Annotated in this window: 50 protein-coding genes (2 of these 50 only partly in view); 29 read left to right on the top strand and 21 right to left on the bottom strand. The window is 64.2% G+C overall.

Annotation, left to right across the window (positions count from 1 at the left end; genetic code table 11):
• The 3 genes from grxD to F812_RS26830 all read left to right on the top strand — a co-directional run.
• On the top strand, positions 1–32 hold the 3' portion of the coding sequence (gene grxD / locus F812_RS0113425) for a Grx4 family monothiol glutaredoxin (RefSeq protein ID WP_020086503.1). Its footprint begins 310 nt before the window's first position; 32 of the gene's 342 nt are visible here — the last part of the coding sequence; its start codon lies beyond the left edge, outside the window; the stop codon is at positions 30–32.
• 398 nt (positions 33–430) lie between these two features.
• Positions 431–1,546: a paraquat-inducible protein A gene (locus F812_RS0113420; RefSeq protein ID WP_040498266.1), complete on the top strand. Its 1,116-nt coding sequence runs from the start codon at positions 431–433 to the stop codon at positions 1,544–1,546.
• Positions 1,547–1,751: 205 nt separating this feature from the next.
• Positions 1,752–1,916, top strand: a complete 165-nt coding sequence (locus F812_RS26830) for a hypothetical protein (protein WP_020086501.1) — start codon at positions 1,752–1,754, stop codon at positions 1,914–1,916.
• A gap of 598 nt (positions 1,917–2,514) precedes the next feature.
• Here F812_RS26830 and F812_RS26580 read toward each other — a convergent pair.
• Entirely contained in the window at positions 2,515–2,982 is a 468-nt protein-coding gene (locus F812_RS26580; RefSeq protein WP_020086500.1) for a hypothetical protein, read from the bottom strand.
• A 130-nt stretch (positions 2,983–3,112) separates the two neighbouring features.
• Positions 3,113–3,844, bottom strand: a complete 732-nt coding sequence (locus tag F812_RS0113405) for a phosphatase PAP2 family protein (RefSeq protein ID WP_020086499.1) — start codon at positions 3,842–3,844, stop codon at positions 3,113–3,115.
• Positions 3,845–3,978: 134 nt separating this feature from the next.
• Between F812_RS0113405 and F812_RS23880 the strand changes: the two genes are divergently transcribed.
• Complete coding sequence (locus tag F812_RS23880) at positions 3,979–4,929, top strand: diacylglycerol/lipid kinase family protein (RefSeq protein ID WP_020086498.1); 951 nt, start codon at positions 3,979–3,981, stop codon at positions 4,927–4,929.
• A 24-nt stretch (positions 4,930–4,953) separates the two neighbouring features.
• Here F812_RS23880 and F812_RS0113395 read toward each other — a convergent pair whose 3' ends face one another.
• The 4 genes from F812_RS0113395 to F812_RS25545 form a co-directional block, all read right to left on the bottom strand.
• Positions 4,954–5,454 carry a flavin reductase family protein gene (locus F812_RS0113395; RefSeq protein ID WP_020086497.1) on the bottom strand — a complete coding sequence of 167 codons (501 nt, stop codon included), beginning with the start codon at positions 5,452–5,454 and terminating at the stop codon, positions 4,954–4,956.
• Positions 5,455–5,630: 176 nt separating this feature from the next.
• A complete protein-coding gene (gene rpsD / locus F812_RS0113390; protein ID WP_020086496.1) occupies positions 5,631–6,248 on the bottom strand; it encodes a 30S ribosomal protein S4 in 618 nt (205 codons plus the stop codon).
• A gap of 277 nt (positions 6,249–6,525) precedes the next feature.
• Positions 6,526–7,149, bottom strand: a complete 624-nt coding sequence (locus F812_RS0113385; protein WP_245257677.1) for a hypothetical protein — start codon at positions 7,147–7,149, stop codon at positions 6,526–6,528.
• Positions 7,150–7,289: 140 nt separating this feature from the next.
• The gene (locus F812_RS25545) at positions 7,290–8,567 is read right to left on the bottom strand and encodes an RNA methyltransferase (RefSeq protein WP_020086494.1); all 1,278 of its coding nucleotides are present in this window, start codon (positions 8,565–8,567) and stop codon (positions 7,290–7,292) included.
• A gap of 152 nt (positions 8,568–8,719) precedes the next feature.
• Here F812_RS25545 and F812_RS0113375 point away from each other — a divergent pair, with 152 nt between their 5' ends.
• Positions 8,720–9,937 carry an NADP-dependent isocitrate dehydrogenase gene (locus F812_RS0113375; protein ID WP_020086493.1) on the top strand — a complete coding sequence of 406 codons (1,218 nt, stop codon included), beginning with the start codon at positions 8,720–8,722 and terminating at the stop codon, positions 9,935–9,937.
• Positions 9,938–10,472: 535 nt separating this feature from the next.
• On the opposite strand, the gene F812_RS0113365 is transcribed toward F812_RS0113375, so the two are convergent.
• The gene (locus F812_RS0113365; protein ID WP_020086491.1) at positions 10,473–11,042 is read right to left on the bottom strand and encodes a hypothetical protein; all 570 of its coding nucleotides are present in this window, start codon (positions 11,040–11,042) and stop codon (positions 10,473–10,475) included.
• A 368-nt stretch (positions 11,043–11,410) separates the two neighbouring features.
• Between F812_RS0113365 and F812_RS0113360 the strand changes: the two genes are divergently transcribed.
• On the top strand, positions 11,411–11,644 hold the full coding sequence (locus F812_RS0113360; RefSeq protein WP_020086490.1) for a hypothetical protein: 234 nt from the start codon (positions 11,411–11,413) through the stop codon (positions 11,642–11,644).
• 173 nt (positions 11,645–11,817) lie between these two features.
• On the opposite strand, the gene alaS is transcribed toward F812_RS0113360, so the two are convergent.
• Entirely contained in the window at positions 11,818–14,517 is a 2,700-nt protein-coding gene (alaS, locus tag F812_RS0113355; RefSeq protein WP_020086489.1) for an alanine--tRNA ligase, read from the bottom strand.
• Positions 14,518–14,863: 346 nt separating this feature from the next.
• Positions 14,864–16,030, bottom strand: a complete 1,167-nt coding sequence (recA, locus tag F812_RS23870; protein ID WP_051113819.1) for a recombinase RecA — start codon at positions 16,028–16,030, stop codon at positions 14,864–14,866.
• A gap of 185 nt (positions 16,031–16,215) precedes the next feature.
• Between recA and F812_RS0113345 the strand changes: the two genes are divergently transcribed.
• Entirely contained in the window at positions 16,216–16,506 is a 291-nt protein-coding gene (locus tag F812_RS0113345; protein ID WP_020086487.1) for a flagellar basal body rod C-terminal domain-containing protein, read from the top strand.
• A gap of 145 nt (positions 16,507–16,651) precedes the next feature.
• Positions 16,652–16,846, top strand: coding sequence for a DUF6494 family protein (locus F812_RS0113340; RefSeq protein ID WP_020086486.1), 195 nt, complete (start codon positions 16,652–16,654; stop codon positions 16,844–16,846).
• A gap of 14 nt (positions 16,847–16,860) precedes the next feature.
• Here F812_RS0113340 and F812_RS0113335 read toward each other — a convergent pair whose 3' ends face one another.
• Both F812_RS0113335 and F812_RS0113330 read right to left on the bottom strand, forming a co-directional pair.
• The gene (locus F812_RS0113335) at positions 16,861–18,828 is read right to left on the bottom strand and encodes a hypothetical protein (RefSeq protein ID WP_026868112.1); all 1,968 of its coding nucleotides are present in this window, start codon (positions 18,826–18,828) and stop codon (positions 16,861–16,863) included.
• A gap of 216 nt (positions 18,829–19,044) precedes the next feature.
• Positions 19,045–21,633 carry a hybrid sensor histidine kinase/response regulator gene (locus F812_RS0113330; protein ID WP_020086484.1) on the bottom strand — a complete coding sequence of 863 codons (2,589 nt, stop codon included), beginning with the start codon at positions 21,631–21,633 and terminating at the stop codon, positions 19,045–19,047.
• A 227-nt stretch (positions 21,634–21,860) separates the two neighbouring features.
• Here F812_RS0113330 and F812_RS23865 point away from each other — a divergent pair, with 227 nt between their 5' ends.
• Positions 21,861–22,208, top strand: a complete 348-nt coding sequence (locus F812_RS23865) for a flagellar biosynthetic protein FliO (RefSeq protein WP_020086483.1) — start codon at positions 21,861–21,863, stop codon at positions 22,206–22,208.
• Positions 22,209–22,359: 151 nt separating this feature from the next.
• Positions 22,360–25,047, top strand: a complete 2,688-nt coding sequence (locus F812_RS23860) for a DUF3772 domain-containing protein (RefSeq protein WP_020086482.1) — start codon at positions 22,360–22,362, stop codon at positions 25,045–25,047.
• 47 nt (positions 25,048–25,094) lie between these two features.
• Here F812_RS23860 and dksA read toward each other — a convergent pair whose 3' ends face one another.
• Positions 25,095–25,460, bottom strand: a complete 366-nt coding sequence (gene dksA / locus F812_RS26575; protein WP_051113836.1) for an RNA polymerase-binding protein DksA — start codon at positions 25,458–25,460, stop codon at positions 25,095–25,097.
• Between the two features lie 718 nt (positions 25,461–26,178).
• Between dksA and F812_RS0113310 the strand changes: the two genes are divergently transcribed.
• Positions 26,179–27,042: an AAA family ATPase gene (locus F812_RS0113310; protein WP_026868109.1), complete on the top strand. Its 864-nt coding sequence runs from the start codon at positions 26,179–26,181 to the stop codon at positions 27,040–27,042.
• A 135-nt stretch (positions 27,043–27,177) separates the two neighbouring features.
• Positions 27,178–27,354: a hypothetical protein gene (locus tag F812_RS26570; protein ID WP_020086479.1), complete on the top strand. Its 177-nt coding sequence runs from the start codon at positions 27,178–27,180 to the stop codon at positions 27,352–27,354.
• An 86-nt stretch (positions 27,355–27,440) separates the two neighbouring features.
• Here the strand turns inward: F812_RS26570 and F812_RS0113300 are convergent, their stop codons facing one another.
• Positions 27,441–29,165 (bottom strand): methyl-accepting chemotaxis protein, encoded by a 1,725-nt coding sequence (locus F812_RS0113300; protein ID WP_020086478.1) that lies wholly within the window; start codon positions 29,163–29,165, stop codon positions 27,441–27,443.
• Between the two features lie 222 nt (positions 29,166–29,387).
• Here F812_RS0113300 and F812_RS0113295 point away from each other — a divergent pair, with 222 nt between their 5' ends.
• The 4 genes from F812_RS0113295 to F812_RS0113275 all read left to right on the top strand — a co-directional run bounded on the left by F812_RS0113295 (position 29,388) and on the right by F812_RS0113275 (position 33,357).
• Positions 29,388–29,759: a hypothetical protein gene (locus F812_RS0113295; RefSeq protein ID WP_020086477.1), complete on the top strand. Its 372-nt coding sequence runs from the start codon at positions 29,388–29,390 to the stop codon at positions 29,757–29,759.
• Between the two features lie 130 nt (positions 29,760–29,889).
• The gene (locus F812_RS0113290) at positions 29,890–30,576 is read left to right on the top strand and encodes a hypothetical protein (RefSeq protein ID WP_020086476.1); all 687 of its coding nucleotides are present in this window, start codon (positions 29,890–29,892) and stop codon (positions 30,574–30,576) included.
• A 325-nt stretch (positions 30,577–30,901) separates the two neighbouring features.
• On the top strand, positions 30,902–32,368 hold the full coding sequence (locus F812_RS0113280) for a YcjX family GTP-binding protein (protein ID WP_020086475.1): 1,467 nt from the start codon (positions 30,902–30,904) through the stop codon (positions 32,366–32,368).
• A complete protein-coding gene (locus F812_RS0113275; RefSeq protein WP_020086474.1) occupies positions 32,365–33,357 on the top strand; it encodes a YcjF family protein in 993 nt (330 codons plus the stop codon). Before F812_RS0113280 ends, F812_RS0113275 begins: the two co-directional genes overlap by 4 nt.
• Positions 33,358–33,372: 15 nt before the next feature.
• Here F812_RS0113275 and mdoH read toward each other — a convergent pair whose 3' ends face one another.
• Positions 33,373–35,346 carry a glucans biosynthesis glucosyltransferase MdoH gene (gene mdoH / locus F812_RS0113270; protein ID WP_156827407.1) on the bottom strand — a complete coding sequence of 658 codons (1,974 nt, stop codon included), beginning with the start codon at positions 35,344–35,346 and terminating at the stop codon, positions 33,373–33,375.
• Positions 35,343–36,917: an OpgD/OpgG family glucan biosynthesis protein gene (locus F812_RS0113265; RefSeq protein ID WP_156827406.1), complete on the bottom strand. Its 1,575-nt coding sequence runs from the start codon at positions 36,915–36,917 to the stop codon at positions 35,343–35,345. The genes mdoH and F812_RS0113265 overlap by 4 nt, the downstream gene beginning before the upstream one ends.
• Positions 36,918–37,682: 765 nt before the next feature.
• On the opposite strand from F812_RS0113265, the gene F812_RS0113260 reads away from it, so the two are divergent.
• From F812_RS0113260 to F812_RS23855, 6 genes are all read left to right on the top strand, one after another.
• Positions 37,683–38,978, top strand: a complete 1,296-nt coding sequence (locus F812_RS0113260; RefSeq protein ID WP_020086471.1) for a porin — start codon at positions 37,683–37,685, stop codon at positions 38,976–38,978.
• Between the two features lie 782 nt (positions 38,979–39,760).
• On the top strand, positions 39,761–40,981 hold the full coding sequence (locus F812_RS0113255) for a porin (RefSeq protein WP_020086470.1): 1,221 nt from the start codon (positions 39,761–39,763) through the stop codon (positions 40,979–40,981).
• A gap of 110 nt (positions 40,982–41,091) precedes the next feature.
• The gene (locus tag F812_RS0113250; RefSeq protein ID WP_020086469.1) at positions 41,092–42,267 is read left to right on the top strand and encodes a vWA domain-containing protein; all 1,176 of its coding nucleotides are present in this window, start codon (positions 41,092–41,094) and stop codon (positions 42,265–42,267) included.
• Between the two features lie 156 nt (positions 42,268–42,423).
• Positions 42,424–43,032, top strand: a complete 609-nt coding sequence (locus F812_RS0113245) for a hypothetical protein (protein WP_020086468.1) — start codon at positions 42,424–42,426, stop codon at positions 43,030–43,032.
• A gap of 89 nt (positions 43,033–43,121) precedes the next feature.
• The gene (locus F812_RS0113240; RefSeq protein ID WP_020086467.1) at positions 43,122–43,484 is read left to right on the top strand and encodes a hypothetical protein; all 363 of its coding nucleotides are present in this window, start codon (positions 43,122–43,124) and stop codon (positions 43,482–43,484) included.
• Between the two features lie 149 nt (positions 43,485–43,633).
• Positions 43,634–44,914, top strand: a complete 1,281-nt coding sequence (locus tag F812_RS23855; protein ID WP_020086466.1) for a GNAT family N-acetyltransferase — start codon at positions 43,634–43,636, stop codon at positions 44,912–44,914.
• A 26-nt stretch (positions 44,915–44,940) separates the two neighbouring features.
• On the opposite strand, the gene F812_RS0113230 is transcribed toward F812_RS23855, so the two are convergent.
• Positions 44,941–46,626: an FHA domain-containing protein gene (locus F812_RS0113230; protein ID WP_020086465.1), complete on the bottom strand. Its 1,686-nt coding sequence runs from the start codon at positions 46,624–46,626 to the stop codon at positions 44,941–44,943.
• Positions 46,627–47,044: 418 nt separating this feature from the next.
• Between F812_RS0113230 and F812_RS0113225 the strand changes: the two genes are divergently transcribed.
• The 3 genes from F812_RS0113225 (at position 47,045) to F812_RS0113215 (ending at position 51,286) form a co-directional block, all read left to right on the top strand.
• Positions 47,045–47,803, top strand: a complete 759-nt coding sequence (locus F812_RS0113225; RefSeq protein ID WP_020086464.1) for a hypothetical protein — start codon at positions 47,045–47,047, stop codon at positions 47,801–47,803.
• 104 nt (positions 47,804–47,907) lie between these two features.
• Positions 47,908–49,362, top strand: coding sequence for a PDZ domain-containing protein (locus tag F812_RS25540; RefSeq protein WP_198011195.1), 1,455 nt, complete (start codon positions 47,908–47,910; stop codon positions 49,360–49,362).
• Positions 49,363–49,462: 100 nt separating this feature from the next.
• The gene (locus F812_RS0113215) at positions 49,463–51,286 is read left to right on the top strand and encodes an ABC-F family ATP-binding cassette domain-containing protein (protein WP_020086462.1); all 1,824 of its coding nucleotides are present in this window, start codon (positions 49,463–49,465) and stop codon (positions 51,284–51,286) included.
• Between the two features lie 28 nt (positions 51,287–51,314).
• On the opposite strand, the gene F812_RS0113210 is transcribed toward F812_RS0113215, so the two are convergent.
• Positions 51,315–52,562: a TIGR03862 family flavoprotein gene (locus F812_RS0113210; protein ID WP_020086461.1), complete on the bottom strand. Its 1,248-nt coding sequence runs from the start codon at positions 52,560–52,562 to the stop codon at positions 51,315–51,317.
• A gap of 189 nt (positions 52,563–52,751) precedes the next feature.
• Between F812_RS0113210 and F812_RS0113205 the strand changes: the two genes are divergently transcribed.
• On the top strand, positions 52,752–53,036 hold the full coding sequence (locus tag F812_RS0113205; RefSeq protein WP_020086460.1) for a hypothetical protein: 285 nt from the start codon (positions 52,752–52,754) through the stop codon (positions 53,034–53,036).
• Positions 53,037–53,227: 191 nt separating this feature from the next.
• A complete protein-coding gene (locus tag F812_RS23845; RefSeq protein ID WP_020086459.1) occupies positions 53,228–53,668 on the top strand; it encodes a lysozyme inhibitor LprI family protein in 441 nt (146 codons plus the stop codon).
• A gap of 21 nt (positions 53,669–53,689) precedes the next feature.
• On the opposite strand, the gene F812_RS0113195 is transcribed toward F812_RS23845, so the two are convergent.
• Entirely contained in the window at positions 53,690–53,932 is a 243-nt protein-coding gene (locus F812_RS0113195) for a hypothetical protein (protein WP_020086458.1), read from the bottom strand.
• 289 nt (positions 53,933–54,221) lie between these two features.
• On the opposite strand from F812_RS0113195, the gene F812_RS0113190 reads away from it, so the two are divergent.
• Complete coding sequence (locus F812_RS0113190; protein ID WP_020086457.1) at positions 54,222–54,689, top strand: hypothetical protein; 468 nt, start codon at positions 54,222–54,224, stop codon at positions 54,687–54,689.
• 2 nt (positions 54,690–54,691) lie between these two features.
• Here the strand turns inward: F812_RS0113190 and F812_RS0113185 are convergent, their stop codons facing one another.
• A complete protein-coding gene (locus tag F812_RS0113185) occupies positions 54,692–55,135 on the bottom strand; it encodes a thiol-disulfide oxidoreductase DCC family protein (RefSeq protein ID WP_020086456.1) in 444 nt (147 codons plus the stop codon).
• A 92-nt stretch (positions 55,136–55,227) separates the two neighbouring features.
• A complete protein-coding gene (locus tag F812_RS0113180) occupies positions 55,228–55,467 on the bottom strand; it encodes a hypothetical protein (RefSeq protein ID WP_020086455.1) in 240 nt (79 codons plus the stop codon).
• A gap of 550 nt (positions 55,468–56,017) precedes the next feature.
• Between F812_RS0113180 and F812_RS26825 the strand changes: the two genes are divergently transcribed.
• The gene (locus F812_RS26825; protein WP_020086454.1) at positions 56,018–56,194 is read left to right on the top strand and encodes a hypothetical protein; all 177 of its coding nucleotides are present in this window, start codon (positions 56,018–56,020) and stop codon (positions 56,192–56,194) included.
• Positions 56,195–56,392: 198 nt separating this feature from the next.
• On the opposite strand, the gene F812_RS26095 is transcribed toward F812_RS26825, so the two are convergent.
• Positions 56,393–57,294 carry the 3' portion of a RelA/SpoT domain-containing protein gene (locus F812_RS26095; RefSeq protein ID WP_083929186.1) on the bottom strand. The gene runs 367 nt beyond the window's last position, so the window shows 902 of its 1,269 coding nt (coding positions 368–1,269); the start codon falls outside the window, past its right edge — the gene reads right to left on this strand; it ends in the stop codon at positions 56,393–56,395.

Here is a 57,294-nt window from a genome sequence, read left to right as displayed (position 1 = left end):
AGAAGGGCATTGCCCATACCAACCACGGCTAAGACCGCGGACCGCTTCGTGGCTTCTGCTCCGAGAGGGGCTGGATGCGGCTGTCGCCCCGGTCGAGCACGGCTTCTCCCCTAACGCGACGCATGGCTGCGATGTGTCTGGATCCCGGCCTCCGCCGGGATGGCGGGATAGAGAGGGAGCACGTCGCCGTAGCGCGACGTCCACCTGGCGCCGCACTTTTCGGCGGCGGCTCATATCCTCCACGGCAACGGCCGGGGGTGGGCGATTTCCGCCTTGAAACGGACGTCGAGGTTTAAGCTATCCGCGGCCAGGCGAGCACTTCGGCCGAGCCAGCGGGCGCAACCCTACATACCCGGTCAAAGTTTTGACGCCGGGGCCGCCTCTAGTTCATTCTGAGCGGCGTGACTGGGTGCAGGGCTTGGATCGGGCGATGAGGCTGGGCGGACGGCGATTTCTGTTGAGCCTCGCCATCATCGGGGCGGCGGTGTGCCTCGCTCTCGGCATCTCGCTGCCGATCATCCGGCTCACCAAGTACGTCTTCTGGACAACCGAGCATTCGCTGCTCTCGACAGTTCAGGTGCTGATCGAGGACGGGCAGACGTTTCTCGGCGGCACCGTTCTCATCTTCTCGATCGTGCTGCCGGTCCTGAAGCTGCTTTATCTCCTGCTCGTCTCCACCCTCCCCGCCGTCGAGATCACGCGCCAGCAGCGCAGGCTCAAGGCGCTCGAGTGGCTCGGCAAATGGTCGATGCACGACGTGCTCGTGCTCTCCCTCACCATCTTCTTCATCAAGGCACAGGGCTTCTACGACGCGGCGAGCCTGTCGGGCGTTTACTTCTTCACGGCCGCGGTCGTGCTGATGATCCTCTCCTATGCCTGGCTGCGCACGGAAGGTCTGGCGGCGATGCGCGAGCCCGTGACGCAGACGGCGATGACGCGCCCGCTCTCGCCGTTCCGCAACTTCGTGCTCTCGTTCCTGATCATCCTGGCGACGGTGTTCTTCGCGCTCGGCATCATCCTGCCGGTGATCCGCTTCACCACCATCTACGTGTGGACCAACGAGCACTCGATCGCGACCATCATCTGGGCGCTGTTCGAGAACGAGGAGTACTTCCTGACGGTGGTGCTGTTCCTGTTCTCGATCTTTTTCCCGTTCCTGAAGCTGTTCTATCTGCTCACGCTCGTCACCTCTCCCGACATCCCGCCCGAGTTCCGCAAGAAATCGATCTCGACCATGGAATGGCTCGGCCGGTACTCGATGACGGATGTGATGGTGCTGGCGCTCATGATCTTCTACGTGAACTCGTCGGGCTACACGGAAGCGACCGTGCTGCCGGGCGTCTATTTCTTCGCCGCCTCCGCCATCATCACGATGCTCGCCTATGGGTGGGCGAACTCGGTCCCAGCCGCCCGTCGCGCGCAAACTGCCCCTGTCGCCGAGCCTCCGCCGCCCTCGCCGCCTGCGCCCAAAGCCACGCAAGAGGACGACACCTCGCATATCGTCTCCTTGCCCACGAACCCGGGGCGGCGTCACCGTCCGGCTTAGGCCGTCCGTATCAGCCGTGGTGCGAGGCGCCGGGGAGCTGCACGGTGCGGCTCGCTTGTCTCTCCCTCTTTTCCTTTGCTGGATTTCTGAACGATAGCAGCCCGCTTCATGGCTTCTGTGGGTGCGTCCACGCGCGCGGATTGACAGCGCAAAGACCTCGGCGCAAAATATGTATTAATAATACATCTTTAAAAAAGGTCGTCTCATGGTCCTGCTCGATTGGGTTGTGCGCCTGTTTCTCGCGCCGGGAGATCTCGTCCGCCGGCGCCTCGGCATCACCGTCGAGGAGGATGGCGGCATCATCCGCTCGTTCGTAAACATGTGCGTGTGGGGCCTCGTCACTGTAATTGCGGTCGTTTATCTGCATTGACCCGAGCGGCGCCGTCATGCGCCGCGCCGCACCCCATTTCCTTGCGCCCACCAACTCCATGGCCGGGCGTGGGCCGGCCGATCCAGGGCCGTTGCAGCAAGCTGCCCTGGATGACCGCCTGTCGATGCGAAGCATCGCTCCGCGACGAGGGCGGTCATGCTGTTTATGGGAAGCGTCGTCGCACCGTGGCGGATGGCGAGGCCGCGTCGAGTTGAAAGCTATCGGTGGATCGCGCGACCAGTCACCGACGGCTGCATTCTGGAGCGTGTCTGGATCCCGGCCTGCGCCGGGATGACGAATGCGGTGGAGGCGTCACCCGAACACACCGCCGGGGCGGTCGGCCTGGATGCCATCAGGACGGAGGCTGCTCGCCTCCGCATTCGGCCGGCCTGCGACGGGATGACGGGAGATGCAGCGCGCCACTCAGCGGCTTCATGCGGTCACGACGCACCGTTTCGGTGGCTCGATCAGGCTCTAAAAGAAAAAGAAGCGCAGGCCTTTGCGGCTCGTGCATACGGCCGAAACGAGGTCGAAGCGCGATCGCTCAAACAAACGGCGCCTGCACGGGGCTGTCCCACACAGGCGCGAATTCGGAGGTTCAGGTGCGCGTGAGATCTCTCTTGGCGTACTGTTTCCGGATGTATTGTTTTTTCGCGTAGCGCTTTTTGACTACGTTCTGCTTGTCGTAGCTCTTGGCTACGTCGTCCTTCTTTGCGTAGGCCTTCCGTTTCGCAGCGGCCTTGTAGGCGTACTGCTTCTTGGTGTCGGCCTTGGCTGCGTAGTGCTTCTTGGTGGCCGGCTTCTGAGCGTAGGTCTTCTTCTTCTGAAGCGAAGCGACCTTTGCCTTCTTGATCTCTCCCGCATCCGCGAGAGCACCAATACACCGTGAGGAAAGCCGGGGTCCGACATCCCTCATGCACTGTCGGAGGCCGGGGCTTCCGACAGCATGCATGCTGCAATGAGCGAAGTAGTCATCGCGGCATGCCAGTTTCACCGCCAGACTGACGGCGTGGACATTACTCACTGAGAACGCGAGCGCTACGACTGCAAGGATCGTGGCTTTCATGGGGTGTCCTCCGTGGCACCCCAGTAATTCACCAGATTCTCGTTATTTTGGCTAAGTCTTTAGCTCCATTTCGCCGCTGACTTTCTGACGAAGATACTGGCGTCACGTAGATTACGCTCGCTGCACATGCTCAGCGGCGCGTGCCCGTCGGCTGCAGGCGCAGCAGCAGATACCAGCACATGAGCACCCAGCTGCCGCCGATAGCCCACCCGGCGAGCACGTCCGTCGGCCAGTGCACTCCAAGATAGATGCGGCTCAGGCCGACCATCAGCGCGATGGCGACACACACCGACAGGATGAAGATCTTCACGCGGCTGCTCGCCTCCACGCGCGCCAGCATCATGCCGAGCATCAAGTAGACGATCGTCGAGTTGGCGGAGTGGCCCGAGGGAAAACTCTCGGTCGTGACATAGGCGCCGTGCGCCACGATGTCCGGGCGGGGGCGCGCAAAGCCGAGCTTCAGCAGACGATTGACCCCAGCCCCCGCGGCGACGGCGAAGATGAGGAAGGCCGCCTTCTCCGGCGACCGGGTCATGAAGAGGTATCCGGCGACGACGATCACGGCGAGCGTCAGCACAACCGTGCTGCCGAGCGCGGTGACATCGCGCACCATCTCCTCGAACCAGAGGGGACCTATGGGATCGGCCGGGTTGCCAGGCTCGCGCAGCGCCAGCAGGACCCATTCGTCGAAGCGGCGCGTATGGCCTTCCATCACTGCATCTGCGAATTGGGCGAAGCCGAACCCAGCCGCGCCCACGGCGGCCACGGCCAGAAGGGGCTTGAGCTCGAACCAGCGGGCCGGCGACGACAGCCCCACTCCTGTCTTCTGCTCGGGCACGGCTTTGTGCGGTTCCTCGGTCATTCTCCCCCCTTTGGGTGCGGCATCCCCGGCAGATCCCATTCTTGATTCACGATTTTTCGCCCCCAGATCTAGCGCGCAACCAAATCCCGCCGCAGTGCATTTTCGGAGCGTACACTCGAAACGGAGCGTTCAACTTGGCTTTCGACGTATTCGTTCCCGCAGGACCGGATGAGCCCCCGCAAAACCGCAACCGCGGGCTCGCGTGCCGGGCTCTCGTCAACCTCCGCGCCGGAACCGCGCTCGGATTATCGCCTGACGTCATGCGCGAAACGATCCGCAACGCGTTTGCGGCGCAGGGCTACGATATCACGGTGGAGTGTCTGCCCCCGGACGCGATCGAGCCCGCCATCGTGCAGGCGGTGAAGGAGAAAATCGACATTTTGATCATCGGTGGCGGGGACGGCACGGTGCGCACCGCCGCGCGCCATCTCGCCGGCAGCGACATCGCCCTCGGCATCCTGCCCCTCGGCACGATGAACCGGCTCGCCAAAGACCTCGAGATCCCGCTCGATCTCACGCAGGCGGCCCAATTTCTCGCTCGCGCGAAGCCGATGAAGATGGACGTCGCCAAGGTCAACGGCAGCCTCTTCCTCTGCAATTCGCTGATGGGAGCAACGCTCCGCTATTCGGTGGGGCGGGCGCGTCTGCGCGGACGGCCGGCCACTGAACGGCTACCGAGGTATTTCGCCCTCATCCGGGAAATTCTCGCCAGCCGCCGCAAGATCTCGATCGCAGTCGACAACGGCAAGGAGCTCATTCGCATCCGCGCGCTGTCCGTAGCCGTGACCAACAACGGCTACGACGAGGATACGGTGTGGCTGCGCCGGTCCAAGCTCGATCGCGGCAAGCTCACGATGTACGTCTCGAAGCATCGGAGCGGCTGGGGCTTGGCGAAAGCGCTGCTGCGCGCGCTGCTCGGCCGATGGGACGATCCCGAGATGACCAAGATAACGGGAACGGGGTTCGTGATTCACTCGCCGCTCAAGCGCAAGCGCCTCGCGAACGACGGGGAGATCAGCAAGTTCGACACGCCGCTGCGGTACGAGATCGTGCCGCGCGCTCTGACGGTGCTGGCGAAGGGTTAGATGGCCATTCGGAACGGCCGCACGTCAGGACTTCGAAAAGCGCGTGGGGAATAGCGCCGCCGCGCCGTCCATCGTTCCGGTGTCGCGATAGGCCAGAGGTATCGCGGTCTTGTCCCGCAGCTCACCGCCTGTCACCCGCCCGACCACCAGCACGTGATCGCCGGCCCGACGCTCGTCCTCGACTGCGCACTCGAACCAGGCAATGGCATCGTGCAGCAGCGGCATCCCGGTGCTGCCCTTCGTCCAGCTTACCGACGCCAGCTTGTCGACACTGGCCGGCCGGCCGAAGTGAGCGGCGAGCGCCAACTGCTCCTTCGAGAGCACGTTGACACTGAAAGCGCGCCCGCGCTGCAGCAGAGCATACGAAGCATGGCGGGGATTCACGCTCAACGCCAGAAGCAATGGGTCGAACGAAACCTGCATGACCCAGGCGGCCGTGAAAGCGTTCTGCTCTGCTGCATCACCGACGCCGATCACGTAGACGCCCTGCGTGAGGCGTTGAAACAGTGCTGCGATGTCACTCATTGCTCCGTCTTCTCCGTCTCCGGATCTCGCACCCGCGCGCTTTACGAAGCGACCATGCTCGGCCTCGGTTCCAAAGTAAAAAAGGCCGGCGTCTGGGACGCCGGCCTTTTCCGAATTCGATGGCTGGGTATTGCCCAGCGAGTAGGACGCTCAGATAGCGCGAGTAGAACGCTCGTTTAGCGCGAGTAGAACTCGACCACGAGGTTCGGCTCCATCGTGACCGGATAGGGCACGTCGGAGAGAGCCGGAACGCGGGTGAGCTTCGCCGTCAGCTTGTTCTGGTCGACGTCGATGTAATCCGGGATGTCGCGCTCGGCGCTCTTCAGCGCTTCGAGAACGAGCGGAAGCTGGCGCGACTTCTCCTTCACCTCGACCACGTCGCCGATGCGAACGCGGAAGCTCGGGATGGTGACGCGGCGACCGTTCACGGTGATGTGGCCGTGCGAGACGAACTGGCGGGCCGCGAAGACGGTCGGCACGAACTTGGAGCGGTAGACGACGGCGTCGAGGCGGCGCTCGAGCAGGCCGATCAAGTGCTCGGACGTCGAGCCCTTGAGACGGGTGGCCTCGACGTAGAGACGCGAGAACTGGCGCTCGGAGAGGTTGGCGTAGTAGCCCTTGAGCTTCTGCTTGGCGCGGAGCTGCTGACCGAAGTCGGACAGCTTGGACACGCGGCGCTCGCCATGCTGGCCGGGACGGCTCTGGCGCTTATTGAGCGGGCTCTTCGGACGGCCCCAGATGTTCTCGCTGAGGCGGCGGTCGATCTTGTGCTTGGCGCGAATGCGCTTCGTCATGGTAACGGCACTCCAAGAGTTGCTGTTGGTTTGTAGCCTGGAGCGCCCCCTCCTCTGCCCGTCCTGTCCCTCGCGGGTGTAACGGGCCGACAGGTCAAACCCAAAAAGGGGTCTGCCGCGGGTGCGCGAAATAGAACGCGGGCCAAAGCGGCCCGCGTCGTGAGAGCTTCCTTAGTCGAGAGCAGAGGCGGCGTCAATGGGCGCCGTTAATCATAAGCCCCGCCAGACGCCCGAATTTCTGGGCCGATGCCCCAATCAGCGGCGGTTTGCAGGGGCCTTACTTCTTCTTTTCGGCCGCCGGGGCTGCCGCTGCACCCGTGGTCTCGGGCGAAGCCGCCTTCTCGTTCGATGCGAGTGCCGGGCCGGCCTTTACGTAGGCGGCGACCAGATCCTTCACCTTCTGACGCTGCTCCTCGGTGCAGGTCTGGGGCGGGGTCTGCTTCTCGTCCACCACGACTTCCTTGTCGCCGTCCTTCTCGACCAGCTTGATCTTGCCGGAGAGCAGCATGACGGTCGTGAGGTGGAGCTGGTTGATGTACAGCGTTTGCTGGTCGCTCCACTTTTTCTTGTCGACCTCACGCTTCATCAGAGAGCGATGGTTGAGCGTCTGCTCCTCGGGGAGGTTGCAGACCTGCGCGTGGGCGGAAATACGGCCGACGCGGACGACCTCACGGGCCACATCGAGCGGCACCATGGCCTGCTCGCGCTTCGTCTTGTCGACGACGATAACGGTGCCGTCCTTCTTGCTGAACTGCTGGGGCGTGAGCGACCAGGCGTAATCCATGATCACCTGCACGGACTTATCGCTGAGTTCACCCTCGCCGGCCGAAGCGACCGTCGGAGCCAGCGCCATCGCGCCCGCTGCTGCTACGGCCATACCGAGCCATGCTCTTTTCGCCATGATCATCGTCCGCATCATTTGCCCCTGCTGCGATCTGTTTATTGTCCCGCCACGAGCCCAGGCCCGGTTCGCCTCCGGGTGCTGGTTGAGCCGTGTTTGCGGGCATCGCTCTGCCCAAAAACTGGCAAGATCATGGCGGTCTACGAAGACGGCTTGCGGCTGTGGCCTTTGCCTCTTGAAAGAGTGGCAACAATACCACGAAGAGAGCGCACTTCCTGCTCCGTGAGCGCCATCCGCGTGAACATTGTCCTCAAGTTTTGGACGACAGAAGGGCGTTTCTCGACCGGATTGAAGAATCCGAGCCTATCCAGCTCGGATTCGAGGTGGCCCAGAAGGCCGAAAAGCTCCTCTTTTTCCGCCAAGCGGTCAGATCCGAGGTTCAGGCCTGTGGATATCGGGGCTTCGTAGGTGGTGACGCGGCCGAGGGAGCCCTTTCCGCACTCTCTTATCCAGCAATAGCCCAGGAGAAGAACGGCTTGGGCCAAATTGAGCGACGCAAACCGGGAGTTCACGGGAATCATCACGAGCGCGTCGGCGTTGGCGATCTCGCTGGTCTCGAGGCCGTTTCTCTCGCGCCCGAACAGAATTCCGCAGCGCTCACCCCGGCTGATCCTCTGCTGGAGCGCTTCAATCGCTTCCTCGGGGGTGAGGACCGGCTTCTTCAAGGGCCGCTGGCGGGCGGTGGTGGCCACCACATAGGTCAGGTCGCCCATGGAGGCTTCGAGCGTCGGATAAGACCGCGCGTCGTCGATCACGTAATTCGCGCCGGACGCCGCGATGCGGGCCTTCTCGTTGGGCCAGCCATCGCGCGGGGCCACGAGGCGCAGATCGTCCAAACCGAAGTTGGCCATGGCGCGGGCGACCATGCCGATGTTGTCGGCAAGCTGAGGCTCGACCAGGATTACGGCCGGCGTTTCGCCGGGGCCAGCCACGGGCTCGCCGGTGATGTGAGCGCGGCGGATGCCGTGGCGCAGCTTGCGCAGCACGCGGCGCGACCAGAACCAGTAATTCTCGCCGGACCAGGTTTTCTCGAGCGCGGCGATGGCGGGTGTCGTCAGCGTTTCCGTGCCTTTGCCGACGAGGCGCACGGAGCCGTCTCCGACTATGATCTCCTTGTGGGCCGCAATGAAGTCGTCGAGCGTATCGAGACCGCGCGCCTCCGTCCGCCGCTTGCAGCCGGGGCAGGTCGCCCGGTCGCTCTCGCAGCGGAGCTCCGCGCAATACGTCAGGATACGGTCGAGGGCGCCCCGGTCGAAATCAGCCATGCCGAGGGCGGCGAGCCCGTCGTCGATGGTCTTCTCGTGGCAGGCATGGACGAGAGCGGCAACGGGAAGCGCACGGGCGGACACCATCGGCACCCGATCTCCCGATTCGGATGCGATCTCGATGTCGCCGGCGGTGGTGGACAAGACTTGCATGGGCTCGCAATAGCATCACCCGCCCGGAAAAGTCCCGCCTTACGTGGCAGGCGGCCGGGGGAGACCGTTCTATACTTATCGCCTCCTTGTTGCAGCGCACCCCTGAGGCTAAGGTCAGGCAAAATCCACCCACCCCATCCGAAGGCCTTTCCATGCAGAAGATCAAGGTGACCGGCACAGTCGTCGAGCTCGACGGCGATGAGATGACACGCATCATCTGGAAGCTGATCAAGGACAAGCTCATCCATCCCTATCTGGATGTGAACCTCGAATACTACGATCTCGGCATCGAAAGCCGCGACAAGACCTCGGACCAGGTTACGGTCGACGCAGCCAACGCCATCAAGAAGCACGGCGTCGGCGTCAAGTGCGCGACGATCACGCCGGACGAGGCGCGCGTCAAAGAATTCAATCTCAAGGACATGTGGAAGAGCCCCAACGGCACCATCCGCAACATCCTGGGCGGCGTGATCTTCCGCGAGCCCATCATCGCCAAGAACGTGCCCCGGCTCGTGCCGGGCTGGACGCAGCCCATCGTGATCGGCCGCCACGCCTTCGGCGACCAGTACAAAGCCACCGACTTCAAGTTCCCCGGCAAGGGCAAGCTCACCATCAAGTTCGAAGGTGAGGACGGCAAGGTCATCGAGAAGGAAGTGTTCAAGGCGCCGGGCGCGGGCGTGGCTCTCGCCATGTACAATCTCGACGAAAGCATCCGCGAGTTCGCGCGCGCCTCCTTCAACTACGGCCTCAACCGCAACTTCCCGGTCTATCTCTCGACCAAGAACACCATCCTCAAGGCCTACGACGGGCGCTTCAAGGATCTGTTCCAGGAGGTGTTCGACGCGGAGTTCAAGGACGAGTTCGCCAAGCGCAAGATCGTCTACGAGCACCGCCTGATCGACGACATGGTGGCCTCCGCGCTCAAGTGGAGCGGCGGGTATGTGTGGGCCTGCAAGAACTACGACGGCGACGTGCAGTCCGATACGGTGGCGCAGGGCTTCGGCTCACTCGGTCTCATGACGTCCGTGCTGATGACGCCCGACGGCGCAACTGTCGAGGCGGAAGCCGCGCACGGCACCGTCACGCGGCACTATCGCGAGCACCAGAAGGGCAAGGAGACCTCGACCAACTCGATCGCCTCCATCTTCGCCTGGACGCGGGGCCTCACGCATCGCGCGAAGCTCGACAACAACGAGGCGCTCGCGAAATTCTCGGCCACGCTGGAAAAGGTCTGCGTCGACACCGTGGAAGCGGGCTTCATGACCAAGGACCTCGCGCTCCTCGTCGGCCCCGATCAGAAGTGGCTGTCGACTTCGGGCTTCCTCGACAAGATCGACGAAAACCTCAAGGCCGCGATGGCGAAGTCCTGAGCCTCTACGCGGTTACCCAAAATAGACCCGCTTCGGCAGACGCCGGGGCGGGTTTTCCTTTGCGCGAGAGAATCGCGAGAGAATAGGGTGTGGCCGCAGCCGGCGCGGCGGAAGATATGCGCCTGAAGCTTTCCGCCTCGGCGCCAGCCTCGATCCGGCGCTCGCTGCCGGAAGGCAGCCGTTCTCGCGCGCCTTCAGACGATCAGTTCAGGCGGGCGCCCGGACGCGGCCCTGCAAGAGGAACGCGACGGCGCTGATAACGGGCGCATGCCCAGTTCTTACCGAAGATCAGACGGAGAAACCCTTGCCGCAAAGCGGCAACGAGGCTCTCAAAGCGCGCATAGGCGCGCAGACGTGTGCGCATGTGTCCTGTTCGCTCATGAAATTCCCCCGAGACCGGCGATTTTAGCCGAGTCGACCGATCAGCGGAGCGGGCAGGGAAAAAGTTCCCGGCCCGTGTTGGGGGCGCCAGATATAGATCAGCGCGTAGCCGGTCAATGGACGACTTGCCGCGAGGGTAAGCCCTTATATCGCGTTAAGGGACATAGGCTCCGAAGCTAGACCGGAGGTTGCGGGCATGGCCGAGACCCGCGTTGGTGATCTCGTACATCCCTGTGCTGTTGGCCGGCTGGCGGATCAGCTCGAGCTTCTTCAGCCGGTGGAGCTGGGAGACGACGGCCGAGGGCGTATCCTGGAACCCCCGCTGCGTGAGGGCACCCATGAGTTGCTGCAGCGAGTAGGCTTTAGCTTCGCGAGAGAGCGCCTCAAGCAGCACCAGCTCCCGCACCCGGCTGCGCTGGTTACGCCCAATCTCGTCGAGAGCCGAGCCCTCGGCATCGGCCTCGGCAGCCGTCAGATCGGAGGGCGAAGTCTCAGAAATCGGCGCGTGGAAGCCGGGCATGGGATAGGTTGCAGCGTCCGCCGTCGCGATCACCTGCTCCACGACATCAAGGCGGCGGCGGATCTCGTCCAGCAACCGGCGCCGCTCGGCGGTGGAGACACCACTAAGCGCCACCATGGGGTTGAACACCTCACGGGCGAACGTCGCGAAAATGTGTGTGACCTGATCGTGGCCAGGTCCGCCCGCGGTGCCATCGGCGGCCATCGCCTCTACTCCATACGAATGGAATTGAATGGCTTTGCATTCGCGCGCTGCCGATGCGAATGCGTATGGTTCCTTCTATTGCATTTGATCCGATGCGTCGCAAGCCAGATGGCGTTGCATTCATTTCATTCGTTACATTTCACTCTAATCTGGTTCGTCAACGAACTGATTTTGCTTATTTTTTATCCTCTTCTTGTCATCGCAATTCGAAGGAATGCGCCGGCTTCGAGTTGTGTCCGCACGCATTAAATCAAATTCTTCGCCGTGCTCTTCAAGGTATTCCGTCAACTCACGCTTTTCATGTTCGCACTTGTCCATCTTAAGGATGTTTTCAGCTTCCTCCCGACGGCGATTGAGGGAGGGGTGCGATGGCGGCGTCTTCACAGGTTTCCGAGCTTCTCTACGACCTGGTGCTCGATCCGACGCTTTTGGATCTGGTGCTGGCGATGCCCGATCTCACCTGGCGCGAGATCGCGACGACGGCGGCGACGCTGATGATCTGGGACATTCTCTCGAAGCCGCTGATCGCACTCTGCTGGCGGCATTCGCGGCGCGGCCTCTCGTGGGGGCTGTTCAAGCTGGCGATGGCGTGCAGACCGTGAGTGAGGCAGTGGGCAGTGGGCAGTGGGCAGTGGGCAGTGGGCAGTGGATGGTGCCTGCGTGCTTCTCCGGCGCAAGCGGCCATGCGAGCAAATGTGCGGGAGCGCGCAATCCGATACCGTTGGATCGCACGCTCCCGCATGTTCTTTGTCGCGTTGTCTTGAGCGAACCGGCTTTAAGCGCCGGCGCCGAGACGGGCTTCGATGGCGGCGAGCGCGTCCGGAGCCTTGGCGCCGTCAGGGCCTCCGGCCTGGGCCATGTCCGGCCGGCCACCGCCGCCCTTGCCGCCAAGGGCCTCCGCGCCGACCTTCACGAGATCGACAGCGCTCCAGACCTTGATCAGGTCCTCGGTCACGCCGACCGCAAGGCCGGCCTTGCCATCCTCGGTGACGCCGACAATGGCGACGACGCCCGAACCGACCTGCTTCTTTCCGTCGTCGACGAGGCCGCGCAGGTCTTTCGGGTTGAGCCCCTGCACGGAGCGGGCGAGCAGCTTCACGTCGCCCACCGTGCGCACGGCGCTGGCGGGCGCCGAGGCGCCGTTCTGAGCCGGCCCGGCTCCGCCGAGCGCAATCTGCTTCTTGGCCTCGGCGAGCTGGCGCTCGAGCGTCTTACGCTCCTCGACGAGGATCTTCAGCCGCTCGACGAGATCCTCGGGCCGCGTCTTCAGCACGGCTGCCGCCTCCTTGAGACGCGCATCGGCTTCGGCGAGGTAGGCGCGTGCGCCATCGCCGGTCAGCGCCTCGATACGGCGCACACCGGCCGAGCTTGCACTTTCGGCTACGACCTTCACGAGACCGATATCGCCCGTGCGCCGCGCGTGCGTGCCGCCGCACAGCTCGACGGACCAAGCCTTGTTCGCGCCGGGGGCAGCGTCGCCCATGGAGACCACGCGCACCTCGTCGCCGTACTTCTCACCGAACAACGCCATGGCCCCCGACGCCTTCGCATCCTCGAGCGCCATCAGGCGCGTCTCGACCGGACTGTTCTGCAGCACGATCTCGTTGGCGAGCTTCTCGACCTCGGCAATCTCATCCGCCGTCATGGGCTTCTGGTGCACGAAGTCGAAGCGCAGGCGCTCCGGCGAGACGAGAGAGCCCTTCTGGGCCACATGGAGGCCGAGCACTTGGCGAAGGGCCTCGTGCAAGAGGTGGGTTGCCGAATGGTTCGCACGTGTCGCCGTGCGCCGCTCGTGATCGACCTCGAGTTCGACGGCCTCGCCGGACTTGAAGCTGCCCTTCTCCACCTTGCCGAAATGCACGAACAGGTCGCCTAGCTTCTTCTGCGTATCCGTCACGCGGAATAGCGCACCCTTGGCGCCCCGGATGACGCCCTCGTCTCCGACCTGGCCGCCGCTCTCGCCGTAGAAGGGCGTCTGGTTGAGAATAAGTGCGCCTTCCTCGCCCGCCTTCAGCGCCTTCACCGGCTTTCCGCCGGCGACGATCGCGCGGATCTCGCCTTCAGCCACCTCGGTGTCGTAGCCGAGGAACTCGGTGGCGCCAGTCTCCTCCTTGATTTCGAACCAGATCTCCTCGGTTGCGGCCTCGCCCGATCCCTTCCAGGCGCGGCGCGCCTCCTCCTTCTGCTTCGCCATGGCGCTGTCGAATCCCTTGGTATCGACGGCGATGTCGCGGGCGCGCAGCGCATCCTCGGTGAGATCGAGGGGGAAGCCGTAGGTATCGTAGAGCTTGAAGGCGACATCGCCCGGGAAGACGTCACCCTTCTTCAGGCTTGCCGAAGCTTCGCCCAGCAGCTTCAAGCCGTTACCGAGCGTCTTCTTGAACTTGGTCTCCTCGAGCTTCAGCGTCTCGGTGATGAGCGCTTCGGCGCGGCCGAGCTCCGGATAAGCCGCGCCCATCTCGCGGACCAGCGAGGGCACGAGGCGGTACATCAGCGGATCGTTGCAGCCCAACTGGTGGGCGTAGCGCATGGCGCGGCGCATAATACGGCGGAGCACGTAGCCGCGGCCTTCGTTCGAGGGCAGCACGCCGTCGGCGATCAGGAAGCTCGTGGCGCGCAGGTGATCGGCAATGACGCGGCGGGCGGGCTTCACGTCAACGCCTTCGGGGTGATCGGACGCGCCGAGCTTGCGGCACTCGTCGCGGATCGTAGCGATCAGGTTCCTGAAAAGATCGATCTCGTAGTTGTCGTGCGTGCCCTGGAGCACGGCTGCGATGCGCTCAAGCCCCATGCCGGTATCGACGGACGCCTTCGGCAGATTGATGCGCTCGCCCGAGGGCAGCTGCTCGAACTGCATGAACACGAGGTTCCAGATCTCGATAAAGCGATCGCCGTCGGCATCCGGCGAGCCGGGCGGGCCGCCGGGGATCTTGGGCCCGTGATCATAGAAGATCTCGGTGCAGGGGCCGCACGGGCCCGTGTCGCCCATCTGCCAGAAGTTGTCCTTGGTGGCGATGCGGATCAGCTTGTCGTCGCCAAAGCCGGTGAGCTTCTTCCAGATGGCGTGTGCCTCGTCGTCCTCGTGATAGACGGTGACGGAGAGGCGTTTCGCGTCGAGGCCGAACTCCTTCGTGATGAGGTTCCAGGCCAGCTCGATCGCGCGCTCCTTGAAGTAGTCGCCGAACGAGAAGTTGCCGAGCATCTCGAAGAAGGTGTGGTGGCGGGCGGTGTAGCCGACGTTGTCGAGGTCGTTGTGCTTGCCGCCGGCGCGGACGCACTTCTGCGAGGAGGCGGCGCGCACGTAGGGTCGCGTCTCCTGGCCGGTGAAGACGTTCTTGAACTGCACCATGCCGGCGTTGGTGAACATCAGCGAGGGGTCGTTGCGCGGCACGAGCGGCGACGACGGCACCACCTCGTGGCCCGCCGCCTTGAAGTACTCGAGAAACGCCCGTCTGATCTCGTTGACGCCAGTCATCTCATAATCCGTGGTTTGGCCACCGACCGACAGAGACCGACCAACTCAGCTTTCGTCATCCCGGTGCCCTGACGGAGCCGGGCTCCATCTCATGACGGAGCCATGCTTCGCACGGACAACGGCCGGGATCCACGACGCCTCGAAGTCGAGGTACGGAGACTTGCGTGGACGGCCGCCTTCGCAGCCAAGACGGGGTAGAAGCGGTCGGTGCCGGTCGCGCTCGGAAGGCGCTATTGGCTATTGGGCTGCTTTTAGCCGTCTGGCCCTGGCCTTGTCCAGAAACGCAAAAGGCGCAGCGCCGGGCTTCCCCAGGCTGCGCCCAATGATTTTCCTCGTATTTTCCGGATCAGCGCTTGGCGCCGCGTCCTGCCCCCTTCTTGGCGGCGGCGTCGGACGCCTCCGGGAGCACGCCGTCCTCGTCTGGCATCTCGGTGTCGGCCGAGGAGCCTTCGTCGTCCGGATCGGTCAGCATCTTGTCGACGATGAGCCCTGCACTGGCCCGGATCGCCTTCTCGATCTGATTGGCAATCTTGGGATTTTCCTTGAGGAACAGCTTGGCGTTCTCGCGGCCCTGGCCGATGCGCTCGCCCTCGTAGGAGAGCCACGCGCCCGACTTCTCGACGATGCCGGCCTTGACGCCGAGGTCGATCAACTCGCCCGTCTTGGAGATGCCCTCGCCGTACATGATGTCGAACTCGACCTGCTTGAAGGGCGGAGCGACCTTGTTCTTGACGACCTTGACGCGGGTCTGGTTGCCGATCGTCTCCTCGCGCTCCTTGATCTGGCCGATGCGGCGGATGTCGAGGCGGACGGAGGAGTAGAACTTCAAGGCGTTGCCGCCGGTCGTGGTCTCGGGGTTGCCGAACATCACGCCGATCTTCATGCGGATCTGGTTGATGAAGATCACCATGCACTTCGATTTCGAAATCGAGGCGGTGAGCTTGCGGAGCGCCTGGCTCATGAGGCGCGCCTGGAGACCGGGGAGCGAGTCGCCCATCTCGCCGTCGAGCTCGGCCTTGGGGGTCAACGCGGCCACGCTATCCACGACCACAACGTCGATCGCACCCGAGCTTACGAGCGTATTGGTGATTTCGAGCGCCTGCTCGCCAGCGTCTGGCTGGGAGACCAGAAGATCCTCGATCTTCACGCCGAGCTTCTTGGCGTAAGCGGGATCGAGCGCATGCTCGGCGTCCACGAACGCGCAGACGCCGCCCTTCTTCTGGGCTTCCGCGATAACCTGAAGCGTAAGCGTGGTCTTGCCCGAGGATTCCGGGCCGTAGATCTCGATGACGCGGCCCTTGGGCAGACCGCCGATGCCGAGGGCGATGTCGAGGCCCAGCGACCCCGTCGAGACGGCCTCGATGTCCATGGAGCGCTCGTTGGCGCCCAACCGCATGATCGACCCTTTTCCGAAGTTCTTGTCGATCAGCTCCAGCGCCTGCGCGAGTGCCTGCGCCTTGTTCTTGTCCATCATACTTCCCCCTTCGACGACACGCAGGTCCGGCTTGTTCATGTGGCACCTTATGGCATGTTAACGGTTGTGGTTACAGGTTCGGGGCGACTCGACGCGTTGGATAAGTTGTACTTGTTTTGTTCTCATCTGTCTACGTGTGATCGCGTGGCTGCGGAAAGTTCTTAACGGGCTTTTAGGGGCTGGCGGTCAGGGTGGAGGTGTCTGGGCTCCCGGAACCGGCCTCCATGTTCGCTCCCCTCACCATCGCCTCCAACGGCCTCGCGATCCAAGCGCAGCGGGCTGGGGAGATTGCGTCGAGCATCGCGGCGACGGGTGCGACGGCGCCGTCCCCCTCGTCTCCCGCGAGCGGCACGCCGGGGGTTCGTGTGGGCGCGCTTCCTGTCGGAGACCCGATCGAAAACCTCGTCTCGCTCAAAGAGGTCGAGCTTGCCTACCGCATGAATGCGGCCGTGCTCTCGACAGCAAGTGAAATGCTCGAGACGCTGCTCGACGCCGTCTCGCCCCAGAAGCGCTGATCCTCCGCTGAACCTAAGTCGGCTCTTCTCGTTGGGAGAGAGCTATGATGCCTGCCACGCCTGCGCCGCCCCGCACAGGGCCGCGCTTAACCCGCTGTGTGCCCGGAGTGTGCGCGCCCAAACGAGAACGAGATGGAGACACGTCATGGAAAACGAGCACTTCAATCTGTCGCTACGCCGCTTCCTCAAGGAAGTGGGCATCTCCTCGCAGCAGGAGATCGAGCGGATCGTGCGCGAGCGGGCACTCGCCGGCAAAGGCACGCTGAAAGTGAAGATGGTGCTGACGGCGGAAGGGACCGATCTTCGCCATGAGGTGGACGGGCGCATCGACCTCGGCTGACCGGCCTCAAGTGATCAGCCGCGCGGCGGGCGGCGGCGTTCGTTGAACCAGGCGCGGTACTCCGTCATCTTCCCGCGTTGCGCTTCGGGCGCGCGGCGCTTGCAGGTCTTCGCCTCGTCGCTGCCGTCTGCCGCGCCCCAGCGCAGCTCCACACAGTCGTTGACGTTGTAGGCCATCTCCAGCGCGCCGATCCGGCCGACGACGTCCTTGAGAGTTAGCGTCCACGCCGAGCCATCGCTGCGCGTATAGGTGAACTTTCGGGCCTCCAGGTCGGACGAGAGTGAGCGTTCCAGCGCGTCCTTTACATCGGCCGCGCTCTTGCCGGGCGGCATCGCATAGCGCTCGGGACGGCGGGCCACGCGGTCGGGGAAATGGCGCACGACGTCGATGGCGATCAGCAGCCGCAGGTCGCGGGAGGGCGTCGCGAAGTCCTCCCACGCGCCGGTGGTCTCGAAAATCGACGCGCCGTCCGGCATCGCCACCTCGGCGCCGCCGCCATCCTGATACTTGCGGCCGTTCTCGACCGACGTGACGCGGGCCTTCACCTGCTCCTCGAGCGCGACAACGGCCTCCCTCATGGCGCGATCGGGGTCCAGCGGATTGGGGGAGATCACGTCGTCCATGCGATCGTAGAAGTCCTCGATCGCGAGCGCTGCCTGATCGCGCGAGAAATCGCCGTAGCCCGGGTTTTTCTCGATCTCGGCATTCGCAAGCCTGCGCAAACCGCCTTTGCCGCGCATGATGGGACGGAAGCGCTTGAAGCCGGGCCCGCCCAGCGCCGGGTCCTGGGCGAACAGGAAGTTGCCGCGCCAGAACCGCTTGCGCGCGATGGTCCCATCGGGCTGCCCATCGACGGCGAGCAACACGCCGGCCGCATCGCTCGTCTGCGACACGCGCTTCACCAGCACCAGAAGGTGCCCGTAAGGGTCCGCATAGATGGTGCCCGGGCGCAGCGTCTCCTGCTTGAGCGACACGGGGTAATAGTCGCTGTTGTCGTCATCGGCCATCGTGCGCCCGTTGCCGGAATGGACGCTGTTGGCGACCGTCGTGCGGATGTAATACCCGAAGCCGGGCACGAGGCCCGGCGGTCTCTGGGGCACCTTGGTGGCGGGCGGCGTTTGAGCCGCTGCCCCGAACAGTCCGAAGAGCTGACCGCCAGAGGCGGCGGGCGCGGGCTGTTGCGGCGACGGCGGTGGCTCCTCGTTCTCGATGTTCCACCACTGTGCGCAGCGCGGCGGCTTGCCCTTGTCTCCGCGCGTGCACTTCGCATATCCGAACGGCAATCCCATCTTGAAGGCGAAATAGGCGCGCAGCGTATAGGGGAGATCCGCGCAGTCGGGCTTCACGATCTGCCCCTTCTCGTCCTCACCGAGCCCCAGGTGATTGAAGAGCACGTTGCGCGAGCGGTCGCGCAGCACCTCGTGCAGCGCGGGCCAGGACAGCGTCTGATCGGGCGGGGCATCGAAGAGAAGCTCGATCCAGGCGGAATAGAGGTTCTCGTTGGCGCGGCTCCAGGCATCGCGCAAGGGCCAGACATTCTTGGACGACGCGCGCAATCCCGGCGGGCGCTTGCGCTGAACGGCGACCTCCTGGAGGATCGTGCCGCACTCGCCCGCCGCGCCGTCGCGCACGAGCTTCGCTTGCCATTTTCCCGCTCCCGGCGCGGCGACCTCGGCATACCAGAAATAGGGCGGCCCGCCGTGGCGATCGCTCGACTTCGCGGCGACGCTTCCATCAGGCGCCACGAGCGACAGCTCGCCCGTGAGCGGCTGCTCGGCCGTCACGACCACGCGGAGCGGCGCGCCGGACCAGGGCGTCAGCGGGGCGGCGAGAATGGAGATGCCGAGGCTTTCCTCGCACTTGGCAGCGGCCTTGGGAGCGGCGCTCTTGGACTGGGCTCCGGCTACGACAGGGAGAAGCGACACCCCGGCGATCAGCAAAACGGCTGTCGCAACAGCGGCATACCGGTGGGGAGCCCTCACACGCGCCTCCCGAGGCTTCCTCGATCCGTTGGACAGTATTGTGAAGGCTTTGGCTGAAACGTGGCAAAGCCGTGCCGGCGTATGCTTAAGCGCCGATTTCAGGCCAGAGCGAGCGCGGCCCTCGATCCCTCGAAACAGTGCTTTTCTGAAAACACGCGCGGGAACGCTTCTCGTCCGGAGAAGCGCGCCCGCGTCGTGGTTTCGCAATTTGGCGGCTCAGCGCGCGAGCTGCTCTTTCACCTTGGCGGCGAGCTGGGGCAGAGAGAACGGTTTCGGCAGGAAGGCGAACTGCTCGTTCTTGTCGAGGCTGGTCTCGAAGGCCTCGTGCGGATAGCCCGACACGAAGATGATCTTGAGGTGCGGGTTCTTCTTGCGAAGCTCCTTCAGCAGCGTCGGCCCGTCCATCTCGGGCATCACCACGTCGGACACGACGAGATCGATCTGGTCCTCGTGCTGCTCCATAAGCTCCAGAGCCTCGACGCCGGTGGAGGCTTCCAGCACCTCGTAGCCCTGCCGCTTCAGCGCGCGAACCGCGAACGAGCGCACGACGTCCTCGTCCTCGACGAGCAGCACGCGGCCCGAGCCCGTGAGATCCTGGGGACGCTCTTTCTTGGCCGTCTTCTGGGCCACGATCTCGTCCTCGTTGTCGGGCAGGTAGCGCGGCAGGTACACGCGGAACGTGGTTCCGTGTCCGGGCGTGCTCTCGGGATAGATGAAGCCGCCGGTCTGCTTGACGATGCCGTAGACGGTCGAGAGGCCGAGGCCGGTGCCCTTGCCGACGCCCTTGGTGGTGAAGAACGGCTCGAAGATCTTGGCCATGACCTCGGGGGGCATGCCGGAGCCGGTGTCGGAAACCTCGATGAGTACGTATTCGCCGACAGCCATGCCGTGGTGGGCGAGGCGCTGGCTGTCACGCTCGGTGACGTTGCGGGTCGTGATCGAGAGCGTGCCGCCCTCGGGCATCGCATCGCGCGCATTGACCGCGAGGTTGATGACGACCTGCTCGAACTGCGTGCGGTCTGTCTTCACGTACCAGAGATCGCGGCCGGACGGCATCTTGAGGTCGATGGTCTCGCCGATCGAGCGCTTGAGGAGCGGGGCAAGATCGCCCAGCACCTCGCCGAGCTGCAACGGCTCGGTCTGCAGTGTCTGGCGGCGGGAGAAGGCGAGCAGCTTGGCCACCAGACCCGCGGCGCGCGTGGCGCTCGAGCGGATGTTCATGATGTCCTTGTGCGCGGGGTCGGTGGGCCGATGCGTCTGCAACAGCAGGTCGGAGAAGCCGATGATCGCGGTGAGCACGTTGTTGAAGTCGTGCGCGATGCCGCCTGCGAGCTTGCCCACGGCCTCCATCTTCGAGGACTGGGCGAATTTCGCTTCGAGCGCCTTCTGCTCGGTGGCGTCGATCAGGTAGAGGATCGCGGCTTCACGCGCATCCTTGGCCTGGGTGAGCGGGGCGAGGTAGAGGCGGCGCGAGAATTCGTTCTGCGAGCCGACGGTGATCTCAATCGGCGTGGGGCTGACGGTTCCGGCGATCGCCTGCTTGATGGCAGTCTCCACGGACGCCGTCATCTCCGTATCGCCGAACTTGCAGAGCGCGGCCACGGCAGGTGCACCGATGGCGGCCGATCCGTCCGGGATCATGCGGGCGAAGGCGGCGTTGGTGCTCATGAGGCGTCCATCGGCGCCAACGGTGGCGATGCCGAACGGAGCAGACTGGAAGAAGCGCGCGAAGCGGATCTCGGCGGCACCGGGATCGCCGTCAGCAGCGCTCGCCTCACGGCGGAAGGCTGCGATCAGAAGGCCGCCCTGGTTATCGCGGCGGGCGAAGAAGCGGAGCGGAACGGACGCGCCCTTGTCCAGCTTGACGTCGAGGTCGACGCCCTGGCCGTGCGTGTAGAACGCGGCGGCGGCGTTGGCGATCAGCTCGGCGCCTTCGGGCGCGACGATGTCGGTGATCTTCAGGCCGCGGTCCGAAAGGCTCTGCGGCTCGATGCCGAGCCAGCGCAGCAGCGTGGCATTGAGACGGCGGACGACGCCGCGGCTGTCGACCTCCATGAGGCCGGCGGGGACGCTATCCATCCGCTCGAGGGTCGCTTCCAGCGTCTCGACCGCGCTGGCCTGGCGGGCGCGCTCGGCGGTTACGTCGGAGATGGTCCACAGCACCATCTGGCCGAGTTCCCGGTCGTGCCCCGGCACATAGCAGGGGCGCTGGCTGACGCGGAGCAAGCGGGCCGGACGGCCTGCCGCGGCGGCGATCTCGATCTCCTCGCGCCACGGCTCGCGGCGGGAGGCGGCGCGCTCCAGGCGGAAGTAGGCGGCAGCGGCTTTCGGATCGCCCGCGAACAGGGTCTCCAGCGCGTTCACCTCGCCCGCGGCCGTGACGCCGACGAGATCGGCAAGCGTCTTGTTGGCGTAGAGCGGGCGGCCGTCGCGGCGGGTGACGATCAGGCCGTCGTCGAGGCTGTTGGCGAAGGCGCGGATCAGGTCGTCGTCGCGCACGCGTTCGCCGATGCGGATGTGCCCCGCGACGTAGCCGAACACGGCGAACAGGCCGAGCATGGCGAGCACGGCCATGAGCGTGAGGAGCAGAGGCTCGCCCGCGGGCGAAGCAACGAGCGCGAGCACGAGCGCGCCGGCGGCGAGGGCCGCGGCGACAATGGGGACGATTCCGGGCTCTTGGGCGCCGCCGTTTACGGCTTGGGCTTGGGCGCGGGCCATGCCGGGTTGAGGTGGGCGGATATCGCTATCGCTCATGAAGGCGAAAGCTATCTGATTCTCGGCCGCAGCCGCCTCGGAAGCCTGCATGGAAACTCTGGAACTCATACGCTTACGCTACGCCCGTGTCGTGCCCTTGAGGGCGAGGCGAAGATCCTCACGCCGGCCGTATCGACCGTCCGTGGCACCCATCCCCGCGCCCTTCTGTCCATCCACAGTTCGATCATTAGGGTTAAAATGGCATGAATTCCGCGCTATACGGGCTCCAGACATCGGGCTCGGGGAGGACGCGCGAGGTAACTCGCGGCGGTAAGCACATGTGGGATATCGTTTATTACCTCTCCATCGTGCTGTTCCTCGCGGTCGCGATGATCGGAGGCGCATTTGCCGTGCGTGCCTACATGGGCGGTACCGGGCCGATGCAGGCGGTCGGCGCCCTGTTCGGACCGAAGCCCGAGCGGCGCCTTTCAATCACCGAGCAGTACAACATCGACAACCGCCGGCGGCTCGTGCTGATCCGGCGAGACGACGTCGAGCATCTGATCATGACCGGGGGTCCGGTCGACCTGGTGATCGAGACGGGAATCGGCGCTCCGCATGACCCGCGGGCCGACAGCGCGGCCTCCGGCGCAACAGTCTCCTCCCGTGCGCCGGGTCGTGGCTAAGCTTCGCGGGGACGGGCACGAGGTTGCCCCGCGCAGGGGCGGATGCGAACCTCCCCATGCCCCGAGAGGGGCGCCCTCGTTCCGTCCGGCAGCTTCGGGCCGTCCGGCAGTTTCGGGGATCTCGATGCGTGTCCCCTCACGAGGATCGTTCATGGTTTCGCACCGCTTTTCGGCCCGGCTCGCCGCCAATCTTCTGGCGCTGACGGCTCTGCTCCTGGCGAGTATCGGCGGTGGCGCATTCGCCCAGCAGGCTCAGACGGGAGTACAACAGGCCGCACCCGGCGCGGCTCAGGCTCAGCCTCCCGCAGCTCCTGCCCATAACGGGGCCGCTCCGGCCGCCGCGCCCGACGCGCAGGCAGCCCCCACGGCGGCGGCTCCCCCGGCAGAGCCGGCCCCCGCGCCCGCACCTCCGCCCGCCCCTGTCCTCTCTCCTGCCGACATGCAGGCGATGGAGGAGGTCCGTCTGCCCGCGCTCAATCTCAAGACGGCTATCGAGACTCTCGAAAAGTCGGTCGAGCGCAATGCGGAGAACGACGAGGAGCTGGAGCGGCTGCGCGTGGAGCTTACCGGCCTCATGGCCGGCGCGCAGCAGACGCACGATAGCTTGAAGCCCAAGTCCGACGCGCTGCGTCAGCAGATCGAGAAGCTGGGCCCGCCGCCCGCGAAGGATGCAGCGCCCGAGGCCGAGCAAGTGGCCAACGAGCGCGCGCGCCTCAATGCCATGGCGGCGGAGGTGGACGGCGCCCTCAAGACCAGTGAACTCGTGCAGGTGCGTGCCCGCCAGCTCAACGCGACCGTGCAATCGACCCGCCAGAGCCTGTTCGCAAAGCAGATCCTGAAGCGGACGCCCTCTCCACTCGCGCCGGTCACCTGGCAGCATCTGACCGACGATGTTCCCGGCACCTGGCGGCAAGTCACGGATTCGCTCTCGATCTGGATCGACTCCGCATCGCGCAAGGGGATCGAGCTTGCGGGCCTTCTCGCGGGCGTGCTGGTGCTGTTCATCGCATTGACGGCGCTGGTGCGGCGCTTCCTCTCCTACCGCCTCGACCGGCCGCGCGAGGCGCCGCCCGGGTTCTTCGAGCAAGTGTCCGCCATAGGTTGGGTCGCGCCGCTCCTGGCACTGCCTTCGCTCGCCGGCATCGCACTTGCCGCCGTGGGACTCGACAACCTCAATTTGCTCACGCTGGAAGTGGGGCAGATCGCAAAGGCGGCGTTTCCGGCGCTCGTCATCTTCGTCGCCGTCTCCGCGCTGACGCGCGCCATTCTCTCGCCCCGGCGTCCTCTCTGGCGCGTGGTCAATCTCTCGACGCCTGCGGCCCGCACGCTCACGCGCATCATCACGCTGATTGCGGCCGTCTTCTCCGCCGACCTCATCCTGCAAGAGGCGATCAAGCGGCTCTATCTGCCGCTCTCCATCTCCATCATGGAGACGGCACTCACCAGCATCTTGATCGCTGCCTTGCTGCTGCTGCTCGTCCGCACTCCGTTCGAGCCGAAAACATCCGTGTCCGGCGCGCTGCCGCATGGCGACGGCGTGACCGCCGCGACGCCCGTCTCGCGCTACAGGCCATATCTCATCAAGCTGCCGCTGCTCGCCATCGCAACGGCCATCCTCGCGCTGTCTCTCGTCGGCTATGTCGGCCTCGGCCGTTTCATGACCACCCAGGTGGTGGTGACGGGCAGCGCAATCGCGCTCGTGCTCGTGTTCCACCTTGCAATCCGGGCCATGCTGGAGGAGCCGGGCACGGGCACCAAGCCGCTTTCGACCGTGCTCGAGGAACGGGTCGGTCTCGATTCCGACCAGAGCACGGCGCTCACGCGCACACTGTCGCTCCTGCTCAACGGCGCGCTCGCACTGTTCGCGCTGCCGCTCATCCTGATGACGTGGGGCTACTCTCCCGCGGAAGCCCTCGCGTGGCTCAAGGCGGCCGTGTTCGGATTTGAGGTCGGCGATTTCCGCATCTCGCTGGCCCGCATCCTGCTCGCGGTTTGCCTGTTCCTCGGGCTCATCTTCCTCACGCGGCTCGTCCAGCGCTGGCTCGACACGGGGATACTCAAGTCACGGCGCATCGACCAGGGCATCGCGAACTCAATCCACACGGCCATCGGGTATGGCGGCTTCATCGTGGCGGCGCTCGCGGCCGTGTCCTACGGCGGGCTCGACATCACGAATTTCGCCATCGTCGCCGGTGCGCTTTCGGTCGGTATCGGTTTTGGCCTGCAGTCGATCGTCAACAATTTCGTCTCGGGGCTCATCCTGCTCGTGGAACGGCCGATCAAGGTCGGCGACCGCGTGGCCGTGAAAGGCCAGGAAGGCTACGTGCGGCGCATCTCGGTCCGCTCGACCGAGATCGAGACGGCGGACAAGGCGAGCCTCATCGTTCCGAACTCTGATCTCATCACCTCGGCGGTGACGAACTGGACGCACCGCAATGCGCTCGGGCAGGTGGTCGTGCGGGTGGCGGTGAGCTACCGGTCCGATCCCAACCGCGTGCGCGAGATCCTGCAAAAGGTGGGCGCGGAATGCTCGCTGGTGCTCCAGCATCCGCCGCCGGGGGTGACCCTCGACAACTTCGGACCGAACGGGCTCGAATTCTCGCTCGCCGCGGTCATTCCCGACGTCAACAAGGCGGGCGCGACACAGACGGATCTGCGGCTCGGCATTCTCAAGGCGTTCCGCGCGGCGGGCATCGAGATCGCCTACGCGCAGCACGACATTCACCTGCGCGATCTCGACGGGGTGAAGATGCTGCTGATGCGGTTGGCCGAGGAGCGCGCGCGGCAGGCGAGCATGACCGTCACGGAGCCGAAACCCAAAGGCGGCGGGACGGCATAGGGGCCGGAGCAGCCTTCTCCCCGCAACGGCAGGGAGAAGGCGCGATCTCAGTCTTCGCGGTAGACGCGCTCGCGGCGCTCATGGCGCTCCTGCGCCTCGAGCGACAGCGTGGCGATGGGGCGGGCGTCGAGACGCTTCAAGCCGATCGGCTCGCCGGTCTCCTCGCAATATCCGTAGGTTCCGTCCTCGATGCGTGCGAGGGCGGCGTCGATCTTGGCGATCAGCTTGCGCTGGCGGTCGCGCGCCCTGAGCTCGAGCGCACGATCGGTCTCGGAGGTGGCGCGGTCCGCCAGATCGGCGTGCTGCGTCGAATCCTCGTGCAAGCCGACCAGCGTTTCCTTGGTCTGGCGGATGATCTCTTCCTTCCAGTTGGTGAGCTTCTGGCGGAAGTAGACCCGATGCCGCTCGTTCATGAACGGCTCGTCCTCGGACGGACGGTAGTCCGGCGGAAGAACGATGGTTGAAGTGCCGGCTTTCGCCGTCAGCTTCTTGTCCTGTGCCTTTTCGATGGCGCGCGTCCTCGCTTTGGGCTTGCTCTCTACGACGGCTTTGGGAGGAGCCTTGGCCTTTGCGGCTGCGGCGGGCTTCGCGGCACTGCGCGGGGAGCTCGACTTCGCGGACGCGGCTTTCGCAGATGGCTTCGCTGCTGCCTTACCCTTAACAGCAGCCTTCGGTGCGGCCTTCCCTTTGACCGGCTTCGACGTGGCTCGCTTGCTCATATGGGGCCTCCAATGATGGGCCTGCCTGAGGCACTTGTGCCGCCGCCGTTACGACTCATGACTGAACTTCAGCAGCTGAGAGTTTGGCGTGGCTCTATTGGCGGGCGCGGCCGCTTATGTCAAGAAAATCCGCCGTTTAACTGTTAAAAGCTGGCCGCCTGCCGAATAGACAAGTGGCGGAAATTGTAAGCAATTCCGGCCCCTGTCCGTTCCACATGACCGGATTGTCATCCGCAGCGAACAGGCCCTTCAATTTTTAGTTGCATATGGCCCATGCTTCGCGCCACCGTGTCTCGCATTAACTAGCCCTCCCCGTCCTTTAGTGCGACCTCACACCCGGGCTCTCTCGGTTGCAGGGCCGGGGCGTGGCGCCTATGAGGGGAAATCGACTCTCACGGAGATGATCCGGCGCATGACAGCCCCCGCCACGCCCCGCTTCGAAGGCACCACCAACTATGTAGCCACGCGCGACCTGACCGTTGCCGTGAATGCGGCCATCACGTTGCAGCGGCCTCTCCTGATCAAGGGTGAGCCTGGAACGGGCAAGTCGGTACTGGCGCTCGAGGTGGCCCGCGCGCTTGGCGCGCCGCTGATCGAGTGGCATGTCAAATCGACTACCAAGGCGCAGCAGGGCCTCTACGAGTACGACGCCGTCTCGCGGCTCCGCGACGGCCAGCTCGGCGATGAGCGCGTGAAGGACATCCGCAACTACATCAAGCGCGGAAAGCTGTGGGATGCCTTCGTGGCCGACGCGCGGCCGGTGCTGCTGATCGACGAGATCGACAAGGCGGACATCGAGTTTCCGAACGATCTCCTGCAGGAGCTCGACCGGATGGAGTTCTTCGTCTACGAGACGGGCGAGACGGTGCGCGCATCAGTGCGCCCGATCGTGATCATCACCTCCAACAACGAGAAGGAGCTGCCGGACGCGTTCCTGCGCCGCTGCTTCTTCCACTACATCAAATTTCCCGATCCTGAGACGATGGCGCAGATCGTCGAGGTGCATTTCCCGAACCTCAAGGGCCGTCTCGTCTCCGAAGCCTTGCGCGTGTTCTACGAACTGCGCGACATGCCGGGGCTCAAGAAGAAGCCCTCTACCTCGGAGCTTCTGGACTGGCTGAAGCTGCTGCTCAACGAGGACATCGATCCCGCCGTGCTGCGCGAGACCGACAGCCGCAAGGTCATCCCGCCCCTCGCCGGAGCGCTACTCAAGAACGAGCAGGACGTCCACCTGTTCGAGCGGCTCGCGTTCATGAGCCGGCGGAAGGGCGATTAACCTCCCGGCAACCCTGCTCTCAAGTCAGTGCTGCGATTTCACCTCTACCGCCCCTTTTTAAGGGAAGCGAGAGGGCCGTCATGGCAGTCTGATGCCAACCAAACAAGCGTCAGACAGAAAAGCCCAGGACCAGCCATGACCCGGAACACCGCGCGGAACCTGCTCGTTTTCGCCCTGGCACCGTTAGTGCTGATGGGATCGCTGCGCTCCTCCCCAGCCGACAGCGTGCGCAACTCGGACGACGTGCGGCTCGAGCTTGCCGCCCTCAAGGGCGAGGCACGCAGCCTGGTGGTGCATATCGACGGGCCGTAAGCGCAGGCAGCGGGCAGCGGGAGAATTGAAAAGGCGGGAGCGTGCAAGCGCTCCCGCCTTTCTTGTTTCCAAGACTGCCGCGGAAATCAGGCGGCGGCGACGCCGGAGAGGAAGCTCTCGATACGCGCGCTCAACGCCTTCGTGCGCGCGCTGACCTGGGCGCTGGTTTCGAGCAACTGACGCGCGGACTTGAAGGTCGAGGTGGCGGCCTCAGTCACGCCCGCGATCGTCTCGCTGACATGGCGCGTGTCGCCGGCTGCGTGATGCACACTGGCGTTGATCTCTGATGTCGCGGCGCCCTGCTCCGTCACGGCGGCGGCGATCTGCGTCGTGATGCCGTTGACGTGCCCCATGCGCTCGGCGATCTCGCCAATGGCGAGAACGGCGTGATCGGTCGCGGCCTGAATCGAGCTCACCTGCTCCGAAATGCTTTCGGTAGCCTGCGCCGTGCGGGTCGCGAGCGTCTTGACTTCGGTGGCAACGACGGCGAAGCCGCGTCCCGCCTCGCCCGCACGCGCGGCCTCGATGGTGGCGTTGAGCGCGAGCAGGTTTGTCTGCCCCGCGATCTCGCGGATGAGCGTGACGACCTCGCCGATCTGCTGGGCGGACGCCAACAACTCCGACATGCGGTCATTGGTGGTCGCGGCCATCGTGCTGGTGCTGCCGACGTTGTTCAACGCTTCCGAGATCTGGTTGCCGATCTCGGCGATCGATGCCGTCAGCTCCTCGGCGGCTGCGGCGACGGTGCCGACGTTGGCGGATGCCTGATCGGACGCGGTGGCCACGAGTTGGGCCTTGTCGTTGGTTCCGGAGGCGATGCCCTGCAGCGACGCGGCGGTGCGCTCCAGATCCTCGGCCATGGCTGCAACGGCAGCGATGCTCTGCTCGGCATCGGATTTGAAACTGTCGATCAGCGCTTCGAGCGCTTTCTGGCGTGCCTCACGCCGCGAGGATTCGCGCGCACGCTCGGCTTCGAGCCTCGTTCGTTCGATGGTGTTGTTTCGGAACACGGCGACGGCGCGGGCCATCTCGCCGATCTCGTTGGTGAACTCGGTGTAGGGGATGGTCTCTTCGGAATTGTTGCGGGCGAGATGCCCCATAACGGCGGCGAGAACCGGGATCGGGCGCGTCAGCAGACGCGACAGCATGAAGCCGACGATGGCCATGACGACGAGCAGCGCGACGGACGCGAACAGGATCTTGCGCTCGAGCGCGGCAGCAAGCTCGAACACGGCAGCTTGCTTGGTGCCTGCAAACAAAATTCCGATCACTTTCGACGAGTGATCGACGATGGGAAAATAGACGGTGAAATAGGGCGTTCCGAGAATGTCGGCTGCTCCGTTGTAGGGCTGTCCTTTTTTCACCGCGCCATAAGCTGCACTACCGTGACCGAGCCAGGTGCCAACGGCGCGGTTTCCATCCGCCGTCGTTACGGTTGTCGAAACACGGACGAAATCATCGGCCGCGGCATCGTAGGAAAATAGCGTGATCGGCGCGCCGGTCATGCGCGTCATGGAATCCACGATCGCGTGGTCCTTGTCCTGAGGAAGCTCGGAGACCGCAATCTTCTCGACCACGCCGGATTGGGACCACGTGATCTTCGTGCCAGGCAGAACTTTGCCGAGCAGCTCCGCGCCGATGCGCAGCGAGAGTTGCTGGCTTTCGATCGCCTTTCCTTCGGCGTCCGCCTTGAGTTGCAGATGAACGATCAACATCAGGCATACCGTCGAAACGACGACCGCGGCGATCGTAAGCAGCGAAATCAGCGTTTCGAGCCGGATTCGCCCAAAAGCCGTGTTGAATAGTTTCATCTGCGACCTTTTTCTTGCAAAGGGTCCTGCAATTGTCGTGCGTCAGAATATGTTTTGCCAATGAATGAATGGTTTCATGCGATTTGTTTATTTCACTTTTACTCGTTGTTTATAATACTTCTTTCGAAGCGATAACTTTTCCCAGAGTTCGAAATAATCCGGTTTACGCGCACGTTTTGATCTGATCACCATTGCTCGGCTTATCTGTTGTTCGATACGCCCATGTCGCTATTTCAAAAGCTCGCCATTGCACTCGGATTGCAGGACGCACACGAAACCGCCCCGTGCTCGCGCGCGGCCGATGCCTGGGGGCGCGCGCTCGCACGCAAAAGGCAGCGCCTTCAGGAGGGTTTCGTCGTCTCGGAGGGAATGCTGGTGCCCCGCGCGTGCACGCTGCGGGATATGACGCCGCTTGGCGGCTCCATCGAGGTCTGGGATCGGGGCATCAAGGCCAGCCTGCTCGCAGGCCCTCTCACTCTCTATCTTCCGAGCGACAAAAAGGAAGTCGATTGCGCCGTCGTATGGCGGCGGGACAATTCGCTCGGCTTGAAATTCACCTCCCCGTTCCGCGCGCCGCGCCGCAGCTACGGCTGACAACGACGCCATAGTTGCGGACACATTCTTCTGCCTCCCGCTTCTTACCGGAAAACCGCTTCCCACTTTTCACGCGGCGCTCTAGGGCTAGGGCCGCTGGGTGTGGAGCGACAGGCAGGGTACGGATTTCATGTCAGGCATTCACGAGCGGCCGGCGGACGGAACGGATCTGAATGTGGCGGAGGTCGGCGGACGCGGCGGACGGATCGCCTCGCTGCTCTCGGCCTTGGCTCTCGGCTTCTCCGGGCTCTCCTTCTACGAGAGCGTGCTCAAGACGGCGGCGCTCGAGGTGTATGTTCCGCCCGTCATCCACTATGCCCGCGATCAGGGCGGCGATGTTGAGCTGTTCGCCATTCCCATCACGATCGTGAACTCGGGCGCGCGCACGGGGACGGCGCTCACGATGGAGCTTACAGTCGAGAACCTTCGCACCGACGCCGCCGTCCAAACAAAGCGGTACTACAGCGCCTACATCGGCGAGCATTCGCCCAAGGATGACGCGGCCAACCGGGCGTTCGCGCCGCTCAGCCTCGCCGGACGGGAGACCTTCTCGGATACGGTGCGCTTCTATCCGGAGGGCAATCCGCTGCCTGCGCTGGTAGACGATGCGGGCGACTACCGGTTCACACTGAAGCTCACGACCGCCGTTCCCGCCTACCCCGGCATCCTCGACGGCCTGCTGCGCCGGGACATTCAGCCGATCGCCTTCGAGCGCACGCTGCCGTGGTTCTCCGAGCAGCAGCTCGGCATGAGGCGCATTACGATCCCGATGCACGACAAGGACTGGAAGCCGACAACCACGCCCGCCAAAGGCTGAACGCCCGGCATCCCCCCTTTCCTCCCCGGCACATGAACGGTTGCTGACAGGCCGCTTCAGTCACCGTTCATTGGCGGGGTCGTAATCATTTTCGCGTACCCTGCGGGCGCGTGTCCCGAGCGGGGCTAGCGGAGAAAGTGATGTCCGAGTTTCTCAGAAGCGCGACCATCGTCCTCATGGGGCTGACTGTGATCGGCGCCGGCGTGGTCGTGGTGTTCTACGGCTAAGGCCGCCTCAGGCCGTTCCCGCCGAATTTTGAGCCGCTCGCCCGGCCCTCGACGGACTTGCGGCGCTCGCGCGCGCTGCCTACTTAGGGAAACCGGTCATGAGGTTTCCCTTGCGCGCCCCAGATCTCTCTACTTCCCTTACCGATACCTGGGCCAAGGCCGGACATCGGATCTCGGACCTTCTCACGCCATCGCTGCGCCTCGGCGTGACGGGACTCGCGCGCTCCGGCAAGACGGTGTTCATCACCGCGCTGATCCGAAACCTGACGCAGGGCGGGCGCCTTCCCTTTTTCGGCCCCTACGCCGAAGGACGGCTGATTTCCGCCAACCTCGAGCCGCAGCCCGACGACAACGTGCCCCGCTTCGACTACGAGGGACACGTGCGGGCGCTCGAGGCCGATCCGCCCGTCTGGCCGGAGAGCACGCGCCGCGTCTCGGAGCTGCGCGTGGCAATCTCGTTCGCTCCGGAGCACGCCATCCGGCGCGCGCTCGGCATTCGCCGCTTGAACCTCGACATCGTGGACTATCCGGGCGAGTGGCTGCTCGACCTCGCGATGTTGGGCGAGAGCTACGCGTCATGGTCGCGGGATGCGCTTGAGCGGGCCAGGCTCGGGGCACATGCGGCGGCCGGCGCCGAGTGGCTCTCCTTCGTCTCAGCGCTCGATCCCACCACGGCGGAGGACGAGCAGCTCGCACTCGACGGCGCGCGCCGTTTCACCGCCTACCTCCACGCAGCGCGCGCGCAATCGGCCGTAGCGACGCTCGGCCCCGGCCGCTTCCTGATGCCCGGCGATCTCGAAGGCTCGCCGCTGCTCACCTTCTTCCCGCTTCCGCTCGATCAGGACAGCGTGCCTGAGCGCGGCAGCCTCGCCGCGATGATGGCGCGGCGCTACGACAGCTATGTCGCGCATGTGGTGCGCCCGTTCTTTCGCGAGCATTTCAGCAGGCTCGACCGACAGATCGTTCTGGTGGACGTGCTCGGCGCGCTGAACGGCGGAGCGGACGCGATTGCCGAACTCGAACGCGCACTCGCCTCCGTGCTCCGCGCGTTTCGCCCCGGTGTCGCAAGCTGGCTCGCGAGCCTCGTCGGCGCGCGGCGCATCGACCGGCTGCTGTTTGCGGCCACGAAGGCGGACCACATTCATCACACGAGCCACGACCGGCTGGAGGCGATCCTGAAGCTCCTGACGGAGAGAGCTGCAGTCCGTGCGGGTGAAGCAGGCGCGGAAGCCCGCGTGATGGCGCTGGCCGCTCTCCGCGCCACGCGCGAAGCGGAGGTGCGCGACGGCAAGGCGATGCTGCCCTGTATCGTCGGCGTTCCGCTGCCGGGCGAGACCGTGTCGGGACAACGCTTCGACGGCAAGCGGGAGGTGGCTCTGTTTCCGGGCGATCTGCCGGACGATCCGGCGGGCGTGCTTTCGGGCGCGGCTCCGTTCAGCGCCACGTTTCCACGCTTTCGCCCGCCGCGTCTGTTGCCCGCGCAGAAATCCGGCGAGACGCCTGCGCCGCCGCACATCCGCCTCGACCGCGCCCTCGACTTCCTGATCGGAGATTGGCTCGCATGACCGAGACTGAGACGCCAGGGGGCCGGGGACCGCGCGTGTTCGCGCCCGACGATCCCAACATCGTGAGCGACATCGCGCATCCGACCGACGAGGAGCTTTCGGCCATCGGCGAGCCCTCTCCAGCCGCGAAGGCGCGCGGCGCGAGCGTCGGCGGGCTGTTCGTTTCGGCCGTCACGGCGCTCGTCGGTCTTTCGCTCGCGGTGAGTTTCGCGAGCTTCGTTTCGGCAGCGCTCGCGCGCGAGGACTGGATCGGCTGGACAGCGACGAGCCTCGTGATCGTGGCGGCGGGCTCCGGCCTCGTCATCGTGGGCCGCGAGCTGATCGGCCTTCTCAGGCTTCGCCGTCTCGCGCGTCTCAAGCGCGACGCGGACGCCGCGCTCCGCACCAAGGATACCGCGCTCGAGCGCAAGACCGTGGCGGCGCTTTCCGCAACGTTCCGGGGCCGGCGCGATCTCGCGTGGAACCTCGCGCGGCTGCGCGACCATGCGGGCGACGTGCGCGATCCGGGCGATCTTTTGCGTCTTGCGGACCGGGAGGTGCTGGCGCCGCTCGATGCGTCCGCGCGCCGGCTGGTGCTCAAATCCGCGAAGCGGGTTTCTGTGGTGACCGCCATGAGCCCGATGGTGTGGGTGGCGATGGGCTACGTGATGGTGGAGAACCTGCGCCTCCTGCGCGGGCTCGCCACGCTCTACGGCGGGCGGCCGGGCGGCCTCGGCGCCTTACGGCTCGCGCGCATGGTTCTGACGCATCTGGTTGCCACGGGGGGCGTCGCCATGACCGACGATCTGCTCGGCCAGTTTCTCGGGCAGGATCTGCTGCGGCGGCTGTCCAGGCGGCTCGGCGAAGGGGTGTTCAACGGCGCGTTGACGGCGCGGATCGGAACGGCCGCCATCGAAGTGACGCGGCCGATCCCGTTTCTCGATACAGAGCCTATCCGGGTGCGCGATCTGCTTCCGGAGCTGCTGCGGCGCGGCGCGGCGAAGGATTGATCGGCGGCCCGGGCCTCAGGCCGCCGTCGCAAGCTCCTTGCGGGGCTCGTCCGCTGCGGAAGCCAGACGATCACGCCAGATCTGGGTGTGGCGGAGCGTGCGCAGCTCGATCGAGGACGGCGAGCGGTCGACGGGAGTGGAGAGAACGACCGTCATGGCGGGGCCGGCCGTCTGCGAGGTCAGCCAGTTGAGCGGACCCGAGAGGACGAGACCGAGCACCACCGGCGCCATCCAGACGAGGAGGCCGGGCGAGGTCTCCCAGCAAACGATGGTGACGACGACGCCCACCAGCATGTGGCGCCAGTGGAAGCGGATGGCCTCACCCAGCTCCATGGTGGCGCCGTCGCGGCGCTGAACCTTCCAGCCTGCGTCGCGTCCGAAGAAGATCTGAAGGACCGAGGCGGTCTGCGTCATCATCATGATAGGCGCGAGCAGCATGGAGAACACGGTCTCGGTCGCGACGCCTGCGATGGCACGCGGCATACCGAACAGCTCGCGGGCGCGTTGGGCACGCTTCAGCTCGAGCACGAGGCCGAGCGCCTTCGGCAGCAGCACCACGGCCATGGTGGCGAGGAACAGCCGCATGGCGGCGCCCGGATCGATCATCGGCCAGATCGGAAACAGCGTCTTGCTGTCGGTGAAATAGCTCGGCAGCAACTGCTGGCCTTGCAGGGCGAGCACGAGACCGACGGCAAGCGAGGCGGCCCAGATGGCCGAGACGATGTAAGCGAGCGCGCCCATGGCCAGGTGCAGGCGGCCCATGACCGGCACCCCGCGGCGGAACAGGAGCGCCAGGTGCTGGATGTTGCCCTGGGACCAGCGGCGGTCACGCACGATGAGATCGGTGAGCGCGGGCGGCATGCTTTCGAACGATCCCTCGATCGAGGGAGCCATGTGCACGCCCCAGCCCGTGCGCTGAAGCAGCATGGCTTCCACGAAGTCGTGGCTCATGATGTGGCCACCGAACGGCGGCGGTCCCGGCAGATGCGGCAGCCCCGCCGAGCCGGCGAAGGCGCGCGTGCGAATGATGGCGTTGTGGCCCCAGTAGTTGCCCTGGTCGCGGCTCCAGAAAGCGAGGCCCGCCGACATGGCGGGGCCATAGATATTGGCCGCGAACTGCATCAGCCGCTGGAGAAGCGTGGTGCCACCGATGAGCTTCGGCACGGTCTGGATGAGGCCCGCTGAGGGATCTGCTTCCATGGCCCGGGCCAGGCGGACGAGCGCCACGCCGGACATGATGCTGTCCCCATCGAAGATGACAAAGCTCTCGTAGGCGCCGCCGAAGCGTTCCACCCAATCCTTGATGTTGCCGGCCTTACGGGCGGTGTTCTCGATGCGGCGGCGGTAATAGACCCGGGTCTCGCCGGAGAGCGCGCGGGCCAGCTCCGCGTATACGGCCTCCTCCCGCATTCCCTCGTCAGCGCCGCGCGTGTCCGAAAGGATGAATATGTCGAAGTGGGCAGCCTTTCCGAGCGACCCCAGTTCCTCCACCACCGCGGAGATGGTGCCCGAGATGCGGGCAGGATCCTCGTGGTAGACGGGGAACAGCAGCGCGTTGCGCTTCGAGATGGGGCCGTCCGCGCCCGGTACGTCAATGGTGTCCGCCTTCTCGCCCGCGAACAGCGGCAGGAAGCCCAGCGCGGCGGAGAGCGTGCCGATCGAGATCCACGCGAAGGTGAGCGTCGACAGGACCAGAAACAGGAACTGGATCGGCGTCATCTGAACGAACGAGAGCACGCCGTAGAGCTCGTGTGCGAAGGCTGCCGTCATCAGCGCCGCGCCGAGGAACACCGCCGTGCGCGGAATGCTGGGACCTCTACGCTTCGGCCACTCACGCGGCGGAGTTGCAGAAAAATCCTGCTCCGGCATGTCGAGCGGCGAGGGCTCGGGAAGGAGAGCCGGATCGCTCGCATCGAGATGCGGGCGGGGCGGGCGCGCCGTTTGAGGCGAGGCGCCCGCGGTAGCAATCGCGAGGTCGTCGGCGATCATGCTCTCGTCCATCGATAGAGCCAGTTCTCAGATATCAACTGGCCAGCCAGCTTGAGGCTTAAACGCAGCTCTATAAGCTCAGTTCCCGCGGTATTGAGCTCGAACTTCACGCGCAGCCCCGAAATTTCGGGATGACGCTGTACACTGAGGTTCGCAGTGGCGCCGGCGCTAACCAAAAGATCGGCGACCGGCAGCTCCCTCGCATCCCTGGCGGCGGGGCCCGCAAAATCGACAACGAACAAGATGGTGTCCGCATTCCGCGTCGCACCAACATGAGTCTGGTGCGTCCATGCGCCGGACCAGACGGCCGGCACGGCGCTGTCCCAGTACATGCGGTAGCCGTACTTGTAGGCCTTACCCGGCTCGAGGGGCTTGGCGGGCTTCCAGTAGGCCACGATGTTGTCGTGGATCTCCTCGGCAATGGGGATCTCGATCAACTCCACATAGCCGTCGCCCCAGCTTCCGTCGGGCTCAACCCAGGCAGAGGGGCGGCGGTCGTAGCGCGCCTCGAGATCCTCGTAGCCCGCGAAAGAGCGGTCGCGCTGCACGAGGCCGAAACCCTTGAGGTCTTTGTCCACGAAGGCGCTCGTCTGCAGCATCTTCGGGTTGGCAAGCGGCCGCCACAGGCGCTCGCCATGCCCGTTGATCACAGCGAGGCCCTCGCTGTTGTGCACGGCGGGGCGGTAGTCGTTGTCAATGCGACGCTGGGCGGGTCCGTGGAAATACATGCTGGTCAGCGGTGCGAGCCCCACATGCGTGAGGGAGCGGCGCGGATAGAGGATGCCTTCCACGTCGATCACGGTGGCAGACCCGGGCCGGATGACGAAGCGGTAGGCGCCAGCGACGCTCTCGCTGTCGAGCAAAGCGTGGATCAGGATCTCGCTCGCGCCCGGCGCCGGCTTCTCGATCCAGAATGCGCGGAAAACCGGGAACTCTTCCCCGCCGGGGCGTGCCGTGTTGATCGCAAGGCCGCGTGCGGACAAGCCGTACTGCTGGCCGCGGCCGACGGCCTTGAAATAGCTTGCGCCTTGAAACGCGACGAACTCGTCGAGCGCATCGGCCCTGTTCAGGGTGCCGGAGACGCGGAAACCGGAGAAACCGAACGGCGCCGCATCGGGCGCCTTCTCGATGGAAGGGCCGATCGCGAAGCTCGCGCTGTCGGCCTTGAGGCTGCGCGCTTTGCCGCCTTCGACGATCCACACCTCGACCGGCGTCTCATAAAGCCAGCCAAGCGCGAGAAGCTGCACCTCGTAGTCGAGGTTCTCGCCGCGCCATACGGAGGCTTCGGAGCGGAAGCGGATATCGCGGTACTGCTCGGCGGTGAGCGCGTTGAACGGCTCGGGCAGTTCGAGGCGCGGCTTCACGAACTCACGCGCGGAAAGCTCCTCGGCGAGCTTTCTCACATGATCCGCGGCGAAAGACTCGTTCGTCTGGTCGGCGGCGGCACCGGCGAAAGCCGGCGACAACCCGAGCACATGCTCGGCCAGCGCGGCCACCACAGCGGTCGCGCCTGCACCGATCAGAACCCGACGACGATTTGGGCCTGAGCCCATGCCAGGATCATCACTCATCTATGATACGTTCCGGAGAAGTCTTGCTCCGACCTGCCGCGTCGCCCAACTCAAGCCGGATCTGCGCCACTTCCGCGCCAACCCGGTCCTTCAATCGGATGCTCCCCACGGGGCAAGCCGGCTTCTGAAAGCGTGGGAAAGACACCCACGCTGCTTGATGCTGATAAACGCCGATTGTGGCAATATTTGCCGGCTGGCCACTTCTCCCCTCCCCTTTAAGGGATGGCGTCCGGCCGGATTTTTGCGCTGCAACAATAATATCCGAGCGTGAGACTCGTCGCAAGATGGCCGCCTTTGTATTTTTTCAATGTACAGCGCACTTAGCAGGGTAACGAAGACCTCCCCAGAGGGAGCGGACATGTCGACGGGCCAAGAGCCGCGCGGACGTCTGAACACGACTTAAAGTCATCCCGACCAAAAGGGACATTCTTCCCAATCCGGTCACTCGGGGGTGGGTGTGGACAGTGGAACGTTTGGCGGTAAGCCTGTGGACACGCATTGCGGGAAAGCCGGAATGGCGCCTGCAATTCATCCATTATATCAACACGTTACCGCCGCCACACGCCTCGTTGCAATCACGCCACATACCCCCCGAATTCCACTGGAAAGCGCATGTTCTCCATTCCCTGGGCGAGAGAGATCTGCGTAGTATCTCGGCCTGAGCGGTGATTCGATCTGTGCCGCTGGTCGAGTTGTTGAGCGCGTGGCGTTAATTAGAAAGTGCGTCAAGCGCCCGTTTCGAAGTTAGTAGACGGGAGAAGGTAAATGAAAAAGCAAAGCCTAAGCGCCCTGGCGGCGGCCGGCCTCCTTGCAGGTGGTCTGTCCGTTACCAGTGCGTCCGCAGCCGATCTCGGGGGGAACTGCTGCGCCGACCTCGAAGAGCGTATCGCCGAACTTGAGGCCACGACTGCTCGCAAGGGCAACCGCAAGGTCTCTCTCACGATCTCCGGCTGGGTTGCCGAGCAGGTCATGTGGTGGGACGACGACTTCGAGTCGAACACCTATGTAACGGGCCTCGGCTCGACGCTCGCAACGAACGTCAAGTTCACCGGTCAGGCCACCATCGTTCCCGGCTGGACCGCTGGTTACGTGCTCCACATCGAAGCTGACGGCAGCGATGCCCTCCTCGGCATCGATCAGGTGACCGACAACGGCACCAACGTTGCTTACGGCAACGGCAACCAGTCCAACGTCGTTCAGGCGATCCAGTCTTACTGGTTCATCAAGAGCGAGAGCCTCGGCAAGCTCTCCGTCGGTCTGCAGTCGCAGGCTTCGGATAACGTTGCCATCCTCGTCGACGGTTCGGGCTCGCTGGTTCCGGCAAACTTCGTTCCCTTCGATTACGGCGGGTTCCGTCTGCGCGACGCCAACGGCGCTTTCGTTCCCGGCAGCGTGCTGCCCGGCAAGGCGTTCGCCACCATCGGCGACGTGATGGGCTTCACCGACTCCAACGGCGTGACGACCAACTCGGTTCGTTACGACACCCCGACCTTCGCCGGCTTCTCGGCTTCGGCTTCTTGGGGTGAGGACGACTTCTGGGATGTCGCCCTCCGTTACGCTGGCGAGTTCAGCGGCTTCAAGCTTGCTGTTGCAGGCGCCTACATCGAAGCAACCGACAGCCCTGGCCAGACGCAGCCGCTGCTCTCCATCATCGGCGACGCTCAGAGCTGGCAGGTCGGCGCTTACCTGCAGCACGTTCCGACCGGCCTCTTCGTCTACGGCGCTTACACTGGCGTCGACTTCGAAGATGCAGCCCTCGACAGCGAGACTTGGTACGTGAAGGCCGGTCTGCGTCAGCGCTGGACCCCGCTCGGCCACACCGTTCTCTACGGTGAGTACGAAGATGCCGTCATCGACGTCAAGGCTGGTGGCAACTTCAGCGACACGACGCTCTGGGGCTTGGGCGTCGTGCAGGAGATCGACAACGCCGCTATGTCGCTCTGGCTCAGCTACCGCAACGTGGAAGTCGAAGCTCCTGGTCTTGCTGGCGGCGTAGGCGTCGCAGGCACCCCGGGTCTGGACATCCAGTACTTCAAGGCCGGCGCTCTCATCAACTTCTAATCGAAGCTGAGATTGCCAACCGAAACAGGAAGCCGCCCCTCGGGGCGGCTTCTTTGTTTTTAGACGCGGCACTTCGATGAGGCCTGGTCTGCACGCCGTATAAGAGGTGCCTCACAGGCGGCTGGCCGACTCGCCACGCTGGAACCGCGCCCCGCATATCGAGACGCGGGAGCGTATCAGGCGCCTATATAAGTAAGTATAGTGTGCGCGCCTCTTCGCGAGGACGCCGCTGCCTGCCAATTCGGCCGGTTCGCGGGAAAACTCGTTTGCCATCCAGCTCAGGCCGCAGCCGTGTCGCCCGATGATCCGTGACCGCGAGGGCAATGGTGGGCGCCGATCAAGAACGGGCTATTCGCGATTTCACACAGCTTCCTGCAGAAAATCGCCGCCTGTCATATGCGCAGCTCGAATCGCTTCTAGTCAGGGAACCGGCCGCTGCGAGTCGCTTGAAAAGGATCGCGGACCGCGACACCAGACCAATATCCCCACATGATCCACCGCTTCCCACATCCGCAATTCTTACCGACACCCTAAGAAACAGCCCATAACTCCGGGCCTTGCGGATCCATTCGTGGCTCATGCGCCACAGTTGCCGAGCAGTCAGGGCCAAAACGACATTGCTCGATTGTTGCGCAGGGGAGAATCGCAGACTCTCCGGGCCAGCGGCGGTTCCGAAGGAATCTTCAGCGCCGTCAACATCGCAGAGTGCGGCCTAGTTTGCGTATTTTTCCGAGTAAGGGCGTCCGCCATCTCGATTACCAACGCAGATTGGGAGAAGGTCTATGAACAAATATAGCCTAAGCGCCCTGGCGGCGGCCGGCCTGCTCGCAGGTGGTCTCGCTACGAGCGCAAATGCAGCTGACCTTGGGGGCAATTGCTGCGCCGACCTCGAAGAGCGGGTCGCTGAGCTCGAAGCCACTACGGCTCGTAAGGGCAATCGCAAGGTCTCGCTGACGGTTTCTGGCTGGGTTGCCGAGCAGGTGACCTACTGGGATGACGGCGCCGAGAGCAACACCTACGTTACCGGCCTCGGTTCGACCCTCGGCTCGAACGTGAAGTTCACTGGTCAGGCAACCATCGTCCCGGGCTGGACGGCTGGTTACGTGCTGCACATCGAAATCGATGGCTCTGACGCTCTGACGACGAACCAGAACAAGCCGAACGGCCCCGGCCTCTTCGCTGGAACGGCCAACTACGTTCAGGCGATGCAGTCGTACTGGTTCATCAAGAGCGACCACTACGGTAAGGTCGGCGTCGGCCTTCAGTCGATGGCTTCGGACAACGCAGCAATTCTCGTTGACGGCTCCGGTTCGCTGGTTCCCGCCAACTGGGTGGCCTTCGACGTGCTGAGCTTTAACGTTCGCACGGCTGGCGGCGGCACCTCACCCGTTACCTGGGGTGGCACTGGCGCATGTATCCCTGGCGACTGCTTCGGCGTGCCTGTGAACTCGGTTCGTTACGACTCTCCGGTGTTCGCTGGCTTCAGCGCCTCGGCTTCTTGGGGCGATGACGACGCTTGGGATATCGGCCTGCGTTACGCAGGTGAGCTGCACGGCTTCAAGGTTGCTGCAACGGTCGTTTATGCTGAGAGCACCGGCGCTGTCAGCTCGACGTTTGGCGAGCGTGAATACACGCAGGCTGGCCTCTACGTGCAGCACATCGGCACCGGCCTCTTCGGCTTGGTCAACTACGGTGATATTGAAGATACCTCTGCCAACGGCACCGACTTCGGTGGCGACGGCGATGTCTGGTACTTCAAGGCTGGTCTCCGTCGCAACTGGAACCACCTGGGCGCCACGGTCCTCTACGGTGAGTACCTGACCAGCGATGGCGACGTTACCGATCGCGAGTTGAACTGGTGGGGCCTTGGCGTTGTCCAGGAAGTCGACGCTGCTGCTATGTCGCTCTGGCTCAAGTATCGCAACTATGAGTTCGACGACAACACCGGTACTGCCTACGAAGACATGAACGAAGTTACCTTCGGCGCTCTCATCAACTTCTAATCGAAGCTGATAAGCGTAGTCTTGCGGGAAGCCGCCCTTTGGGGCGGCTTCTTCGTTTTTGGTTGCCCCTTTGCGGGTCGATCCGTCATGATCCCCGCTCTGGAGGACGGATGTTCGCGACCTTTTTCAAAGAGCTCCGGGACGCAAAGATCCCGGTCACGCTCAAAGAATACCTGACGCTGCTCGAAGCGCTGGATGCCGACGTAGCCCAGCAGCGCGTTGAAGATTTCTATTATCTATCGCGCTCGCTGCTCGTGAAGGACGAGCGTTATCTCGATCGCTTCGATGGCGTGTTCGGCCATGTGTTCAAGGGCCTCGATCTCATGAGCGAGACCGCGACGGTCGAGGTTCCGGACGAGTGGCTGCGCGCCATGTCGGCCCTCTATCTCACCGACGAGGAGAAGGCCAAGATCGAGGAGCTCGGCGGCTGGGAAAAGATCATGGAGACGCTGCGGCAGCGCCTCGCCGAGCAGAAGGAGCGTCACCAGGGCGGTAACAAGTGGATCGGAACGGGCGGTACCTCACCGTTCGGGGCCTACGGTTACAATCCTGCCGGCATCCGCATCGGGCAGAAGGAAAGCCGCCACCGGCGCGCGATCAAGGTCTGGGACAAGCGTGAATTCAAGGATCTCGCGGGCGACGTCGAGCTTGGCGTGAGAAACATCAAGATGGCTCTGCGCCGCTTGCGCCGCTTCGCGCGGGAGGGCGCAGCCGAAGAGCTGGATTTAGACCAGACCGTCCGCGGCACGGCGCGCAAAGGCTATCTCGATCTCGCGCTCCGCCCAACGCGGCGGAATGCGGTGAAGGTGCTGATGTTCTTCGATGTCGGCGGATCGATGGACTGGCACATCCAGACGGCGGAGGAGCTGTTCTCCGCGGCGCGCAGCGAGTTCAAGCATCTCGAGTACTACTACTTCCACAACTGTCTCTATGAGAGCGTCTGGCGCAACAACGCGCGGCGCTGGAGCGACACGACGCCGACGTGGCAGGTGCTCAACACGTATCCGGCTGACTACAAAGTGATCTTCATCGGCGACGCCTCGATGAGCCCCTACGAGATCACGCACGTGGGCGGCGCTGTCGAGCACATGAACGAGGAAGCGGGCGCGACGTGGCTGCAGCGCGTGACGGGCATTTACACACACGCCGTCTGGCTCAATCCGGTTCCGGAGACTCACTGGGGGTATACGCCCTCCATTGGGCTAGTGAATCGCCTGATGGAGGGGCGCATGTATCCCATGACCCTTTCCGGGCTCGATTCCGCCATCCGCGAGCTGATGCGCTGAGGCCGAGTTCTCAAGCGACAGCGCCCGGCTGCGATATTTTTCATCTTCCAAGTGCAAAAGCCTCTGTTTTTGCTCAGAGTTGCAGCGGCGGCACGTTGACCTCACCCCAAAAACGTCGCAAATCTGCGTTGTTTTTGGGCGGCTTGGAGGGATCCCATGCAGCGCGCTGCACTTTCCGGTCCGATGGTGGCCATTTCGATGCTGGCCGCAGCCCTTTCGGGCTGCTCGTCGGGTAGTGGCCTATCGACGGCGTCGATCCTCGGAAACGCTCCGACACCGCCAGCGGCAGGTGCCACGCCCGTAGCCGGGCAGCCTGGCGCCGCGCCGGCCGTTGCGCCGGTTCCCTCCTCCGATCCCACATCTCGCGCGTTCCAGGTGGGCAGCGTCTCTGCGCGCGCGGTGAAGTGTGGCTATAATTTCGACGTGGCCAAGCTCAAGGCCAACTACATGGCCTACGAGATGAGCCTTGGCGCAGCGCCCGACGCGGTCGCCCGCATCGAGAAGGTCTACGATGTCGCCTACAACGGCGTGAGCAAGGCCGCTGCCGGTGAGGCCGACTACTGCTCCGAGCGAAAGACGCAAGTCATCAAGACCGACCTCGCCCGCCTTCTCGGCGGCGACTATGAGCCCAAGCGCGAGATTGCGCAGAAGAAGAACGAGGACGGCTTTTTCAGCGGCTGGTTCGACGGCGGCTCGAGTTCGTCCAACGATAATTTCGGCTCGGGCGACTGGTGGGAGAAGCAGGCCTCGAAAGCCGGCAGGTAGGCGCTCCCCGGCCGCGTTTCCCTTGTTGAGGGTTTGAAGCCCAGCGACGTGCGCGGCCAACCTTCCCCTGTGCTTCGTATGGGTCTCCTGTGCACCAGCTTCTCTGGCTCGAAACACTTCTCAAGCTCGCCGGCGGAACAGCGCTGGTGCTGTTTCCCCTCACGTCGATCAAAGTCCTTGGGCTCCCCGCCGCGGCCAGCAGCTTCTGGCCGCGTCTGCTCGGCGCGGTCCTGATCGGACTTGCGGGGGCGACGTTCATCGAGGGCGCTTGGGAAGGATCGCGAGGGCTTGGTCTTGCGGGGCTGATCGTCATCAACGTGGTCAGCGCGGGCGTGATTGCCCTTGCCGCTCTCTTCGGGGGAGGCGCGCAGACGCGGCGGGGCGCCTTTGCGCTTGGAGCGCTGGTCGTTCTGCTGTTCGTTCTCGCCCTCGTCGAGATCGCACACGCCTAGTTTTACGGTGAAACGATCAGGGACTGTCAGGCGCCCGGCCGCGGCGCTTCTAACCAAAGCATTATTCTTTTTGTGCAATCCTTTCTGCCGATCCAGCGACGTACCCATTTCGGGACGGCGCTTTGTGTTGCGTAAAGGATTTGTTGTCCATGCCAGCCGCTGCGCCCCTCTCCGCGCGCCAAAGCCATGACCTGCCGGGCGAAGCCCCGAGCATTCCCCTTTCGCCCCCTCGCTCCGTCGTCACCGTGCAATCCAGCGCGGACCAGGCAAAGCTCGAGCTCATCACGACCCGCGCAGGCTTCGACGCGCTGGAGCTTCCCTGGAATGCGCTGTTCCACCGCGCAGGGCGCGACACGCATCTCTTTCAGACTTTCAACTGGCTTTGGCACTGGGCCAATCATTTCCTGCCGAAGTCCGGGGAACGCGGGCTCAAGCTCGCGATCGTCACCGCTCATATGGACGGCCACCTCGTGATGGTGTGGCCGCTCGTGTCCGAGAGGATCGGACCGATCACGCGGCTCTCGTGGATGGGCGAGCCAGTCAGCCAGTACGGCGATGTGCTGATCGACGATCTTCCGGACAAGGCCGCGCTGCTCAAGGCTGCTTGGGCTTTCGTGGTGCGCGAGACCCGCGCGAGCGTGTTTCAATTGCGCAAAGTGCGCCAGGATTCGACGATCGCGCCGCTGCTCGAGGAAATCGGCGCCACGGTCGTCACCGAGCTTCGAGCGCCGTTTCTCGATCTCAAGAGCGCACCGTCATTTGCCGAATACGAGAAGCGCTATTCGAGCGGCGCGCGGCGCAACCGCAAGCGCCAGCGGCGGAGGCTCGAAGAGCGCGGCGCGACGGAGCTGCAATGGTACACATCGGGCACGGAAGCTGAGGCGCTCACGGCCGAAGCGTTCCGCCTGAAGCAACTCTGGCTCAGCCAGCGCGGGCTCGTTTCACCGGCCCTCGCAGACCCCAGGACCGCCCGCTTCTTCGCAGACGCCGCGCGGGCCGACGTGCGCCCGGCGGGCTGCCATGTGCTCACGCTCAACTCCGGCGGGCATCCGGTCGCGTTCGAGATCGGCGTGCGGTGCAAGGGCCGCTCCGCCATTCACATCATCGCCTACGACCTCGAATTCGAGAAGACGGCTGCGGGCTCGCTGTTGATGGAAGACAGCATCCGGCGGGCTTTGGAGGATGGGCTCGCCGTGTTCGATCTTCTGGCACCGGGCGACGGCTACAAGCTCGAATGGGCCGATGACAGCGTCGTCGTGCGCGACTGGGCAGTTCCGCTCTCGCTGACGGGACGGGCCTATTCGGCTCTCTACCTCGGGCTGTTCCGGACCGCGCTCAAGCGCGCGCTCGATGCGTTGCCTGTCGGCGCGCGGCGTAAGCTGACCGATACCCTCAATGCGATCGTATCGCGCGGCAAGGCCACATCGTAAGGCTTTTCCTTTCAGTCCGTCTCCCTTCAGTCCGTGAGGCGCGAGAGCCGCAAGCTCGCGAGGCCGAAGGTGATCTCCTGGCCTGTGTCGCGTAGCGTCACCGTGCGCTTGCCGATGCTTTCCCCATCGAGCCGCGTTCCGTTCATCGATCCCATGTCGCGCAGCATGAGCGCTTCGCCGGGATTGTACATGAGCTGGGCGTGCAGCGACGAAACGCTGCTGTCGTCGATCACGAAATTGGCACGGCTCGGATCGCGCCCGAAGGTCCAGGTGGCGGGGAGATCGCGGCCGGAGCTGCGGTCCTTAGCGGGCCGCAATTCGAACTGAAGCGCCCGTCCGGACGGTTCGAACCCCGACAGCATCCAGCCTGCTCCTCCGTCTCCGGAAACTTGGGCGGCAGGCTCTGCAATCTTCTCGAGCACCACTGCGTAGTCCTCGGTTCCGAAGCGCACGACCGCCCCCGCGGATGCTTCCGCTTCCCTGATGCGGGCGCCATCGAGAAATGTCCCGTTCGAGGAGTTGAGATCGGTGATGCGCACGCGTTGCGCCTTGCGGTCGTAACCGAGGCGCGCGTGAACCTTCGAGACCGTGTCGCTCGCAACCGTCACATCGACGCCAGGACCACGGCCGATGGTGACGGCACGGCCCGTTTCGTCGAGGCGGATGGTCTGCCCGCCTTGCTTGGGTTGCAGCACGAGCAGTCCCGACGCCTCGCCGCGGCCGGGGAGGAGCCGCACGCCGCGCTTTTTCTGGCCGCCGCCGATGATCGCCGGAAACGGCAGACGCGCGAGCGCTTTTTGAACTCCGCCGAACGCTGCGGGCGTCCCGCGCTTGTAGACGGCAAAGGCGAGCGCGGCGGCTGCGAGCGCAGACGTGAGGCCGACCGCGATCGACAGCAGGTTTCCGCCGATGCCGGTGACGCATGGACGGCTGGTGGAGGCGTAGGAGATTTGCCCTTCGCTCAGGAACCGTCCCACCTCGGCTGCGTGGATCGAGAAGAAGAGGCCTTGCGAGTTCAAGCCCTGGAGCGTGTTCACGCCCACGACGAGGCCGCATGCGTCGAACAGCGGACCGCCGCTGTTGCCGGGGTTGATTGCTGAGTTGTGCTGAACCGTGCGGGCGCTCAGGATCTGCGTGTCGCTGACCTTGAGGTTGGTGAAGGTCATGCGCGAGACAACGCCCGTCGTGACGGTCGAGTCCAGATCCGTCAAAGGCACGCCGCGCGCATCCGGTCCCGGCACCAGTTCCTTGTTGAGGTTGGCAGCGCCCGGAAAGCCGATGGCGATGACCTCGGCCAGTTTCTCCGGCTCGTACTCACCGAGTTTCAACGGTTCGCCGGGCAGATCCTCGCGCGCTTCGAGCAAAGCGAGATCCACATTGGGGCGGCTGTCTGCACGCTTCGCCTCGACGAGCTTGGCTTCGCGCCCATCGCGGAAGGCGATGTAGAAACGGGCGCCGCCCTCCACGACATGGAAATTGGTCACCACGTAGCGCCGGCCGGATATCAGAAAGCCGGAGCCAGAGGAAATGCTGAACTGGTTATTTTTCTCGGGAATGAAGGTGTAAATCTTGTAGACGCTGGGCTCGACGCGGCTCGTATCGAAGGCGCGTGATGCGGGCGGCGCGATGACGGCCGCAACGAGGATGCCGGCCAAAAGAACGATGGGGCGTAGGAAAAGCCCACAGACCGTCCTTCGGTTCTGAAACGGCATGACCTGCTCGGCGGATAATGACCCTCGGGCGTAAGTCCTACCGCAACCGCAGCATGGCATCCAGTCGTTATTGGCCGCACGGCCGGAGGTTGGCGCTACAGCGGAACGCCGAGCAGCCTTCGTTTTGCGCATTAAACTCTTCGGCAAATTCCCACTCCCGGAATAGGCGCTGTTCGGATAATCTTGCGCCAGATCCACGGCAGCGGCGGCCATCCATTTTTTACCTCGTAGGACGCCTCGAGCCTTTTGTTTGTCGCATTTTCGACGGCTGGCTGGTGCTAGCTTGGCCGGAATTGCCTGAGAGCGGTGTTTTCGTTTTTCCCTTTTGGAAATTTCCAAACACCGGGGTTTCATTCGACCGTGCTTCGAGACCGGCAAGCGGTGCCATGCTTTCCGAAGCACACCAGGGAGACGAGACATGCTCGCCCGCGTATTATGTGCCTTTCTTGCGGCCACCATGGTGATTACCAGCCTGCCGCCTCCTGCCTCCGCTCAATTCGGCATTCGCAGGGTGTTCAAGAAAGTCGTGCGCGCACCCGCCCGCATTCTTCCGGTTCCCGGCGTAGTGGTGCCTCTCGTGGTGTTCGGCGGCCCGTTCCGCTCGGCATTCGGCGTGGTGGCGGCCGTCGCAGTCGGCGCCGTGATCTTCAACCACCTCACCAAGCCTGAGCGGCGCGAGGTCGCGAGGCGCGCGAAGGTGGTCGTCGCCAAGGATCCCGAACAGCGCGTTTCCGACACCTATACGTCCAAGGATGGCAAGCGTCAGGTGACGATCGTCGCGGAGCCCATGCAGAAGGCCTCCGACCTCAAGAACGATCCCGCGATCCTGGTGGTGGCCGACAAGGTCGTCACGCCCGACGGCAAGGGCGCACCGGCGCAAGCCGGCCTCGCCTCCGACGGCTCGAAGACGGTTTCTGATGCCGGCCCGCAGACCGCGCCGCCGCCTGCGGACGGCAAGGCAGCGCCGGTTGATGCCAAGGCTCCCGCCGCCAAGCCGGTCGTCGACGAGGAGGTGGTGCGGATCAGCGAGATCCCGCCGGATACCCAGTGCCGCAAAGTCACCACCGAGCTCGAGCTGCGCAAGAAGAAGGGCCAGGAAAAGCCGGACGAGAAGAACGCCAACACGGCGATCTTCTGCCAGACGGCGCCCGGCGAGTGGAAGCCCGCTTCCGCTTGACAGGAACCACCCACGCGGCTTCCGATCGCCTCTCCATGGCTCATGTTGCCCCGCAGAATGGCCAGTTGTAGACATAAGGCGATATGATTTTTGCGGGGCTTGCGATGAGTGGACGTTGCATCCGGGGGCTGGCGGGAGCCGTCTGGCTGCTCTCATCGACGGGGCTTCCTGCGTCAGCCGCTCCGGCGCTCGACGCCCGCGCATCCGGCACGTCGACGACACGCGGCTTCATCCGCGTCGCCGATGACGACCGCGACATCATCCGGCTGCTGCCTCCCGGAGCAGGCGGCTCCGCCGTTCAGCAGCCCCCCTCACAGCCTGATCTTCCTGTCCCACCGAGCGGCGGCGGCGCTGTTCCCGGTGACAACCTCCGTCTCAACGGACAGTCGCTCCAGTTGCCGATCGCGTTCCAGCCCGCGCCGGGCAATGCGTCCGCATCCTACGTCGGAGTGCGCCTCGACGGCGTCAGCGATCCCGCGACCTCGGCGGCGCTCGGGCTCTCGCAAGAGCGCGGCGTGTTCGTCGTCGACACCACACCCGGGGCGCCAGCCGCAGAGGCGGGCCTTCGCTTCGGCGACTTCGTGACGGCACTCGACGGCACGCCCGTCACCGACACGACCGCGTTCGTGGAAGCGATCAAGACCCGGAAACCGGGCTCACAGGGGACGCTCACGGTCTGGCGCGTGGGCGACGACGGCACCGGCTACCTGCAAGCGCTGCGGCAGCTCGCGGATCGTGGCAGCACGCCGGCTATGATGTTTCTGGCGCGCCTCTACACCAACGGCACCGGCGTGACGCGCGACGGCGCGGAGGCGGTTTCCTGGTACAAAAAGGCGGCGCTCGCGGGCAGCACGAACGGCATGCTGCTCTATGGCGATGCGCTGGCTTCGGGCCAGGGCACGGCGAAAGACCTGAACGAAGCGCAGCGCTGGATCCGCAAATCGGCCGATGCCGGCAACGTGGCTGCCGTCTTCCGCCTGGGGCGGATGTTCCGGGACGGCGAAGGCGTGACGCGCGATCCCTTGGAAGCGGTGAACCTGTTCAAGAAGGCGGCCGAAAGCAACTACGCACCTGCGATGGTGGCCGTGGGGCTGATGTTCGAAGGCGGCGGCGGGCTCGAGGCGGACAACTTCCAGGCCGTGCAGTGGTACAAGAAAGCCGCCGATGCCGGCGATGCGGAGGGCATGGCGGCGCTCGGCACCATGTACTCGACAGGGCGCGGGGTCGAGAAGAACTATGCGACGGCAGCGGCCTGGTACACCGAGGGCGCGAAGCGCGGGCAGCTTCTCGCCGTGCACAACCTGGCGGTGCTCTACGACAAGGGCCTCGGCGTGCCGCGCGATCCGCAGATGGCGGCCTCTTATGTCTACCACGCGCTCGAAATGCGTTACCAGTTCACCTACCAGCAGATGATGCAGAACAGCCGGGCGTGGACCCGGGAGTTCCGCAAGGCGCTGCAGCAACGGCTGGCGCAAGGCGGCTACTACACCGGCTCTTTCGACGGCGCGTTCGGGCGCACGACCTACGACGCACTCAACGCGATGGTGCAGCCGAAATAGGGGGAAGCGGCCCCCGCCCCTGCCCGCGTCACGCTCGGGCTGGCCTTTCGGCCCCCGCACCCTGTATAGACGCCGCAGCGTCTCACAGCTCCGGACCCACATGGCCGCTCCCCTCATCCAGCTTACCGATATCGCCCTGACCTTCGGCGGCAACAGCCTGCTCAACGGCGTAGATCTCGCCGTGGGCGCGGGTGAGCGCATCTGCCTCGTGGGTCGCAACGGCTCCGGCAAATCGACCCTGCTCAAGATCGCGGCCGGGATCATCGATCCGGACCGCGGAACACGCTTCGTGCAGCCCGGCGCCCTCGTTCGTTACCTCCCGCAGGAACCCGATCTTTCGGCTTATCCGACGACGCTCGCCTATGTGGAAGCGGGCTTGTCCGCGAGCGACGATCCGCACCAGGCCCGCTATCTGCTGGAGCAGCTCGGGCTCACCGGCAACGAAGATCCCGCGCACCTCTCCGGGGGAGAAGCACGGCGCGCCGCGCTTGCGCATGTCCTGGCCCCCGATCCGCAGATCCTGCTGCTCGACGAGCCCACAAACCACCTGGATCTGCCCGCGATCGAATGGCTCGAAACGCGGCTGCAACAATCGCGCGCGGCCCTCGTGATCATCAGCCACGACCGGCGCTTCCTGGAAAAGCTGTCGCGGACGACGGTGTGGCTCGACCGTGGACAGGCGCGTCGCGTGGAGCTGCCGTTCAGCGGCTTCGAGACCTGGCGAGACCAGGAGCTCGCCGACGAGGAGACGCGCCAGCATAAGCTCGACCGCAAGATCGTTGCGGAAGAGCACTGGGTGCACGGGGGCGTTACCGGGCGGCGCAAGCGCAACGTGCGGCGCATGGCGGAGCTGCGGAAGCTGAGACAGGCCCGGCGTGACTATCGCGCCGTGCAAGGCAAGGCGACGCTCTCAGTTGCAGAGGCAGACGCCTCGAGCACGCTCGTGATCGAGGCCAAGGGCATCTCGAAATCGTTCGGCGATCAGGTGATCGTGCGCGATCTCTCGTTGCGGCTGATGCGCGGCGACAGGCTCGGCATCGTCGGCCCCAATGGATCAGGCAAGACGACGCTGGTCTCGCTGCTCACGGGGCTCCTGCCGCCGGACGCGGGCGAGATCCGTCTCGGCGCGAGCCTCGAAATGGCGAGCCTCGACCAGGGACGCGAAAGCCTCGATCCCAACTGGACGCTTTCGGAAGCCCTCACGCGCGGGCGGGGCGATACGGTCTCGATCGGCGGGGAGAAGAAGCACGTCATCGCCTACATGAAGGACTTCCTGTTTGCGCCCGAGCAGCGGCGGACGCCGATCAGCGCGCTTTCGGGCGGCGAGCGCGGGCGGCTGATGCTGGCCCGCGCGCTGGCCACGCCCTCGAACCTGCTCGTGCTGGACGAGCCGACCAACGATCTCGACCTCGAAACGCTCGACGTGCTGGAGGACGTGCTCGCCGACTATAAGGGCACGGTTATCCTCATCAGCCACGACCGCGACTTTCTCGATCGCGTCGTGACGAGCGTGATCGTTCCGGAGGGCGATGGACGCTGGACGGAATACGCGGGCGGCTATCAGGACATGCTGGCCCAGCGCGGCCAGGATCTCAAGAAACGCGAGGCGCGCGCAAAGCCTGCCGTTTCAGCGGCACCAGCAGAGCCGCAGAAAACGACGGACAGCGCACCTCAAGCGGCCAAGAAACGCCTCTCATTCAAGGACAAGCACGCACTCGAAACCTTGCCCGGCGAGATTGCCGCGCTCGAAGCCAAGCAGGTGGATCTCGCGCGCAAGCTCGAGGCGCCCGATCTCTACACGCGCGACCGCAAGACCTTCACCGAGCTTTCGGATGCGCTCGCCCAGGTGCAGGAGAAGCTCGCGGCCGCGGAGGAGCGCTGGCTCGAGCTTGAAATCCTGCGCGGGGAGATCGAAGGGGCGTGAGACGAGCCGGGGACGGCGCCTATTCGCGTCAGCCGTCGCGGCTTTCCTGGTGCGCCAAATGCGCGAGCGCGCCTTCGGCGGCGGCGCGGCCAGTTGCAAAGCAGGCCTGCAGAAGATAGCCGCCGGTGGGAGCTTCCCAATCGAGCATCTCGCCGGCGACGAACGTTCCGGGGCGTGCCTTCAGCATGAAGGTGTCATCGACTTCATCGAACGCGATACCGCCCGCCGTGGAGATGGCCCGCTCGATGCCCGCCATTCCCATCACGACGAGCGGCACGGCCTTGACGAGGCGGGCGAGAGCGTCGGGCGGCAGCGTGCCGAGCGGCGTGCCTGCAGCGTGGGCGGTTTCCTGGAGCAAGCCGATGGCGGCGGGATCAAGGCTCAGCGCCTTGCGCAGCCAGGTTGCGAGCGATTGCTTTCCGCGCGGCCTCGCAAGACGCTTCGCAAGCTCCTCCTGCGTCTCGTCCGGTCGTAGATCGAGCGACAGCGTGGCTTTGCCATGGGCGTGGATCGCGTCGCGGATCGGCGCCGAAAGCGCGTAGACGGCGCCACCTTCGAGGCCCTCGGCCGCGATGATGGCTTCGCCGCGCACGCTCTCCGTCCCCAGCGTCAAGCCGATGCGCTTCAAGGGGCTTCCCGCAAAGCGCGCTCGCATGAGCTCCGACCAGGCGATGCGCACGCCGCAATTGGTGGGTTGTAGCGGCGCCACAGAGATGCCGGCCGCCGTGACGGGGGCGACCCAGCTTGCATCGGAACCGAGGCGCGGCCAGCTCGCCCCGCCGAGCGCGAGCACCGTGCAACCAGCGTCGACGGCCTTTGTGCCTTCCGGCGTTTCGAACAGCAAACGCCCTGCCTCATCCCAGCCAGTCCAGCGATGCGAGAGCGCGATCTCGACGCCTTGCTCGGCGAGACGTCTGAGCCAGGCGCGCAACAACGGCGAAGTTTTCATCGAGCGCGGAAAAACGCGGCCGCTCGTGCCGACGAATGTTTCCTGTCCCAGCCCCTCACACCAGGCGCGCAAAGCGGGCGGCGGAAACGCGGCGATGGCGGCGGCGAGGCGCGGGGCGGCCTCACGATAGCGCGCGAGGAAACTCTCGACCGGCTCGCTGTGGGTGAGGTTCAGACCGCCGCGTCCCGCCAGCAGCAGCTTGCGCGCCACGCGCGGCATACGCTCGTAGAGCGTAACCGGCACGCCTGCGTTTGCCAGCGTCTCGGCGGCCATGAGGCCGGCGGGACCAGCCCCGACGACGACGGCGCGATGTCTGATTTGCGTCACGGCTGAACTGTGGGCTGACGAATTTCTGTTGCGGATGCGAAGGCGATTAGCAGCTTATGCGCCGCGTCACAATGAGTGTGCACGATGACGGATGTTGCCACGAATCTCGGGTAAGTGCCGAGGTGGGTTTCGCGGCGGGGAACCAGGGACCCATAACGTTTTGTGCTGGCTACTCAATGGAGACGATAAATGAAAAAATCCCTGGCAATTCTCGCCGGTGCTGCCTGCTTCGGGCTGCTCGCCTCGGCTGCTTCCGCCGCCTCTCTCGGCGCCGCGGGTAGCGCGAGCTCCGCCGCCGCTCCCGCTTCCGATGTGATCCAGGTGCACGGCATCCATTCCTCCTGCAAGGTGGACGGACGCGGCTGGCACCGCTCCTACCTGTGGGGCCGTCAGCGCTGCGCGCCGCCGAAGCACCATCATCACGGCCCTAAGCACGGCCCCAAGCATCACCACGGCAAGAAGAAGCACCACTAAGGCTGTCTTCGGCAAGATCATCCCAGGCCCGGGCTCCAGACATGGAGGCCGGGCTTTTTTCGCGCCTGCGCAGATTGCGGTATCGAGCGATAAGAAACCTCATTCCGCAAACTGCGGATTCGCTCCCTCACCGCCCTGGTTCGTCTCCCGCTCATCGGATAAATTTCGGGGACTTCAACCGGAGACGTCCCATGCGCATGCCTGCCCTCCTGCTCTTGCCTCTTCTCTTCCCGCTCTCCTGCGTTGCGGCCACCGCTGACGACAAGATCGACTGCAACGACGCCAGCAGCACCGTGGAGATGAACTTCTGCGCGCAGAAGGATTTCGACGCAGCCGACGCTCAGCTCAACGCGGTCTACCAGAAGGTGCTGGCGCACATCGGCGAGAGCGACCTCGAGAAGCCCTACGACCGGGCGAGTTGGGAAGAAGCGATGCGCGCGAGCCAGCGGGCGTGGGTCGCGTTTCGCGACGCGGACTGCAAAGGGGCCGTGCCGATGGAATGGTCGGGCGGGACGGGCACCACGGTGGCCGTCGTCGGCTGCATGACGACGCTCACGGAAGCGCGGACGAAGGACCTCGCTTCGCGCTACGACGTGGCATTGCCCGCATCCTCCCCGCGGCCGCAGCCGTGAGGAGGACACCGGGAAAGGAGATCAGTACTTGCAGGCGTAGTACTTCTTCAGAAAGAACTTCTTGCCGGTCGCGTGATAGCGCTTCAACCAATGCCTGCAGCCATAGTCCGGCGTACCGATCACGATGACGGGGCCGCCGTAGTAGCGGTGGTGGTGATGGAAGCCCCAGTGCTTTTTGCCGTGAGCGTTCGCCGCCGTCATCGTGGAGGTGAGTGCGGACGCAACAACGAGGGCCGCGACGGCGGCGATCTTAGTGAACGACATGCAGGAAGTCTCCTTTTGGTGAGAAGGCCTCGCCGGTCTTGGGCCGGGCAGAGGCAGGTGGGGCGTGATGGCTCTGAACATCGCTCGAAACAGTGGGTGAAGCTGTTTCGCAGGATACAGGGGGCGCGACATTCGCTAGACTCCCGGCATTCGTCAGATGGGTCTCGCGTTCCGGCGTGTGCAACAAGCGCGCGAGCGTCAATGGTGCTCGCGAACACCTCCGGTCCCTGCCGGAACAGCACTACGACCTGAATTTCTCCACGGTCTTCCCATATCCCGGGAGGCGACCATGAAAGAGCTGAAGCTCATCCTCATCCTTCTCACGGCGCCGATTGCGATCGTCTTCGCGCTGTCGGTGCTGCGCGCTGACTATGCGCTCTACACTCAGGTCCGTGATTTCGGCGAGCCGGGCGCCGCCGTCGTTGATCGCATTGCCGACACCTCGTTCGCCGGGATTCCCGGGCGGGGGCAAACGCTCACTTACACGCTAGAGCTTCCCGGCCATGCCGAGATCGTTGGCGCCGCGCACATGTCGCGGACGGTGGCCCAGCGCTACAGCGCGGGACAGGAAATCCAGATCGTGTACGCGGCGAGCGATCCCCGGCTCACGGCTCTCTCCGTCGAGCATGCCTGGCGCGCCTTCGTTTCCGATGTCGCCATCTTCGCGGCCTACGCCGCCGTTCTTGCGCTCACCATCGCGCTCATCCGGACGGGACCGCGCAAGCGCGACTGGCTTGCCCGCGCGGTGGCGCGCTAGCGTCAGAGGAAGCGATGGGCGTGGCGAGCGTCTGGCCGCAGGCACACCTCGCGGGCGCCGAACCAGCCGATGCGATTGCGCTGCATCCAATCATAGATGCGGTTTCCGATCGCGTCCGGCACGATGCGCCCGGCGACGCCGAGCCATTTCCACGGCGCGGGCATGGTGCGAGCAGCGGCGAGCGTGCCGGCCCAGCGCGTGTAGGGCATGCCCTCGGCCAGCACCATGAAGGTGTCGAAGCGCTCGGCGTCGAGGCCGTAGTGCCGATAGAGGGCCTGGGGAATGGGATCCTGGATGGCGGCGAAGCGCGTGGTGCCGCCCGGGTCTCGCCTCAGCATCCATTGGACGCCGGTGGAGCAGAGTACGCAGTGGCCGTCGAAGATGATCAGCGGCGCGCTGTCATGGAAGGGCGGGACGGCGGGATCGCTGCGATAGGTGTAAGCCATTTCAAGACTGCGGCCCGAACGGCCGCCCCTCTCCTCGCCCGCGTGACGAGAAGAGGGACTTTAGCGGTGTCATGGGAAGCGCGACAGAGCCCTTACCATTTGCAGCCGTAGTAACGGTCGAGGAAATAGGGATTGCCGGTGCGCTCGTAGCGATACTTCCACTTCTTGCAATCCTGCTTCGCGGCCGAGACGACGACCGCAGTCGCAGCCGCGCCGATCAGCAGATTGCGCGCATCGCGCTTTTTGATGTGGGCGTTGGCGGCGGAGAAGCTGGAGCCGAGCGCCATCACGGCGACGAGGGTTGCAACGGCAGCGGACTTTGTAAGCGACATACGGACGTCTCCTGTCATTCATTCTCGGCTCTATTGGGGTCAAGCCGCGGGCCGGTTCTGGCCTCTTTCAGCACCATGGCAGACGCGGCTTAAGGCCTGCGTTACGGGGCCGGGACAATTTGAGGCGAATGCGGCCGGTCGCGGGGGCCGCGAAAATTGTCCGGATACGGTGTAATTGGTGGCTATGGGGGGCTAGAGGGAGTGACCTTTGCCGGGACGCCCCGCCCGCAGCCTAACGGCAGGCGCGCGAGACGGCGCCCTAGCATGTGCAGGTGATGTGCGCAACGTGGAGGGGGTGTATCATCAGCTTGATGCCAGACAGCACGATCGGGCGCGCATGGCAGCTACTCCGTCAACACACTAACTGTTCCTCGAAATCTTTTTTGCCTATAATGCGTGCATTCATACTCGCCATGGAGTTCATTCAATGAAGTTGTTTTCTCTTGTCTGCGTTGGCTCCTTCATTTGTCTTTCGGCAGCACCTGTCCTGGCCTGCGTCAGTGAGGAAGTCTGCAATCCCGATGGTACTGCTAACGAGCAGATTGGATGCATGCATAACGAGAATGTCGAACGAGCCAAAGCGCTTCGGTCCAAGCTCGGCGACAAGGCCTGCAAAGTGTTCGCCGAGTGCGCTTCGGAGTTCACTGGCGGAGGCTCTGGCGGCCACTCTGACCGGGTAGAGTGCGCAAGCAAAAAGCTCGACGCCCTCGAAGCCGCGAGCAAGTAGCATCGTCCAACACCTGTGACGGCTAGGACGGCCAAGAACCCGCTTCTTGATCATAGATACGACCGCACTCACTCATGGCCCCTGCTCGGCGGGGGCATCCACGACGCGTTGCGGCGCGGGTGCAGTATCGATAGCGCCCAATCATTGAGACTGGCGTGGATGGCCGCCTTAACGGCCATGACATAGCCGACGTCCAACCTACAGATATTGTTCTATCTCAGATTTCCGTTTTATCTCAAGCGATACACCACCTTCAGTGGAGACAAATCCTTTTAACCTTAGGCTTTTTAGAGATCCATCGAAGGTGATAACATCTTTACAAAAGTGATTTCGCAAGGTGTCTTCCGACGCCTTTTTGCTACCCCAAAATCGCCTACGTGCTAGAACCCCCAATATCTGCCGCGCGCCAACATCAAGCTCCATTCGCTTTGAAAAGCCAACGATTGAGTCCTGCAGACTTTCAAGCACTTTATCGTAAGCGGCTACACCGAAGTAATGACTATGCGTTTTTCGAACAGTTGACACATCTGACGACCCTATGAGAACAACTTCGAGTTGATCCTCCGCGGGATATTGTCGCTCGTACTTTGAGTAAGTATCAGCCGCTTGATCAGGATCTCTATCCACAATATCCCAAGTGATAAATGAACCTGAATTCCAATCAAACACAAATATCCAATTATTAATTCCCTTGGCGGAACTTCGCTCCTTTTCAGCCAGCGTCCTCATGATGTCGTCATTTACGAACGTACCAAGAGCTTTACCCTTCCCCGAAGCCTCAATAATCTCCTCTGCTCGGCGTCGGAGAGTGTCAAGCTCCACCTGAGCATGACCGCCTGGCTGCCGCCCAGCTTCAAGCTCGTAAAAAATATCAGAAAGGTTCTTGAAATATTTGATAACGACCGGGTCACCCTCCTGCTCTTTAAGGTGAGACCCATATATAACCGAGGTTCTTTCTATGCTCTCAGCCCAATAATGCTGGATCATACTTCTGATCTGAAGCTCTATAACTTTTTCTTTGTTTTCTATTATAAGATGAACAGCCCTGTATCCCGAATCATCACGACCACGCGGGCGGTAATCAGTCGCTCGGACCAAAT

Origin of the sequence: Hyphomicrobium zavarzinii ATCC 27496 (assembly GCF_000383415.1) — a bacterium.
Taxonomy (GTDB): domain Bacteria; phylum Pseudomonadota; class Alphaproteobacteria; order Rhizobiales; family Hyphomicrobiaceae; genus Hyphomicrobium_C; species Hyphomicrobium_C zavarzinii.
Note: the sequence above shows the minus strand (reverse complement) of the source record. Positions and strands in the feature narration are given on the sequence as shown.

Coding starts and splice junctions, on each gene's coding strand:
- F812_RS0113205 (WP_020086460.1), top strand. CDS start 52,752: ATGAAAAAATCCCTGGCAATTCTCGCCGGTGCTGCCTGCTTCGGGCTG.
- F812_RS0113405 (WP_020086499.1), bottom strand. CDS start 3,844: ATGACCGAGGAACCGCACAAAGCCGTGCCCGAGCAGAAGACAGGAGTG.
- F812_RS23865 (WP_020086483.1), top strand. CDS start 21,861: ATGTGGGATATCGTTTATTACCTCTCCATCGTGCTGTTCCTCGCGGTC.
- F812_RS0113290 (WP_020086476.1), top strand. CDS start 29,890: ATGTCAGGCATTCACGAGCGGCCGGCGGACGGAACGGATCTGAATGTG.
- F812_RS0113225 (WP_020086464.1), top strand. CDS start 47,045: ATGCTCGCCCGCGTATTATGTGCCTTTCTTGCGGCCACCATGGTGATT.
- F812_RS0113255 (WP_020086470.1), top strand. CDS start 39,761: ATGAACAAATATAGCCTAAGCGCCCTGGCGGCGGCCGGCCTGCTCGCA.
- F812_RS0113260 (WP_020086471.1), top strand. CDS start 37,683: ATGAAAAAGCAAAGCCTAAGCGCCCTGGCGGCGGCCGGCCTCCTTGCA.
- F812_RS25540 (WP_198011195.1), top strand. CDS start 47,908: ATGAGTGGACGTTGCATCCGGGGGCTGGCGGGAGCCGTCTGGCTGCTC.
- F812_RS0113385 (WP_245257677.1), bottom strand. CDS start 7,149: ATGGCGAAAAGAGCATGGCTCGGTATGGCCGTAGCAGCAGCGGGCGCG.
- F812_RS26825 (WP_020086454.1), top strand. CDS start 56,018: ATGCATAACGAGAATGTCGAACGAGCCAAAGCGCTTCGGTCCAAGCTC.
- F812_RS23855 (WP_020086466.1), top strand. CDS start 43,634: ATGCCAGCCGCTGCGCCCCTCTCCGCGCGCCAAAGCCATGACCTGCCG.
- F812_RS0113245 (WP_020086468.1), top strand. CDS start 42,424: ATGCAGCGCGCTGCACTTTCCGGTCCGATGGTGGCCATTTCGATGCTG.
- F812_RS0113345 (WP_020086487.1), top strand. CDS start 16,216: ATGTTCGCTCCCCTCACCATCGCCTCCAACGGCCTCGCGATCCAAGCG.
- F812_RS0113275 (WP_020086474.1), top strand. CDS start 32,365: ATGACCGAGACTGAGACGCCAGGGGGCCGGGGACCGCGCGTGTTCGCG.
- F812_RS0113360 (WP_020086490.1), top strand. CDS start 11,411: ATGGCGGCGTCTTCACAGGTTTCCGAGCTTCTCTACGACCTGGTGCTC.
- F812_RS0113300 (WP_020086478.1), bottom strand. CDS start 29,165: ATGAAACTATTCAACACGGCTTTTGGGCGAATCCGGCTCGAAACGCTG.
- F812_RS26580 (WP_020086500.1), bottom strand. CDS start 2,982: ATGAAAGCCACGATCCTTGCAGTCGTAGCGCTCGCGTTCTCAGTGAGT.
- F812_RS0113395 (WP_020086497.1), bottom strand. CDS start 5,454: ATGAGTGACATCGCAGCACTGTTTCAACGCCTCACGCAGGGCGTCTAC.
- F812_RS0113250 (WP_020086469.1), top strand. CDS start 41,092: ATGTTCGCGACCTTTTTCAAAGAGCTCCGGGACGCAAAGATCCCGGTC.
- F812_RS0113180 (WP_020086455.1), bottom strand. CDS start 55,467: ATGTCGCTTACAAAGTCCGCTGCCGTTGCAACCCTCGTCGCCGTGATG.
- dksA (WP_051113836.1), bottom strand. CDS start 25,460: ATGAACGAGCGGCATCGGGTCTACTTCCGCCAGAAGCTCACCAACTGG.
- F812_RS23845 (WP_020086459.1), top strand. CDS start 53,228: ATGCGCATGCCTGCCCTCCTGCTCTTGCCTCTTCTCTTCCCGCTCTCC.
- F812_RS26570 (WP_020086479.1), top strand. CDS start 27,178: ATGACCCGGAACACCGCGCGGAACCTGCTCGTTTTCGCCCTGGCACCG.
- recA (WP_051113819.1), bottom strand. CDS start 16,030: ATGAACAAGCCGGACCTGCGTGTCGTCGAAGGGGGAAGTATGATGGAC.
- F812_RS0113280 (WP_020086475.1), top strand. CDS start 30,902: ATGAGGTTTCCCTTGCGCGCCCCAGATCTCTCTACTTCCCTTACCGAT.
- F812_RS0113310 (WP_026868109.1), top strand. CDS start 26,179: ATGACAGCCCCCGCCACGCCCCGCTTCGAAGGCACCACCAACTATGTA.
- F812_RS0113195 (WP_020086458.1), bottom strand. CDS start 53,932: ATGTCGTTCACTAAGATCGCCGCCGTCGCGGCCCTCGTTGTTGCGTCC.
- F812_RS26830 (WP_020086501.1), top strand. CDS start 1,752: ATGGTCCTGCTCGATTGGGTTGTGCGCCTGTTTCTCGCGCCGGGAGAT.
- alaS (WP_020086489.1), bottom strand. CDS start 14,517: ATGACTGGCGTCAACGAGATCAGACGGGCGTTTCTCGAGTACTTCAAG.
- F812_RS0113215 (WP_020086462.1), top strand. CDS start 49,463: ATGGCCGCTCCCCTCATCCAGCTTACCGATATCGCCCTGACCTTCGGC.
- F812_RS0113375 (WP_020086493.1), top strand. CDS start 8,720: ATGCAGAAGATCAAGGTGACCGGCACAGTCGTCGAGCTCGACGGCGAT.
- F812_RS0113330 (WP_020086484.1), bottom strand. CDS start 21,633: ATGCAGGCTTCCGAGGCGGCTGCGGCCGAGAATCAGATAGCTTTCGCC.
- F812_RS25545 (WP_020086494.1), bottom strand. CDS start 8,567: ATGCAAGTCTTGTCCACCACCGCCGGCGACATCGAGATCGCATCCGAA.
- F812_RS0113185 (WP_020086456.1), bottom strand. CDS start 55,135: ATGGCTTACACCTATCGCAGCGATCCCGCCGTCCCGCCCTTCCATGAC.
- F812_RS0113230 (WP_020086465.1), bottom strand. CDS start 46,626: ATGCCGTTTCAGAACCGAAGGACGGTCTGTGGGCTTTTCCTACGCCCC.
- F812_RS0113265 (WP_156827406.1), bottom strand. CDS start 36,917: ATGAGTGATGATCCTGGCATGGGCTCAGGCCCAAATCGTCGTCGGGTT.
- F812_RS0113365 (WP_020086491.1), bottom strand. CDS start 11,042: ATGGCCGCCGATGGCACCGCGGGCGGACCTGGCCACGATCAGGTCACA.
- rpsD (WP_020086496.1), bottom strand. CDS start 6,248: ATGACGAAGCGCATTCGCGCCAAGCACAAGATCGACCGCCGCCTCAGC.
- F812_RS0113295 (WP_020086477.1), top strand. CDS start 29,388: ATGTCGCTATTTCAAAAGCTCGCCATTGCACTCGGATTGCAGGACGCA.
- F812_RS23860 (WP_020086482.1), top strand. CDS start 22,360: ATGGTTTCGCACCGCTTTTCGGCCCGGCTCGCCGCCAATCTTCTGGCG.
- F812_RS0113190 (WP_020086457.1), top strand. CDS start 54,222: ATGAAAGAGCTGAAGCTCATCCTCATCCTTCTCACGGCGCCGATTGCG.
- F812_RS0113340 (WP_020086486.1), top strand. CDS start 16,652: ATGGAAAACGAGCACTTCAATCTGTCGCTACGCCGCTTCCTCAAGGAA.
- mdoH (WP_156827407.1), bottom strand. CDS start 35,346: ATGATCGCCGACGACCTCGCGATTGCTACCGCGGGCGCCTCGCCTCAA.
- F812_RS0113420 (WP_040498266.1), top strand. CDS start 431: ATGAGGCTGGGCGGACGGCGATTTCTGTTGAGCCTCGCCATCATCGGG.